Source organism: Allokutzneria sp. NRRL B-24872, from assembly GCF_002155965.1.
Lineage (GTDB): Bacteria > Actinomycetota > Actinomycetes > Mycobacteriales > Pseudonocardiaceae > Allokutzneria.
Genome location: NZ_MUMH01000003.1, coordinates 1 through 56386, shown reverse-complemented (window position 1 = coordinate 56386; position 56386 = coordinate 1). Strand labels below are relative to the sequence as shown.

Sequence of the window (56386 nt, the reverse complement as noted above, 5' to 3'; positions counted from 1 at the left end):
GGTGGGACTGGAGCCAGCTGAGTTCCGGGACCGCTACCCGCGCCAGCTCTCCGGCGGCCAGCAACAGCGCGTCGGCGTGGCCAGGGCGCTCGCGGCCGATCCGCCGGTGCTGCTGATGGACGAGCCCTTCGGCGCGGTCGACCCGATCACCAGGGGCAACCTCCAGGACCAGCTGCTGCGCCTGCAGTCCGAGCTGGGCAAGACGATCGTGTTCGTCACCCACGACTTCGACGAGGCCGTGAAGCTGGGCGACCGGATCGCCGTGCTCGGCGACCGCTCGAAGATCCTCCAGTACGACACCCCGGACGCGATCCTGGCCAACCCGGCCGACGACACCGTCGCCGGATTCGTCGGCGCGGGCGCCTCGTTGAAGCAGCTCACGCTGTTGCGGGTGCGCGACGTCGAGCACGGCGACGTGCCGACCGCGACCGTCGACGACTCGCCGGAGCAGCTGCGCGAGCGCGTCGGCAAGGGCAGCGGGCTGCTGCTCGACGCGCGCCGCAGGCCGCTGCGGTGGGTGTCCGCGCGCGACCTCGGGCCGGGGAAGTCCCTGCGCACGGCAGGGCGTCCGGTCGAGGACAGCGTGTCCGAGGCGTCGACCTTGCAGGACGCGCTCGAAGCGATCCTCACCGACGACGACGGCCAGGCGGTCGTGGTCGGTACCCGTGGCGAGTACGTCGGCGTGGTGGACATCGACACGGTGATGACCACGATCCGCCAGCTCCGAGAGGAGGCCAGGGCGTGACCGCGCCGACCGCCGAGCCCGGTTCGCGCCGGGCCGAGCGGATCAGGCTCTTCGCCCAGCCGCTGATCGTGCTCGGCATCGTCGCCGTGGTGCTGGCGTGGGCGTTCGGCAGCGACCTCGACGAGATCGAGAAGCGCAGCATCAACGCCTCCACGATCCTCTCGCTCACCTGGCAGCACGTGGAGATCACCGCCGTGGTGACCGCGCTCGTGCTGGTGGTGGCGGTGCCGCTCGGCGTGGTGCTGACCCGCCGCTGGGCGAAGCCGCTCGCGCCGCTGGTGCTCGGCATCGCCAACATCGGCCAGGCCGCGCCCGCCGTCGGCCTGCTGGTGCTGTTCTTCCTGGCCACCGGGTGGACCGGGTTCTGGGTGGTGGTCCTGCCGACCGCGCTCTACGCGCTGCTGCCGGTGCTGCGCAACACGATGGTCGGCCTCCAGCAGGTCGATCCCTCGCTCGTCGAAGCGGGCCGGGGCATCGGCATGTCCGGCTTCTCCGTGCTGCGGCGCATCGAGTTCCCGCTCGCCGTGCCGTTCGTGCTGGCCGGTCTGCGCACGGCGCTCGTGCTCGCGGTCGGGGTGGCGACGCTGGCGATGCTCGTCGACGGCGGCGGGCTCGGCGTGATGATCGACACCGGCTACAAGCTGCGGCGCACGTCGGTCCTGGTGGTCGGCGCGGTGCTCGCGGTCGCGTTGGCCCTGCTCGTGGACTGGCTCGGCGCGTTGGCGGAACAACTGCTCGGACCGAGGGGGCTGCGATGAAGAAGCTTGTCGCTGTACTGGCAAGTGTGGCGCTGCTGTCGGGCTGCGGGCTGTCGGCCGGGTCGTCGGTGCCGCTGGAGGTCAAGCCCGGCAGCATCCGGCCGATCCCGCAGCTGCGGGACGTGGAGATCACGGTCGGCTCCAAGGACTTCAGCGAGCAGATCATCCTGGGCTACCTCGCGGAGTTCGCGTTGACCGCGGCGGGCGCGAAGGTCCGCGACCTGACCAACATCTCCGGCTCCAACTCGCAGCGGGACGCGTTGACCAGCGGGCAGATCGACCTGGTGTGGGAGTACACCGGCACCTCGTGGATCAGCTACCTCGGCAACACCGACGCGATCCCGGACGCCGCCGCGCAGTTCGAGGCCGTGCGCAAGGCCGACCTGGAGAAGAACAAGGTCGTCTGGGTGAACATGGCGCCGCTGGACAACACCTACGCCTTCGCCATGACCAAGCAGAACGCGCAGCGCCTCGGCATCAGGACCACCTCGGACATCGCCAGGCTGGCCAAGGAGAACCCGGCGGAGGCGACCTTCTGCGTCGAGACCGAGTTCGCCAACCGCAACGACGGGTTCCCCGGGCTGCAGGAGACCTACGGGTTCTCCGTGAAGAAGGACAGCGTGCGGACCCTGGCCACCGGTGCGATCTACCCGGCGATGACCGAGAGCAAGATCTGCAACTTCGGCGAGGTGTTCACCACCGACGGGCGCATCCTCGCGCTCGACCTGGCCGTCGTCGAGGACGACAAGCGGTTCTTCCCGCGCTACAACGCCGCGCTGAACATCCGCCAGGAGCTGCACGAGAAGCACCCGGAGATCGCCGAGGTGATCAAGCCGATCGCCGACCGCCTGACCAACGACGTGATGATCAGGCTCAACGCCAAGGTGGACGTCGAGGGCAAGGACCCCGCGGACGTGGCGCGGAACTGGCTGGTCGAGCAGGGCTTCGTCACGCTGACCGGGCCCGTGGTGACGCGCGGCTAGCTGACCCCGAAGCGGCGCAGCAGCTCCGCTTCCATCCGGTCCAGCTCCGCCGCGACGCTCTGGTGGGCCGCCTTGCGACGTGCCGTCGGCATGCGCTCGGCGGCCCGCACGGCTGAGGCGAGCTGGACCAGCCGCTGCTCGCTGTCCGCGGCGAACTCGTCCGCCTCGGGCGTCGAGCGACCGCTCGTGCGCAGGTCCCCGATCGCGTTGCCGACGCCGACCAGGCGCGCGTGCAGCGCGCCGCCCTTGCCGGAGAACTGGGCGAGGCTGTCCACCGGGACGCCGAGCTTGCGCGCCCGCATCTGGTCGTAGCGCTCGCGCGCCACCGACGCGGCCTTCAGCGCGATCGGCGCGAGCACCGGGATCAGCACCTTGCCGACGCCGATCAGGTTCTTCGTGTTGCTGGCCGTGAGCTTGGGAACTCGCCGCTTGCGCGCCATCCTGCCGTCACCTCCGCGATCTCCTGGCCACACTATGGCGCAGCGGCCCGCACGGCAGCGCAACGCGCTGGCCAACGATTGGTGATCGATGTCGGAGTACCTGCGACCGGTCTTCGGCAGGACACCTACCCTGGGGTATGTGAGTTCTCAGGTGTTGCTGGACGCGGGGGTGGTGAACCGCTGCCGACGTCGCGTGCACCTGGAACACGACCCGAACATGGCGGACGTGCCGAAGGCGCCGACGGACCCGGCCGGTGCCCAGCGGATGGCCGACGCCCAGGCGCACCGCAGGACGGTCGCCGACCGGCTCGCGCGGGGCCTCGGAGCGCAGTGGGCGGAGGTGCCCGCGGGGGAGTCCGCCGCCGACCGTGAACGCGTCACCCTCGCGCTGCTCTCCGCTGGTGCGCCCTACGTGTGGGGTGGACTGCTGCCCGCTGACCCGCTCGGCGGCCGTCGCGGCGGGGTCGAACTGCTGGTGCGCAGTCCCTACGGCGGCTACGTGCCGCTGATCGTGGTGCGGCACAAGGTCTCCGACCCCGGCTCCGGCGCGCGGACCTCGCCGCTGAGCCTGCCCTACCCGGGCGGCGCGCGCTCCGACCCGCTGCGCAAGGTCCGCCCGCAGCCCCGTGACCAGCTGAGGTTGGCGCACGCGACGCGGCTGTTGCAGGCGAGTGGTTTCGCCGCGACGGGGCGGGCGACCGGCGGCGTGATCGGGATGGACGCCGACGTGGTGCTCTGGCACGACCTCGACGCGCCGACCTGGCCCAACGGCCGCACTGCGCTCTCGGAGTACGACGCGCGCTTCGCTGACCGGCTCGCCGTCGCGCGGGCGGCGCGCGCGGGGGCGGACCCGCTCGCCAGGCCCTCGCGGATCGTGGAGTGCCGGACGTGCCCGTGGTGGCAGACCTGCGAGTCGCAGCTGCGCGACACCCGCGACGTCAGCCTGGTGGTGCGCGGTGAGGACGCGACGGCACTGCGCGGCGTCGGAGTGTCCACTGTGGACAAGCTGGCCGAGCTCGATCCGCGCGCGGAGCCGCCGGTTCCCCTGGTGGGCATGCCGTTCGAGGACTCCGTGCTGCTGGCCCGCGCGTGGCTGCGGGGGATGAACCTGGTGCGCCGCGTCGAGCGGATCGACGTGCCGCGCGCCGACGTCGAGGTCGACGTGGACATGGAGAGCTTCGGCGACTCCGGCGCCTACCTGTGGGGCTGCTGGCTCTCCGGCGCGGACGTCGACGAGGGGCAGGGCTACCGCGCCTTCGCGACCTGGGAGCCGCTGCCGACCGAGGACGAGGGCCGCTCGTTCGGCGAGTTCTGGACCTGGCTGACCGGCATCCGGGTGCGGGCCCGCGCGCGCGGGTTGAGCTTCCGCGCCTACTGCTACAACGAGCTGGCGGAGAACCGGTGGATGCTCTCCAGCGCGGAGCGCTTCGCCGGGCAGCCCGGAGTGCCGACGGTCGCCGAGGTCAAGTCGTTCATCCGCTCCGGCCAGTGGGTCGACCTGTTCGGCATCGTGCGCGACCAGTTCCTGTGCGCCAACGGCAAGGGCCTCAAGACGATCGCGCCCGCGGCGGGCTTCCACTGGCGGGACCCCGAGGCGGGCGGCGAGAACTCCATGCGCTGGTACCGCGACGCGGTCGGGCTCGACGGCGACGAGCCCCAGCCCGACCAGCGGCGGCGGCTGCTGGAGTACAACGAGGACGACGTGATGGCCACGTGGACGCTGCGCGGCTGGATGAGCTCCGAGGGCGCCCACGAACTCCCGTTCGCGGGCGACCTCTGATGCGTCTCTAGCGCGGCGCCATCCGCAGGGCGCCGTCCATCCGGATGACCTCGCCGTTGAGGTAGTCGTGCTCGACGATCATCGCGGCGAGCTTGGCGTACTCCTCCGGCTCGGCGAGGCGCTTCGGGAACGGCACACCGGCGGCGAGGCCCTCACGGAACTTCTCGTCGACACCGGCCAGCATCGGGGTGTTGACCAGGCCGGGGGCGATGGTCATCACGCGGATGCCCTTGTTGGACAGGTCGCGCGCGGCGGGCACGGTCATGCCGACGACGCCGCCCTTGGACGCGGAGTAGGCGATCTGCCCGATCTGGCCCTCGAAGGCCGCGACCGACGCGGTGTTGATGATGACGCCGCGGTGGCCGCCCGCCAGCTCCTCGGTGGTGGCGATCGCGGCTGCGGTCAGGCGCATCACGTTGAACGTGCCGACCAGGTTGATCTCCACGACCTTGCGGAAGAGGTCGTAGTCGTGGGCCTCGCCCGCCTTGTTCAGGATGCGGCCGGCCCAGCCGACGCCCGCGCAGTTCACCACCACGCGCAGCGGGCCGGCGGCGCTGGCCTGCTCGATGGCGGCCTGCACCTGCTCGGCGTTGGTGACGTCGGCCTCGACGTAGGTGACGCCGTCCACCTGGTCGGCGGTCTTGATGGAGTTCTCCAGGTCAAGCGCGAACACGCGCGCTCCCTTGGCGGCGAGGGCGCGGCTCGTGGCCGCCCCGAGGCCGGAAGCACCACCGGTGACGATCGCAGCGGTGTCGGTGATCTGCATGCCTGTCCTCTCAGCGTCGAGAAGGCGGCCCGAGCTGCCGCCCGCGCTGTGAGGCTACGGGGTCCAAGCGAGCGCTTGGGAGGTGAGTTGGCTTACCGTCGGCGGGCTTCCACGGTGTGCATCACGGCGACCAGCGGCAGAGCCGCCAGCAGCGCGAGCCCACCGAGGAGGGCGAGGATTCCGAGAAGCTCCATGGAGAAATCCTGACGGTCCGCACGCTGCGTGAGCATCGGCCATGTGGCCAGTGGTGATCAGCGAACGGGCGACGTGCTCCGCTACCGAGAGTCACTCAGCGGCGGCCGGGCGGGCAGATCCGGTCGATCTCCTGGAGGTCCTCGGCGTTCGGCCGCCAGCGGGAGCCCTCGGCGTTGCCCTTGATCTGATCCGCGCTGGTCGCGCCCGCCATCACCGACGCCACCGAGGGCTGGTGGGCCAGCCAGCCGACGGCGAGGTCGATCATGGAGATCCCGCGCTCCTTGGCGAACTCGCGCAACGCGTCGATGCGCTCCCACGGCGCGTCGGAGAGCAGCCGCTCCCTGCCGACGAGGCGGCTGCCCGCGGGTGGCTCGGCATCGCGCTGGTACTTGCCGGTGAGCAGGCCGTTGGCCAGCGGGAAGTACGGCAGCAGCCCGAGCCCGAAGCGGGTGCAGGCGGGGATCACGTCGCGCTCGGCCTCGCGCTCCAGCAGCGAGTAGTGGTTCTGCGCGGAGATCGGCGCGACGTGGTTGGTGGTCTTCGCCGTCCACGCGGCGTCGGCGATCTGCCAGCCCGCCAGGTTGCAGTGCCCGACGTAGCGGACCTTGCCGGAGCTGATCAGGTCGTCCGCCGCGGCCAGCGTCTCCTCGACCGGGGTCGCGGGATCGGGCCGGTGCAGCTGGTAGAGGTCGATCCAGTCGGTGTTGAGCCTGCGCAGCGAGGACTCCACGGCCCTGGTGATGTAGCGCCGCGATGCCCGCGCGCCGAAGTCGGGGCCGTTGGTGCCCTGCATGTCCATGCCGAACTTGGTGGCGATCACCGCGTGCTCGCGGACCCCGGTCAGCGCCTGCCCGAGCAGGTCCTCGCTGCGGCCGCGCGGCGCACCGTAGACGTCGGCGACGTCGAAGAAGGTCACGCCGGACTCCAGCGCCGCGTTGACCACCTCGCGGGTGCCCGCCAGCGACTCCGTTGGCGTGCCGGGCCGGCCCAGGTTGTTGCACCCGAGGCCGACGGCACTCACGACGAGGCCCGAATTACCCAGACGACGCTGCTCCACAAGCCGGAGACCCTAATGCCCGGTTACCGCTCAGTCACTCCCAGTTGCTCAAGAATTGGCCGGTTGGCGATGCGTCCGTGCACGATGCCAGGATGCCAGGGCTGTGGTCCTGTCTTCCCTGGCCGCCTCGGGGGTGGTGTGGTGTTCGCCCGTCGTATCGCCGTTGTCGGCTCCGGCTATGTCGGACTGACGACGGGCGCGTGCCTTGCCTCGCTCGGGCATCGCGTGATCTGCGCGGATGTCGACCCGGACAAGGTGGACCGGCTGTCGGCGGGCCGGGTCTCCATCCTGGAGCCGGGGCTGAGCGAGCTGGTCGCGGAAGGTCTCGCGGCGGGTCGGCTGGAGTTCGTGCTCGGTGCGAGCAAGGCCGTGCTGGACGCCGAGGTCGTCTTCATGTGCGTGCCGACCCCGATGGGCGTCGGCGGCGCTGCCGACCTGGTCGCCGTGGAGTCGGTGATCTCCGAGGTGCGCGACCTGCTGCCCGCCGGCTGCGTGGTGGTGAACAAGTCGACCGTGCCCGTCGGCACCGCCGAGCGCATGCACCAGCTGCTGAACCGCCCGGACATCGCCGTGGTGAGCAATCCGGAGTTCCTCCGCGAGGGCAGCGCGGTGCACGACTTCCTCAACCCCGACCGGATCGTGGTCGGCTCCAGCGCCCAGGACGCGGCCGAGCGGGTCGCGGCGCTCTACGCGCGGCTCGGCGCGCCGACCGTGCTCACCGACGCGCCCAGCGCCGAGCTGGTCAAGTACGCGGCGAACTGCTTCCTCGCGATGAAGCTGTCCTACGTCAACGCGATCGCCGAGCTGTCCGAGCGGCTGGGCGCCAACGTCGCCGACGTCACCGAGGGCATCGGCTACGACCGGCGGATCGGCCAGGCGTTCCTCCAGCCCGGCCCGGGATGGGGCGGCTCCTGCCTGCCGAAGGACACGCACGCGCTGATCCAGGCCGCCGACGCGGTCGACTTCGACTTCATGCTGCTGCGCGCCACCATCGACACCAACACCCGCCAGCGGCAGCGCATCGTCACCAAGATCCGCGAGGCCTGCGGGGGTTCGCTGGACGGCGTGCGGCTCGGGCTGCTCGGGCTGACCTTCAAGGCGGGCACCGACGACCTCCGCGACTCACCCGCGCTCGCCGTCGCCGAGCTGCTGCGCGAAGAGGGCGCCGAGCTGACCGCCTACGACCCCGGTGTGGCGCACGCGGTGCCCGGTGTGACCGACACCGTGCGCGTGGTCGACGACGCGTACGAGGTGGCCAAGGGGGCGGCGGGCCTGGTGCTGCTGACCGAGTGGCCGGAGTTCCGAACGCTGGACTGGGCGCGGGTGGCCTCGCTGCTGGAAGGGCGGGTCGTCGTGGACACCCGCAACCACCTGGACCCGGACGTGCTGCGCCGCGCCGGGCTGAGCTGGCGCGGCGTGGGGATGCAGCCGGTGGACTAGTTCCATAACGGTGTTCTAAAACAGTGTTATGCTCTCGGGCATGGCACCGTTGATCGCGCTTTTCGCTGGTTGGGGTCTTGCTCGGGTGGTTGGACTGCTCGGGGTTGACGTGCTGGACGGGTGGCAGTCGGCGCTGCGGGTCGGCGTGGCGCTGATGTTCCTGCTGACGGGGTTCGCGCACTGGTCGAAGCTGCGCGCGGACATGATCGCGATGGTTCCGCCGTGGTTGCCGAAGCCGGGGTTGCTGGTCACGGTCACGGGAGTGCTGGAGATCGTGGGCGCGGTCGGCGTGCTCGTGCCGGTGACGGCTCGGGCGGCGGCGATCTGCCTCGCGGTGCTGCTGCTGGCGATGTTCCCGGCGAACGTCCACGCGGCGGTGAAGCGGCTGGACTTCGGTGGTCGGCCCGCGACGCCGCTGGTTCCGCGCACGGTGATGCAGGTGGTCTTCCTGGCGGCCTGCGTGGGCGCGGCGCTCTGAATCGATACGGTACTTAGCAAGTCTAACGACTTCGCCTAGGTTGGGAGCGTGTTCACGACCAGGCCCGAGCTCGTCGGGACGTACGGCATGGTGGCCTCCACGCACTGGCTCGCCTCGGCGGCGGGGATGGCGGTGCTGGAGGACGGCGGCAACGCCTTCGACGCGGCGGTCGCGGCGGGCTTCGTGCTCCAGGTGGTGGAGCCGCACCTCAACGGCCCCGGCGGCGAGGTGCCCGCGCTGTTCGCGACGGCGGGCTCGGACCGCGTCGAGGTCCTGTGCGGCCAGGGCGGCGCTCCGGCGGGCGCGAGCATTGAGCACTACCGCGATCAGGGGCTCGACCTCATCCCCGGCACCGGGCTGCTCGCGGCGACGGTTCCGGGCGCTTGGGACGGGTGGCTGACACTGCTGCGCGACCACGGAACGCGCTCGCTGCGCCAAGTCCTCGACTACGCGATCGGCTACGCGCGCGACGGCTTCCCGCTGCTCGACCGCGTGGGGACGACGATCGGCACGGTCGCCGAGCTGTTCACCGAGCACTGGCGCAGCTCTGCGGCGATGTGGCTGCGCGACGGCGCACCACCGGCCGCGGGCAGTCGTTTCACCAACCCCGTGCTGGCCGACGTGTGGGAGCGCCTGCTCGCTGAGGCTGAGGCGGTCAGCGGTCGCGAGGCGCAGATCGACGCCGCACGGCGCGCGTGGTCGCAGGGCTTCGTGGCGGAGGAGATCGACGCGTTCTGCCGAACCCCGGTGCGCGACGACTCCGGCGGTGATCACGCGGGAGTGCTGACGGCGCAGGACATCGCGAGCTGGCAGGCCTCCTACGAGGCGCCGCTGACGGTGGACCTCGCGGACGGCTGGGCGTTGCACAAGATCGGCCGGTGGAGCCAGGGGCCGACGCTCGCGCAGCAGCTGCGGCTGCTCGAAGGCCGCGATCTGTCCTATGTGGACGGTGTCGCGACGGCGGACACGGTGCACCAGGCGGTCGAGGCGACGAAGCTCGCGTTCGCCGACCGGGAGGCCTGGTACGGCGACGATCCCGGCGTGCCGATCGACGCGCTGGTGTCGCGGTCCTATGCGGCTTCCCGCGCATCGTTGATCGGCTCACGGGCGTCGTTGGAGCTGCGGCCCGGTTCGCCGGAGGGGCGGAGCGCGGCGCTTCCGTCCTATGTGGACTCAGGTCGAGCGGCTGAGCCGGTCAGCTCGGCAGCGGGTGTCGGTGAGCCGACGGTGTCGCGCACCGGCACCACGCGCGGCGACACCGTGCACGTCGACGTGGTGGACCGCTGGGGGAACATGGTGTCCGCGACGCCCTCCGGCGGCTGGCTCCAGTCCTCGCCGACGATCCCCGCGCTCGGGTTCTGCCTCGGCACGCGCGCGCAGATGTTCTGGCTGGACGAAGGCCTGCCGAACTCCCTCGCGCCCGGCAAGCGACCGCGCATCACGCTCAGCCCGTCCATGGCCAGCAGGAACGGCAAGCCGGTGCTCGCGTTCGGCACGCCCGGCGGCGACCAGCAGGACCAGTGGCAGCTGTGCTTCTGGTTGGCGCACACCGTCGGCGGGCTCAACCTCCAGGCCGCGATCGACTCGCCCGCCTGGCACTCCAACGCCGTGCCCAGTTCGTTCTACCCGCGCAACTGGACGCCGGGGGAGCTGGTCGTGGAGTCGCGGCTCGGCGCTGCCGCGATCGCTTCGCTGACCGAGCGCGGGCACCACGTCGTGGACGGCGGAGCCTGGTCGCTTGGCAGGATGTCGGCCGTGGCGCGCGATCCGGAGACCGGATTCCTCCGCGGCGCGGCCAATCCGCGCGGCAACCAGGGTTACGCGGCTGGTCGCTGACCGGTTCGGCCGCACCCGAATGGCGCGCGCGACTCGGAACGAGGAGCACTGGCCGCGCATCCCTCTGATGTCCTGGTTTCTCAGTTGGGAGTTGTGGTGAAGCACTTTCGTCGGGCAGCGCTGGCCGGAGTCGGACTGGCGGTCCTCGCGCCGCTGCTGACGGTCGCCCCCGCGTCGGCGGCCACGTCGGCACCGTCCTGCGTCACCTGGAAGAACAACCAGTGGAAGATGCGGATCGAGGTCACCAACCGCTGCAAGACCACGAGGAAGGTCAAGATCGTCGTGGCGTTCGGTCCTGACAGCGCGTGCTGGACCTACAAGCCCGGCCAGCGGCACGACCTCTACGGGCCGAGCGGTCGCGTGGACCGCCTCGAACTCTGCTGATCCGCACCGGCTCGTTCACCGCACCCCCAGTGCGGTGAACGAGCCGCTGTCGCTGATCAGCCCACGCGAGCGTTGGCGTGCAACGCGATCGCGTCGTGCGCGGCCACGTCAGCGCGGAACCAACCGCCACTGTCCACTGTGTACACGGGGCCGGAGCACTTGCCACCGGAGAAGTCCCCGTGGACCACGTCGCAGTACTTGCCAGCGGGCAGCGGGGTGTGGAACGAACGGCCGGTGACGGCTGAGCCCTCGTCGTTGAGCACGAGGTAGCCCTTGTCGCCGCGACCGAAGGTGATCAGGTCGTTCCCGTTGTCCCACCAGCTGTTCACGTTCGTGCCGCGCACCGCGTTGTGGAAGCCGATCATGTTGCCGATCACCTGCCACCGGTGCTCGCAGCGCCAACCGTCGGCGAAGCACGTGGTGTTCTTGGTGCGCCCGTTGGCATCACTGGGCGGACCCTGGTCGGTGTTGGCGAACTCGTAGGAGCTCATCACCTGCGGGGTGCCGTACGGCCACGCCAGCACGAACGCGTTGGCGAGCGCGTAGCGACCGCCGTCCTTGTGCGTCAGCACCGGGTGCCCGCGCTGCGTGTCGTGGTTGTCGGTGAACACCACGGCCTTGTTGCTGGGCAAGGAGGAGCCGAAGGTGCGCAGGGAGGACAGCTTCTCCTGGTTGAAGATCCGCGCGAGGTCGTAGCCGTAGGCGAACACCTTCACGTCGCCGTTGGGCAGGTACTCGTCCGGCAGGATCGGCTCACCGGCGGCGAAGGTCGTTTCCTGGAAGATGTAGGCCGGGCGGGAGAGCTTGGCCTTGATCGCGCCGATGTCGGCCGTGGCCATGTGCTTGGCCGCGTCGATGCGGAACCCGTCGACCCCGAGCGAGAGCAGGTCGTTGAGGTAGCCCGCGATGCGGTTGCGCACCGGCTCGCTCTCGGTCTTCAGGTCCGCGAGGTTGACCAGCTCGCAGTTCTGCACCTCGAAGCGGTCGAAGTAGTTCTTGATGTCGTCGTTGCCGTTGCGGCCGCAGTGGTGGAAGTCCTTGTCGGCGTAGATGCCGGGGTAGGAGTAGTGGTCGTAGGCGCTGCCCGCCCAGCCCTTGCCCGGTACGTCCTGGCCGGCCATGTGGTTGATCACGGTGTCGACGTAGACCTGCACGCCCGCCGACTTGCAGGAGCGGACCATCGAGGCGAACGCGGCGCGGTCACCCCGGCGGCTGTCGATCTTGTAGCTGACCGGCTGGTAGTCCTGCCACCACGGGCTGCCGAGGTCCGGCCGCACGACGTGCTCCTGCGGCGGGGACACGTGCACCGCGCCGACTCCGCGCGGGCCCAGAAATTCTTTGCACTCCTTGGCCACCGACGGCCAGTTCCACTGGAACAGCCTGACGATCACGTCCTTGCCGCCGGGTGGCGCGGCCGACGCCGTGACCGGCGCTAACAGGGTGGCCGCAAGCAGGGAAGAAGCGGCCAGAACGAGCTTTCGCATCGAGACCTCGCAGCACTGGGAGGGGGCGATCGCTCGATCATGCAGGGCAGTGCGGGGTTCAGGACAGAGCCTGCAAATATTTTCAAGAATTAGCGACCGAGGCGGTAGCCCATCCCGCGCACCGTGTCGATCCGTTCGGCCCCGACCTTCTTCCGCAGCGCCCGCACGTAGACGTCCACCACGTTCGAACCGGGGTCGAAGTCGTAGCCCCACACGTGCGACAGGATCTGCTCCCGCGCGAGCACCTGGCCGGGGTGCCGGAGGAACAGCTCCAGCAGCGCGAACTCCCGCGCGGTCAGGTCGACCACCTGGCCGGGCAGCTGGGCGCGGCGGCTGCGCAGATCGAGCGACAGGTCCTCGTGCCGCAGCACCGTCACCTCCGGCGCCCGCTCCGGACCGCGCAGCCGCAGCCGCACGCGCGCCAGCAGCTCCTCGAAGCGGAACGGCTTGGTCATGTAGTCGTCCGCGCCGCCCTCCAGGCCCGCGACCGTGTCGTGCACGGAGTCCCGCGCGGTCAGGATGATCACCGGCGCGGTCACCTTGGCCTCGCGCAGCGCGCGCAGCACGGAGAATCCGTCCCGGTCCGGCAGGCCGAGGTCGAGCACCACCAGGTCGAAGCCGCCGGTCACCGCGTAGTCGATCGCGGTCTCCCCGTCGCCGACCACGGTGGTGCTGAACCCGTTGGCGCGCAGGCCCTTCTCCACGAACGAGGCGATGCGCTGCTCGTCCTCGACGATCAGGACACGGCTCACTGCTGTTCTCCCGTCGCGGGCAGGTCGATGCGGAAGGTCGCGCCCCGCCCGGGTTCGGAGACGACCCCCGCAGTGCCGTGGTGCGCCTCGGCGATGGCCAGCACGATCGCCAGCCCCAGCCCGGCGCCCACCCGGTCCCGCCGTCCCGTCGCGCGGCCGAAGCGCTGGAAGATCTTCTCGTGCTCCTCCGCGCGGATTCCCGGCCCGGTGTCGGTGACCCAGAACGACACCCGCCCGTCGATCAACGCTGAGCCGATCCGGATCTCCGCACCGGGCTCGGTGTGCTGCACGGCGTTCTGCGCGAGCTGCACGACGGCCTGGGTGACGCGTTGCTCGTCCAGGCGCACCGTGCCCTCGCCCATCGCCTCCAGCACCCACCTGCGCTCGCCCAGCGCGCGGACCTTGGCGTCGATGTCGCTGGTCAGCTCGTGCAGCACCACCTCGTGCGGGTTCACGAAGTCCGGCCGCTCCGCCTTCGCCAGCAGCAGCAGGTCACCGACGATGCGGCTCATCCGGTCCAGTTCGTCGGTGCACAGCCGCACGACCTCGGCGCGCTCCGCCGGATCGTCACCCATGAGTTCGAGGTGGCCCTGGATGATCGTGATCGGCGTCCGCAGCTCGTGCCCGGCGTCGTCGAGGAAGCTGCGCTGCGTGCCGAAGGCGTGCTCGAGGCGGTCGAGCATCGCGTTGAACTGCTCGGCGAGCGCGGAGATGTCGTCCTTGCCGTGCACCGGGATGCGGCGGGAGAGGTCGTGCTCGGTGATCTCCGCGGCGGCCTGCCGCACGGTGCGCACCGGAGCCAGGATGCGCCCGGCAACGACCCACGCAACGCCTGCCGCGAGCACCAGGCCGAAACCGCTGACCAGCAACAGGATGTTGACGGTGGACAGCGCCGCCGCGCGCATCCCGCCCACGAAGTAGGCGGTGACGAAGTAGGACGGGGCGATCTGCTCGCCGGAGAGCCGGGTCTTCGCCCAGCGGATCGCGCCGCCCTCGGTCTCGGTGTCGCCGTAGCTCGCGGGCGCGTCGACGATCCGGCGGAACAGCGCCTCGTCGGAGCGCATGTCGTAGGCGGGGTTGCCCTCGACGCGGATGGTCATCCGCTCCGGCTGCACCACGACCCCGGCGTGCACCTCGTTGTTCTCCGGGTACTGCGTGGACAGGTGCGCGGCGAGCAGCCTCGTCGGATCGGAGATCGGCTCGCCCGTGCGCGGGTCCCTGCCCGCCGAGACGAAGTCGGCGAACTCGCGGACCTCCTGCTCCAAGCCGCGGTTGACCCGGTTGTCCACGTCGGTGAGCGAGAGCTGCCAGACCATCAGGACCACGACGCCCAGCACCGCGACCATCAGGCCCAGCAGCCAGCCCATGATCCGCACACGGGCGGGGACCCTGCGCGGGCGAGGCTCACTCATCGGCAGTCATCGTCGTCGTCCAGGTGGTCGTCGAGGTCGTCGGCGTCATCGGGGTCGTTCACGTCATCAAGATCATCGAGGTCGTCGTGGTCATCATCGTCGTCCTGGCAGAGCACGGGTGCGACCGGGGCGACCGGGGTGACCGGCGCGCCGGGCTGCGGCGGGGTGGCGTTCAGCAGACCGGGGACGGGCGCCAGCGGGGCCTCGCCGGAGATCGCGGGCGGAGCGGCGGGCTGGCTGGCAAAGGCGTAAACCCCGGCAGTGAGGCCGATCACTCCGGCGGCGACGAGGGACACGATGCCAACACGGGTCGAAGTAGTCATGTCAGCCACTCTGGGCTCTGACTTCGAAGCCACCGTGAGGCGAGGATGAGGGTCTCTTCATCTGCCGCCGGTGAGGTTCGTCGCTCCCGAAGGCCGTCGCCGTCGGATACCGTCCCGCCTGTGAGCAGCGTCGCCACCGAAACTGGCCTTGACCTCGACGTCCTTCGTTCCGTGGAGCGGAGGGTGTTGTGGCTGGCCACCTCGATCGTGCACCACGCGAACCACGTGCGCGGTGACTCCTCCGGCCTCAAGGTCGGCGGCCACCAGGCGTCGTCGGCGTCGATGGTCTCGTTGATGACCGCGCTCTGGTGCGGCTCGCTGACCAGCGAGGACCGCGTCAGCGTGAAGCCGCACGCCTCGCCGGTGCTGCACGCGCTCAACTACCTGCTCGGCGACCTGGACGCCTCGTACCTGCCGCGCCTGCGCGAGCTGGGCGGGTTGCAGTCCTACCCGTCGCGCACCAAGGACCCCGACACCGTCGACTTCTCCACCGGCTCGGTCGGCATCGGTGCCACCGCGACCATCTGGGCGGCGCTGGCTCGCCGGTACTGCGACGCGCACTTCGGCGGCGGGCGCTCCACCAGCCCGCGCGGCCGGATGATCGCCCTGGTCGGCGACGCGGAGCTGGACGAGGGCGCGGTCTGGGAGGCCGTGCACGACCCGCAGGTCGCCCAGCTCGGCGAGCTGCTGTGGGTGGTCGACCTCAACCGCCAGTCGCTGGACCGCGTCATCCCCGGCATCGCCTACGACCGGATGTCCGGAATGTTCGCAGCGGCCGGGTGGGAGGTCCTGACCTGCAAGTACGGCCCGCTGCTGACCTCGCTGTTCGAGGCGGACGGCGGCGAGCTGCTGCGCGCCCGGATCGACAGCATGCCCAACGCCGAGTACCAGCGGATGCTGCGCACGAGCGGGGACGAGCTGCGCGCGCGCCTCGTCGGTGAGCGCCCCGACCCCGCCTTCGGCCGCCTGTTGTCCACTGTGGACGACGCGGGGCTGACGGCGGCGCTGCGCGACCTCGGCGGGCACGACCTCGGCGGTCTGATGAACACCTTCGCCGGGGCCGACCCGACCCGGCCGACCGTCGTCTTCGCGTACACGGTGAAGGGGCGCGGCCTGCCCGTCGAGGGCCACCCGGCCAACCACTCCGCGCTGCTCAAGCCGGACCAGTACGCCTCGCTCGCCTCGTCGCTGGGCACCTCGGTCGAGGACCCGTGGCGCCTGTTCGACGTGGGCAGCGCCGAGGCCGGGCTGCTCTCCGCCGTGGCTTCGCGGCTGAAGCGCCCCGAGGTCCGCGCGGTCAGCCCGCTCTCCGTGCCGACCGAGGTCTCCCCGGCGCACAAGGGCACCTCCTCCAGCCAGGCCGCGTTCGGCCGCGTGCTGATGGACCTGCGGCGCAAGGCCCCCGAGGTGGCCGGGCGGGTCGTGACGATCTCGCCGGACGTCGCGTCCTCGACCAACCTCGCGGCGTGGCTGAACAAGGTCGGCGTCTTCACCGTCGACGGCGAGCGCCCGCCGAAGAACTGGTTCTCCGACGACCCGGAGACCCGCATCCACTGGGACGAGGCCGCGGTCGGCCAACACGTGGAGCTGGGCATCGCCGAGGTGAACCTGGTCGGCGCGCTCGGTGAGTTCGGCGCGACGTGGAGCCGGTGGGGCGAGACGCTGATCCCGATCGGCACGATCTACGACCCGTTCGTCAACCGCGCGCTGGAGCCGTGGACCTTCGGCATCTACGCGGGCGGTCAGTCGATCCTGCTGGGCACCCCGTCCGGCGTGACGCTGGCCCCCGAGGGTGGCGCGCACCAGAGCATCACCACGCCGTCGGTCGGCCTGGAGCACCCCGGCGTGATCGCCTACGAGCCCGCGTTCGCCGCCGACCTGGAGTGGACGCTGCTGCACGCGATGAGCTTCGTCGGCAAGCCCGGCGGCTGCTCCGCGTACTTCCGGCTGTCCACGCGCCCGGTCGACCAGGCGCTCGCGGCGGTGCCCGCGTCGGCTTCGGAGAAGGAGCAGCGGCGTCGGCACGCGGTCGCCGGTGGCTACCGCCTGGTGTCCCCGTCGTCGCCCGACGTGGTGATCGCCGCGATGGGCGCGATGGTGCCCGAGGCGTTGGCAGCGGCTTCGGATCTGGCTTCGGAGGGCGTCTCGGCGGCGGTCGTCGTGGTGACGAGCGCGGACCTGCTGTTCCGGGCGACCCGGTCCAAGTCGGGCCTGTCGACCGGTGGTCCGGCCTCGCTCGTGGACGAGTCGATCCTCGACGCGCTGTTCGCCGAGGACGTGCCGCTGGTGACCGTGCTCGACGGGCACCCGCACACGCTCGCCTTCCTCGGCACGGTGCGCGGGGTCCCCACGACCACGCTCGGCGTCACCGACTTCGGCCAGTCGTCCTCGCTCGGCGACGCCCACCGCCTGCACGGGATCGACGCCGCCGCCATCCGCGCGGCGGCCCACGACCTCGTCGACTGAGCCCGGTCCGCGGGCTGTGGACAACTCGCTCAGCCTGTGGATAACTTCGCTCGCCTGTGGGCGCGACGTGAGAAAATGAGTGTTAGGGGGTCCCCGGCGCGAAGGGGACCCCTGCCTCTGTGTGCGGGATCGTGCGGGACTGCGGGGCGCTGACCTGGGGTTATGTCGGAGAGTGAGTTTTCTTCGCCGCGACGGGTCAGCGTGACCCGGCTCGGGGTGCCGCTCGTCGCCGCTGAGTGCCCGTTCGGCGACAGCCTGTTGATAAGTTGCCCAGATATCCACGGTCGACCGACGGTTGATCCCCAAGATCGTTGATCTTCACGGCCACCGCGCGGGCGTCCTCGTGCCCGGCGGAGAAGCCACCTGGGCAACCGGGGTGAATACGGCCGGGCGCTAGGCTCGGCGCGTGCGGGAACCCACGTCGAGAACCATCGGGGCCTTCGCCGTCTGGACGAGTTCCGACCTGCCCGGATTCGGCGACCAGCTCATCGCGCGACTGACCGAGCGAGAACTGCTGCGGCGGCTGCCCGGCTGGCGCGCCACCTGGTACGCCCCGCTCGGCTGGACACGGCCGATCCCGGAGGACGGCGGGTACGTCGCCGCGCCGCTGGGCGAGCACTCCTCGGAGCGGATCGAGCAGATCGCGGGCTCGGCCGACGCCTCGGTGCTGGCCCCGGCCTTCCCGCTCGGTGCGGCCCGCGCGGACTGGCCCTACCCGGACGGCACCGCCCACTCCTACTTCACCGAGGGCCTCGACCCGGACGCCGAGCGGACCCACCCGCTGATCAGCAGCTGCGTGCGGGTCGCCGACGAGCCGCCGGTCGAGCTGATCAGTGCGCTGGCCAGGCAGCCGTACCTGACCGTGCGCGACCGCCGCTCCTGCGACCGCCTCGCCGCCGCCGGGCTCTCCGGCGACATCCCTGTGGTGCCGCACCCCGCGCTGCTGCTCGACGGGCTGGTCGACGCGGACGCGCTGCGCACGCGTGCCCAGCACCTGCGCCAGCTCGGCGTGCTGCCCGAGGACGGCGGTGTCGTCGTCGTGCAGAGCGCGGACCTCCCGCTGGACGCGGTGCGCGACTTCCTCGCGGCGGACCACGTCGTGGAGATGCCGAGCGGGCTCGTGCTGGAGGACCAGCTGGCCCTGCTCAACGCCGCGAGCGCGGTGATCGCCACCGACGAGCACGTCGCGGCCGCCGCCGCCGCGCTGGGCAAGCCGTGGGCGCTGTTCGACCCGACCGGAGAGCAGCGCTGGCCCGCGCTGGAGTTCGGCTCGCCGAAGCAGATCGTCGAGCGGGCGGACCGGATCACCGACGCGATCAGCGCCGGGCTGCGCTTCTCCGCGCCGTCGGAGCACGCCAAGCGCGCGGTCTCCACGCACTTCGACCGCGTCGCCGCCGTCATCGAGCAGGCGTTCACCGCGCGCGGGGGCGACCTGACGCGCCGCATCGCGGAGTTGGCCGAGGAGAACAACGCGCTGCGGCACGCCCAATGGCGGCTGCGCGACCGGATGCTCGTTGAGCGGCAGAAGCTCGGCGACACGCTCGCGGACGCCTGGCGCGAGGTCGCCGACGCGAAGGCCGACGCCGAGCGCGCCCGCAACGAGCTGGCGGTGGCGCAGACGCAGTTCCGCGAGCTGCGCAACGAGATCGACCGCCTCGCGCTGGACAGCCGCGAGCTGGACGCGCTGCGCAACACCAAGCTCTTGCGCTGGTCACAGCCAGTGCGCGAGGTCTACGGAAAGATCAAGGGCTCGTGACTCCGCGGCTCACCTTCGTCCTCGTCTCCTACGGCGGGCGCGAACTGGTCGTCACGTGCCTCAAGAAGCTCGCCGAGCACACGCCCGCGCCCTACGACGTGGTCGTCGTCGACAGCGCTTCGCCGGATGGCACGGGGGAGTGGCTCGCGGAGAACCTCTCCGGCGCAACGGTTCTGCGGATGCCGGAGAACCTCGGTTTCGGAGCTGGGTGCAACCTCGGCGTGCAGCACGCGCGCACGGAGTTGGTGTGCTTCCTCAACGCCGACGTCGAGGTGCGCGACGGCTGGCTGGAGCCGCTTCTGTCCTTTTTGGACAGTCGCGATGAGGTCGGCGCGGTGGCTCCGGTCATGCTCAACAGCGACGGCTCGGTCCAGGAGTCCGGCAGCCTCATCGGCGGCGACGGCTGGTGCCGCGCGTGGGAGGACGCCTCGTTCCCGCGCGAGGTCGACTACGCGTCAGCGGCCTGCCTCATCGTGCGCCGCAAGGCATTCCTCCAGACCGGCGGCTTCTCGCCGGAGTACGAGATCGCGTACTTCGAGGACGTGGACCTCCAGCTGGCGCTCCGCACGCGCGGCTGGCAGACCTGGGTCATCCCGCAGTCCACTGTGGACCACGCGCGGCACGGCAGCAGCTCTTCGGAGCGCGCCACCGAGCTGATGCGGCTCAACCACGGGGTTTTCCAACGGCGATGGGCCGACGAGCTGGCCAAGCGGCCCGCCGTGACCTCGCTGGACGAGTGGCCGCACCGCGCGCTCTGGCTCCGCGACCGCAACGCGCCCTACCGCGTCCTGCTCATCGACGACCGCGTGCCGCAGGCGGATCGCGGCCGTGGAGACCCGCGCACCGCCGCCGTGGTCGATTCGTGGATCGAGGGCCACCCCAACGCCCGCGTCACCTTCTTCGCGGTCTCGGCGGAGCGCGTGGAGGAGTACGCGCCGCGCTGGCAGGCCAAGGGCGTGGAGATCGTCCACGGCGTCACCGACCTCGAAGCCTGGTCGCGCTCGCGCGCGGGGCTCTACGACGTGATCGTGGCGTTCCGCCCGCACAACTACGCGAACTACGGCGTGCCGATCGCGCGCAGCCAGCCGCAGGCGATCCGCGTGTACGACTCCGAAGCCCTGTTCCACCGCCGTCCCGAGCAGCACTTCGAGCACTCGGTCGACTCGGCGGAGCGCCGCCACCACGCGATCGAGGCGGCGCGGCTGCGCGAGGAGGAGCAGAGCGCCTTCCGCTGGGCCGACGTCGCGGTCTGCGTGAGCGAGGAGGAGGCGGAGTGGGCGCGCCGGGTCGCTCCGGAGACGCCCGCGCACGTGGCCTGCTACCCGATCGTCACCCCCGACGACGTGCCCGGAGTCGAAGGCCGTCAAGGGATCGTGTTCTTCGGCGGCTTCGACAACACCCCGCGCACGCCCAACGAGTTCGCAGTGCTGGAGCTGGCCGGCGACGTGCTGCCGGGCCTGCGCGAGCGGCACCCGGGGCTGACGCTGCGCGTGGTCGGAGCCGACCCTTCGCCCAACGTGCTGGCGCTGCACGGGGGCTTGAACGAGGTCGTGGGTCGGGTGCCCGATCCGCGGCCGTGGCTCAGCTCGGCGCGGCTGCACGTGGTGCCGATGCGCTTCGGAGCCGGAGTGAAGATCAAGTTCGTGGACTCGATGTCGGCGGGCCTGCCGTTCGTCACCACACCCGTCGGAGCGGAGGGCTTGCACCTGGGGGCCTACGCGCGGCACCTGGTCGGCGAGTCGCCCGCGGAGATGGTGGAGCTGTGCGACCGCATGCTCCGCGACGACGAGCTGTGGTCGGACGTGCAGCAGGAGATGTTGCGGATCTGCCGCGAGCACTTCTCCGAGGACGGGTTCCGCCGCAGCATGGCGAAGGTCCTCGTGGACTGCGGGATCTGCCCCGTCACCTGATCCGAGGAGGCCCCGCCCGCACAGGGCGGAACGGGCGGGACCTCGCGCTCGGGTGGGTCAGCCGACCGGGCCGACGACCGGGGAGATCGTCGGGGTGTCGGCGACACCGGCGGTGTACGGCAGGCGGATCACATCGGTGTTGGCCGACGGCAGCGTGAACGACACCTCATCGGTGGGCGTGGTCAGGACGCCCTCGGTCTTCGGGATGTCGATGATGAGCGTGGCGGTGTCGGTGCCCGTCACGTCGATGACGGCCTCTTCCGCGGGCTTCACCTTGGGGGTGACCGGGACCGGCTTGCCGTCGTTGTAGAAGGTCAGCTCGCCGGGAAGGCCCTTGAGCTGGCAGTGCACGCCGTCCTTGGCCTTGAACTCCACGACCAGCTGCTCGTGGAGCGGGTCCTGGCCCTGCTGGCCGTCGCTCGCGGAGACGGTCAGCTCGGCACCGGTGCACGGGGCGGGGGTCTCGGCGGAGGCGACACCGGAGGTGGCAACGGCGAGACCACCGAAAGCAATGGCGGCTGCGGTGATTCCACGGACCACGGTGTTGCGATTCATGTCGATTCTCCCTCTTGTCGGCGGCGAATGTCTCGCTTTCAGTTATACCCGTCGTATTCGCTGGTTACGCGCCTGGGAGCCCATTTGATGAATTCTCAAATCGGAGCCAACCAAGTGCTGACCCTGCGCGTCTCAGGGTTCTCGTTCGGGTATTTCAGGTATAGCTGAAACTGGTGATTAATTGCGCCGGGGAGGTTTCGGCCCAGATCGAGGCGTGTGCGAAACACCTTCGGAAATGGTAGATGTGTGCGTCCGCACGCTCATTGACGAAGGTGACACCGCGAAGATGGCCACGATCCGACGCCGGGCCGCTTTCGGCCTCGCCGCAGCCGCGATGCTCGGCACCACCGCCTCACCGGCCGCCGCGGAACCGGCGGAGACCCCCGAGGACGTGACCCCGCCGGACGCCGTCCGGGCCCGCGCCAGGATCTCCTTCGTCTACCGCAGGGAGACCCGTCGGGCACGCGGCACCTGGTCCTCGCACGTCAGCATCGTCGACCCGGACGGCAGGGTGATCCCGGCCGTCGACGACAACGCAGACGCGGTGGTCAACGCGCAGAGCGTCAACAAGATCGCGGTCGCGGTCGCGGTGCTGGACAAGGTCGACCGCGGGCTGATCGAGCTCGACCAGAAGGTCGCGCTCACACCGGAGATCATCATCAAGGACGGCGACGGGATCTTCCGGCTGCACAAGGTCTACGGCGACCAGATCACCGTCGCCGCCGCCCTCGCCGCGCTGCTGCTGGTCTCCGACGACACCGCCGTCCGGCTGTGCGGCCTGGTCTGCCCGGCGGCCGAGCTCAACGAGATCCTGCGCGCCAAGGGCTTCGTGCACACCCAGGTCATCCCGGTGGCCAACCCGAACCGCTTCTACCTCGGCAAGACCACCGCGCGCGAGACGCACTCCCTGCTGGAGCAGCTGGTCGCGGGCAAGCTCCTGTCCGCCGACTCGACCGCGTTCATCCTGGACGTGCTGCGGTCCAAGGACGGCTACATCGACGGCGTCCGCAGGACCATGTCCACCGCCGAGCGCGAGCGCGTGGCCACCAAGGCGGGCTGGCTCAATTCCGACCGCCACGAGGCCGGAGTGATCTTCGACGGCAACGCCAAGCCGATGCTGACCTACGCGGTCTTCGCCACCGGCGCGTTCACCGGCGACGCGGCGGCCAACGACGCCAACTTCGGCGGCACGCACCCGGCGCTCGAAGCCCGCGCCCGCATGGGCCGCGCCATGCTCGACGCGGTCTCCAGGCTGCACAGCGGCTCCGCGCGCAGCTACCGCATGCGGGCCTACGTGCCCGTCAACGGCGGCTGATCGGTCTCAGCGCGCGTTTGCCCGTCTTCAAGTACGTCCAACCCCCGTCCCCGAGGTCTTCAACCACCCCAAACCCTCTCGGCGCGGAGGGTTTGGGGTGGTTCGCGATGATCGATAGCGGGGTTTGCGGGTCTTGAAGACGCCCCAACCCGAGGCGGCACTGGCGCCGTCCCGCAGTCGGGACTGGCTCAACGCACCAAACGCGGCATTTGGGCGGGTGGGCGATCAGTCCAGCGGAGGTGCGGGGCGCGGAGGCAGGTCCAAGCGGCGGGAAGCTTCGGCGCGGTGGCGGAGTGCGGCGGCCAGGAACAGGTTCTCCGCGCCAGCCGTGACCGCGCGCGTCGACTCCGGCAACCGGGTCAGCTCGTACAGCGGCTTCACCCTGCGATCGGCCATCACCAGCTCCAGCAGGCGTTCGCGCACCTCACCGGCGAGCCTGCCGGAGTCGCGCAGCAGCAACACCGTGGCGAACTGCGCGAGCCTCGTCAGCTCGTACTCGGCGACCGCGTCCAACCGCGCGCGCTGCTCGTCGGTGAGCGGATCTCCCAGGCCCACCACGGACATCGCGAGCTTGGACAGCGGCGGCAGGCCCTCGTCGAGATCGTCCTCGCGGTGGCCGGTGATCGCGTCGCCGTGCTGGCGGTAGGAGTACAGCGGCCGGTCCACGAACGCGATCCGCCCAGCGCCGAGCGCCGCCACGGCCAGCCAGTGGTCGTGGAACACCGACACGGTTCCAGGCGGGAACGGCAGCACGCGCTCGCGCACCAGGTCGGCCCGCGCGAGGCACGCGCCGCCGGTCACGGTGTTGAGCTGCGCCAACGCGAGCAGGTCAGTGCACTGGTTTCGCCTGCGGTGCCAGAACGAGTCCGCGAGGTGCCTGCCGTCCTGGTCGACCAGACGCATGTCGGAGTACGCCAGCCGCACCTCGGGATCGGCCAGTTCGGCGAGCAGGGTGGCGATCTTGTCGCGGTCCCACACGTCGTCCTGGTCGCTCAGCGCCACCGCGTCCGCGTCGGCGGGCACGAGCTTCAGCGCCCGCTCGAAGTTCCGGTAGAAGCCGACGTTGTCGTCGTTCTCCACGAACACGAAGCGCCGGTCGCCGCCGACCAGCTCGCGGATGAGCTTGCGCGCGGGCTCCGGCGAAGCGTCGTCGCACAGCACGCACACCCAGTTCGTGTGCGTCTGCGCGCGGATCGAGTCGAGCTGCTGCTCCAGGTACTCGCGACTGGGGGAGTAGGTCGCCATGCAGATCGCGACCTTCTGCCCCGCGCCCGGCCACGTCACGGACAGCGGCTTGGCGCCGGTGCCGGGCAGCGCGGTGAACTCGGGCAGCTGGCGCTCCAACACCGTGCCGTCGACCAGCTCCACCCGCAGCGCCAGGTCCACGCGCTGCTCCGCGGCGACCGCGCGCACGGGCACCCTGACCCGCATGCCGCTGCCGTCGGGGACGCGCAAACCCAAGGGGGACAAGGCCGCCACCACGTCGGGGCGCGGGTAGCCGAGGCTCACCGGGTGCTCGCGGCCCTGCGAGATCATCCACGCCGCGCGCAGCGGCAGGTCGGCGTGGAACACCCAGCCGGTGAACTCCACGACCTGCCCGAGGCCGACGTGCACGGGCTTGTCGGGAAGTTCCACGTGGAACCGGAGCGCTCCCTCGCGGGCCGCGCCGGAGCGGTGCCGGGTGACCGCGCCGACCACCGAGGCCAGGCCGGGAGCGTGCTTGGCGACCTTGCGCAGCACCGCGTCCGGCTCCTCACCGGCCCGGCCGAGCACCAGGTCGCGGGCGCCGCGCAGGGCCCTCGCGGTCGGCCAGAACCGGCGGTGCCCGAGCTTGACCAGCTTCGACGCCTCCAGCTGGTCCAGCCGCGCGCGCGTGCGCTCCAGCCGCTGCGCCATGCCGTCGAGCGCCGCGCGGACCGCGGCCTCCTCCTGGCGGGCGTGCTGCGCATCGGCCCGCGCGCGGGACTCCTGCTGAGCGGAGGCCGCCAGCTCGCGCATCGCCATGCCCATGCGGCGGTCGAGCTTGACCGCCTCGGCCTTGGCCACGTCGAGGCTGTGCCGCAGCTGCTCGATCTCGTCCATGCGCACCGCGAGGGCTTCCTCGGCGCGCTGAGCCTCGACGCGGGTGTTGTGCAGCAGTTCCTCGAACCCGACGCGCTCGGCCTCCAGTGCGGCAAGGCGCTCGCGCAACGTGGTCAGCCCGCCGAGGACGTCCCACAGCGGCGGCAGCACCAGCGCTTCGGCTTCGCTCCGGATCGCGTCGGCCGTGGTCGTCGCGGCCTTACCGGTCACCAGCTCCTGGAAGACCGACTCCGCGCTGACCAGCTCGTCCCAGCGGCTCTCCGCGGCTTCTCGCAGCCCGATCGGCTCGCAGAGCCGCAACAACAGCCCGCGCAGCGTGATCGCGTCCTGCCACGGGTGCGCGGCGCGGCTGGTGACCACCTCGCGGCAGAACTCCAGCAGCGCGCGCAGCTCGGCCAGCTCGGCGTCGACACCGGAGCCCGCCAGCCACTCGCGGTCCACGCGCGCCGTCGAGCCGTCCGGCAGCACCACGACGTTGCCGGGGTGGATGTCCAGGTGGTCGGGCGGCAGCACGGGAACACCGGGCCGCCCGGGGAGGAACGGGTGCAGCAGGTCGTCCTCGGCCAGCGGCCGCGCGCCCGCGTGGCACACCTCGCGCCACAACCGCAGCCACCGCTCCAGTTCCTGCTGGTCACCGGCGTGCAACGCGTCGAGCAGGTGCGCGTCCAACGGCCGACCGGGGACCAGCGGCTCGTCGGCGGTGACCTGGTGGCGGAGCCAGCTGTCGGCCGATTCCCGCGCTCCACCAACGGTTTCCAGGCGGAACTGCGGGGAGAGCACCCGCGCGCGGCGATAGGTCTCGCGTCGCGAGTTGTTGACCAGCCAGCCGATCTGGTCCTGCGTGTGCGCGCGGATCGCCTCCGCCGACCGCGCCGCGACGATCAGGAAGCACGGCGCGGTGCTCAGGCCGAGCCCTTCGCCGACCAGAACTCGTTGCAGCGCACGGCCGGAGACCACCGCGTCGTTGCCGCCGAAGGCTCCCTGGAGGGGATCGCGCACGAGCTTGTCGATCAGCTCGGCGGCGTCGGGGCGGTTGAAGACCCGGCCGTCCAGCACGACCTTGGGGAGCTTGTAGTCGGGGTAGGGGACCAGCCAGCGCTGAGCGCTCAAGCCGTGTTCGGCGAGCATCCCGGCCAGCTTCTTGGCCCCCCACGTGCGCGGGCTGCGCCTGCCGACCGGGTAGTCGGCCAGCCCCACCCACGGGGTGCTGTGGTGGTCCTCGTGGCGTCCGGCGAGGTAGCCCAGCCCCAGCTGGTTCTCGATCGCCAGGACCAGGACGCCGTCGTCCGCGAGCGCGCCGACCGCGCTGCGCAGGGTGTTCTCCGGGCCGTCCGGCTCGCCCGCCGTGTGCTCCAGCAGGCCGCACAGCAGCACCAGGTCGAACGGGTCGCGCCCGGCGAGGCCCTGCTCCACGCGGCCGGTGACGATCTCCACGTTGGCCAGGTCCTGGCAGCGCACGCGCGCCGCCTCGGCCCGGCTCGGGACGCCCTCGACGCCGAGCACGTGCGCCCCGGCCTCGGCCATGCCCCGTGCCAGCACACCGCTGCCGCAGCCGAGGTCCGCCGCGCGCAGCCCCTCGCGGAGCTTCAGCGGGGCCAGCAGGCCCTGGCGCTGCGGGGAGAAGTGGTAGTTCAGCTCCCACCCGACTGCCTGCGCGGCCAGTTCGTCGGAGCCGGAGGACACGTCCTGGGCGGCGCGCAACGCCGACAGCACCGAGTCCTCGGCGCCGTCGGCGTAGCGAACCTCGTCGTCGCGCTCCGCCATTACGCCGGCGGGTACTGCTTGAGCTGGCGCTCGATCAGCGCCTTGAACGCGGTCTCAGCGGCGGTCGCGTCCGGGCCGAACGCCTCGACGCGCACGACCGACGTCGCGGTCTTGTAGTGCGCCCGGTAGGTGGCGCCGCCGGTGTCGGTCTTGACCCGGGCCTTCACGGACTCCGGCGTCCCCGCGCCCGTGTAGGGCTGGAAACCGGCGTTCGCGTACATCTTGTCGATCTCGTCCAGGACCTTCTGGAGCGAGTCGGCGCCGGCCTTGAACTCCCAGAGGCCGACCTTCACGCCCTTGTCGTCGGTGCCGTAGCCCAGCACCTCGGTCGCGCCCGCCTCCTTGAGGACCTTCACCTCGTCGGGGGTGGGCACGTTCGCGGTGACCGCGGAGTCGATGCCGTGCGTCATGTTCGCGCGCAGCTCGCCCTCCAGGTCGACGAACTGGCCGCCCTTGGGCTTCGGCTTGGGCGGGGGCGTCGTGGTGGTCGGCGCGGGCGGCGGCGCCGAGGACGAGGCGACCGGCGGCTCGGTGCCACCGCTGCCGCTGGTGAAGTACCAGACCGCGAGGCCTCCGCCGACCAGCAGCACCACCGCGGCCACGATCGCGATGATCTTGCCGGTCTTGGAGCCGCTGTTGCTCTCGAACACCTCGGGGCCCTGGCGCGGCCACGCGGAGGTGGAGCCGAAGTCCGGCGGCAGGTCGTTGCTCGCCCACGGCGGGGTGGAGCCGTGCGGCTGCTGCTGGTGCTGCGGGTAGGGCTGGTGCTGCTGCTGGCCCGGCCACGGGCTGCCGCCCTGCTGCTGGCCCTGGTACGGCTGGTAGGCCTGCTGGCCCGCGCCGGGGACGACCTGCGTGCGGTCCGCGTCACCGGCGTCGTGCTGGCTGGAGACGACCTGGGTGCGGTCGGCGTTGTCCCCGACCGGCTTGACCACCTGCGTGTGGTCGGCGTCGCCGACGGGCCGGACGACCTGGGTGGCGTCGCTGCTCGGGGCCACGACCTGGGTCGCGTCCGCTGGCGGCTCCTCCTTGGGCGCCTCGTCCTCGGCCGGTGCCTCGGTCCCGTCCTCGGCCTTGGGCTCGTCCTTGGGCTGCGGCGCGGGGGTGTCGTCGCGGATCGGCTGGATGATCTGCGTCGTCTCGGTCTCCGCCGGCGCGGAGTTCTCCCACCGGAACGGCGGGGGGAAGGGGTTGTCGCCGCTGCTCGGCTCCGGCTGCCTCGGCGTCGGTCCGGCTGCCGAGGCCTGGGCGAGCAGGTGGTCCCGGCGCTGGCGGTACTGGTCGGCCGAGATGTTGCCGGCCGCCAGCTCGGCGTCAAGGCTGCGCAGCTCTTCCTGCCAGCTCACAGGCACCCCCTAGTGGTGTTGTCGGCGAAGCTTGGGGTAATTCTGCCGAAGGGGGACTGGGCCCCTCATCCGGCTCTGCTCAGGCGCCCCGCACAGCGGGCAAGCGGTACAGCGCGCCACCCGACCCGACGACGACGGAGGCACCCGCGATCCCCGGGATCGCCACCGCCCGCCAGCCGAGCCGGGCCTGTCTGGTCTGGAGCGCGCCCAGCAGGTCGGGGCGCGGCATGCCGACGGCGCCACCACCCTGCACGATTCCGGCGCCGTCCACCACAAGAACGCAGTCGACGGGCCTCCCGTCGACCACGGCCCAGCCAGAGATCTTGGCATCCCCGGCGATCGGCCCGGAATCGACCGCCCCCGTGCTGAGTTCGCGCAGCGGACCGGCCTTGGCGCCGAGCTTCGCACCGCAGCCGATGCCGAAGTCGTCGTTGAAGGGGTAGCTGCGCATGCCCTTGAGACGGCTGACGACCGCCGGGGTTGAGCCGAGTTCTTCGATCGTCTTGGTGGCACCCACGTGCATGGCCACCTCCAGGACGCGCTGGTCGGAGTACAGCGCGCGGACCGCCGTCGCCAGGTGCGTGCCGAGCGCGTAGGTCGCCACGCACACCACGAGCGAGCAGGCCAGCACGGGGAGTCCCGGCCTGTGCACCGCGAAGAGCACCAGGAGCGCGGCCGTTGCCAGCATCGGTGCCAACGCGAAGCGCCCGGCCAGCGCCACGTCCACCCCGGACCCGACGCGGGTGATCGCGATCATCACGCCGATCAGCACGCCCCACAGGCCGAGCCCGACCCACGCCGCGTGCTCGGCGTCCCGGCGCTTGAGCGCCGCAGCGACCAGCCAGAACAGCAGCACTCCGATCACCGAGCCCGCCAGGACCGCCGTATCGGCGTCCTTGTACGACCACTGCTGGCCGAGCGTCCCCGCGATCACCGACAGGTAGTTCTCCGGGCCGAGCGGGTGCGGCGACTGCAACGAATCCGTCTTGAAGGACAGCGCCCACGCGCCACCCGCGAGGACCAGCACCACCAACGGCGCCACGATCTGCCACCGCGCGTCACGGCGCAGCCAGGCGATGAGCGCGATGATCGGCCACAGCGCGAATCCGGCTCCGAAGCACGCACAGGCCACCGCGACCGCGATCATCGCTCGCACCGTCTGGCCGCGTTGCGCGTAGAGCAGCGCCAAGACACCGGGCACCGCCATGAGCAGCCAGGTGGCTCCGGTGACACCGACCCCGTACAGCTCCAGTTCTCGCGAGCCGAAGAGCAGGAACGAGAACGCGGCGGTCAGCGCGAAGCGGCTCGTGACGCTGAGGTCCTTGGGCAGCATGCGGTGCAGCACAACGAGCACGACCAGCGACAACACCACGGTCAGCAGGCCGAGGATGTGGTTGTTGCCGCCCAGGTACCGCGCCTCCGCCCAGAACACAAGGCGCGGGATGAAGGTCGGGTGCCCGTTGTGCTGCTTGAGCAGGCCTGCCGGGTCGAGAGTGCCGTCGGGATGCGTCGCGCCTTCGACGAACCACCAGTAGTCCGCGAAGTTCAGCCGCGACGACCGCAGCACCTCGAAGACCGTCACGATCACGGGCAGTGCCGCGACCGCGGACAGCAGTGCCGCCGCGCGCTTGTCACTCACCCTCGGTTCCCCCTCGTGAATCCCGCCTCGTGAAGCCAACGGCCAGCGCGATGTCGGCGACCGTATGGCACAGCCGCAGCAGCAGGGCCACCGAGGCGGCTTCCGCACCGCCGACGAGCGGGGCCAGTGCCGCGACCAGCACAGCCTCCCTGGCGCCGAGCCCGGCCGGGGCGATCACCACCACCAGCCCGACCACCCAGGCGATCGCGAAGGCGCCGGTGCTGGTCACCGCCACGCCGAGCATGTCGTCCGCCGGCGCCAACGGCGTTACCAGCACGAACGCGCTCAGCCCGTAGGCCGTCCACGCGGGGACCATCCACGCCAGCGCGACCCCGGCCGACGACCACGTCATCGGCAGTCGTTCCGGCGCCCCGAGCTTGGCGGGCATGCGCTTGACGAGCGCCGTCAGGACCCTGGGGTGCAGCAGCACCAGTGCGGGCACCGCGATCAGCAGGCTGAGGTCCGCTTGGCCCGGCAGCAGGGCCGCGCCGACCACCACACCGCTGACCAGGTGCACGGCCAGGAAGCGCGCTCCGACGGCGAGCGTCACCGCCGCCGGGACCCCGTGCCGCGCGGCGAAGCGGATCTGGGCGACGTAGGGCCACACCAGGCCCGGGAGGTACTTGCCGATCTGCGCGGGGAAGAACACCCGACACGCGTCCACTGTGGACAGTCGATGGCCGAACGCCGTCAGGCCCGCCGCCCACATCCGCGAGGTCGCCAGCAACCCGAGCCCGGCGAGCGCCGCCGCGACCGCCGCGCGCACCCAGCCGATGCGCTCGAAGCCCGCCAGGACCTCGGGAACCCGGTCGTGGAAGCCGATCGCGGCGGCGACGACCGCGACCACCACGAACAGGATCTGCGGCAGGGCTTTGCGCATCAGCTAGCGATCCGCGTCCGAGGTGCGGTCGACGACGTAGCGCTCGACCTCCTCGCTCTGGAGAGTTCGCGCCAGCACCAGTTCCGCGATCAGCCCGAGCCCCACCAGCTGCACGGCCAGGATCTCCAGCAGCACGCCCAGCGTGAGCAGCGGGCGCGTGCCGATCGACTGGTCCGTGAAGACCCAGACCCCGGTCAGGTAGAGCAGGATCAGGGTCCCCACAAGCCCCGACAGCGCGCCCAGCCCGCCGAAGAGGTGGCCAGGCCTGCGCCCGTACCTGGTCAGCGCCACCACCGTGAGCAGGTCCAGTGCTCCGCGCAGATAGCGCTCGAAGCCGTACTTCGACCGCCCGTGCTCGCGCGCCCGGTGGTGCACCGCCTCCTCACCGACCCGGAAGCCCATCGCGTGCGCCAGCGCGGGCACGTAGCGGTGCAGCTCGCCGTGGATCGGGATCGTGGTGAACACCTCGCGGCGCCCCGCCTTCAGACCGCAGTTGTGGTCCCGCAGCCGCAGTCCGGTCACCGAGCCCGTGATCGTGTTGAAGAACTTCGACGGCAGCCGCTTCGACAACGGGTCCTTGCGGTCCTTCTTGTGCCCGCTGACCAGGTCCGTGCCGTCGTCGAGGCGCGCGACGAGCCTCGGCACCTCCGCCGGGTCGTCCTGGAGGTCCGCGTCCATCGTCACCAGCAGCTCGCCCCTGGCCTCCCGGATCGCCACCGCCAGCGCCGCCGCCTTGCCCATGTTGCAGCGCAGCCGCAGCGCGCGGACCCGCTCGTCCGCCTCGGCCAGCTCCGACATCACCCGCCAGCTCTTGTCCGTGCTGCCGTCGTCGACGAACACGACCTCCCAGTCGAAACCGGGGTCGAGGCTCTCGTGCAGCTGGCGGACGAGTTCGGCGATGGTGTCCTGTTCATCCTTGGCGGGGACGAGGACGGACAGGGTCGGCACGCGGAGGATTCTGCACGTTAACCGCAGTCCCGGCGCGCGTACCCTGGAACCGTGACCGCGACGCACGCCGTTTTCGTCAACCGGACCATCCAGCCGCCCTTCCCCGAGGGCATGCAGACGGCCGTTTTCGGCTTGGGCTGCTTCTGGGGCGCCGAGCGCCTGTTCTGGCAGACCCCCGGCGTCTGGACCACCGCCGTCGGCTACGCGGGTGGGCGCACCGACTCACCCACTTACGAGCAGGTCTGCGCAGGCATCACCGGCCACGCCGAGGTCGTCCTCGTCGTGTTCGACCCCGCCCAGATCTCCTACGAGTCGCTGCTCCGCGTCTTCTGGGAGGGCCACGACCCCACGCAGGGCATGCGCCAGGGCAACGACATCGGCACCCAGTACCGCTCCGCCGCCTACTACACCTCCGACGCCCAGAAGGCCGTCGTCGAGGCCAGCCGCGACGAGTACCAGAAGTCCCTGAGCGCCGCCGGCTACGGCCCCATCACCACCGAGATCGCGCCGCTGCGGGAGTTCCACTACGCCGAGGGCTACCACCAGCAGTACCTCTCCGATGCCAAGAACCCCAACGGCTACTGCGGCCTCGGCGGCACCGGCGTCTCCTGCCCCGTCGGCCTGGGCGTCGCGGAGTAAGCGGCGCCGCACTGCCTCACATCTGGACAATCTGTACAGTTTTCTGTATAGATTGAGTCATGGGTGCTTTGACGGATGCTCGTGAGCTCACGGTGACCGAGGCGACCAAGCGCGGCGTGGCTGGCTTGGTCGCGGATGCCGAGCACGGTGAAGCGCTGGTGGTGACCCGTCGCCACCGTCCCGTGGCCGCCGTGGTCAGCGTCCGTCGTCTGGCCGAGCTTGAGGAAGCGGCGGCGGATCTCCGGGATCTGGCGCTCGTCCTCGCTCGCTCCGCGACTGATTCCGGACGCCGCACCTCGCTGGACGACGTCTTGCTCGCCTTCGGGCACACGCGGGAATCGCTTGCTGCGACGGAGGACGACGAGCAGTAGATGGTCGAGGTCGCTTTTGCTGACGCCGCTATCGACGACCTGCGTCGACTCGGTCCGGACGTGGTGCCCGAGGTCCTCAAGAAGATCTTGATCCTGCTGGACGACCCCGAGGCCGGGCACCCGCTCGGCGGGAAGCTCACCGGCTTCCGCAAGCTGGTGGTCGGTCGCAATCACTGGCGCATCGTGTACCGCCTCGCAGAGGACGGGTCGATCGAGATCTGCGAGATCTGGTGCGTCGGCGCCCGATCGGATTCCGAGGTGTACGCGGAGGCGACGTCGCGGGTCGCCGAGGCGCCCGCGCCGAGCCCTGCACTCCAGCGACTCGCCGATGTGATCGCGAAGCTGGGGCGCCTGGCGGGCGATGTGGTGGTCGCGCCCGAGCCGCAGGGCGAACCCGTTCCGGATTGGCTGGCCCAGCGCCTGGTTCACACGGCGGGTGTCCCCCCGGAGAAGGTGGCCGCCCTGGACCTCGAACAAGCAGTGGACCTCTGGACGACGTTCATCAGCAGTCCCAAGGAATGAGCGGGCTCACTCGGTGATCTTCGGATGGCCCGGTCCCGCGACCACCAACCACACGGTGCTGGTCTCCTGGTCGGGGCAGTACCAGATCCGGCCGCCCGCAGTGACCTCGTACTGCCACTGCTCCAGGGTGCGTCCTCGGATCTCGTGGTGCTTCAACGAACCTTTCAGCCGCTGCTGCCGAGCCCTGTTCTCTGGGGTGGTCGGTCGCTCGGTGAGGACGACCCAGGCCTCCCACGTGTTCGAGCGGGCGGTGCGACACAGCTCTTCCCAGCCCTTCGCGGCTTCGGACGTCGCGAAGCGGACTTCCCAACCTCCGGGCCGTCCGGGTGGTGCCACCCGATCTCCCTTGCGCGGTGGCACGTTCAGGACTCCGAGGGGTCTGGCACCGGGCCGAAGTCTCCGTCAAGGGGCTCACTGAGCTGTCTGACCAGAGCCGGGTCGGTGTGGATGACCGCGGTCGTGCGCCACTCGTGCAGCGTCTCGGTGAGCAGCGACCACCGGCCCATCTCGGCACACGCGCGGAACGCCCGGACGAAGTCCTCGACGAACTCCCGACGGTCGGCCTGCGGCAGCACCGAGATCCACGGGAACTCCTCCAGAAGCGCGTCGGCGAGCGCATCGGGGGAGACGTGTCCGAGCAACCCGCGCAGGGCACGGGAAGCGATGACGGCGCCCTCGCTCGCGCTTCCCGCGCGGTCTTCCCGCGTCAGGAGCAGGGCAGCACCATCCCGGCGCCGCACCCGTACATCGCCCTCATCGGCGAGTGCGGCGACACTCTTGGGGTCGCGCTGCAACTCGCTCCACTGCACCTCGGTTCCCACGGCTCAATTCTGAACTTTTTCAGAAGACTCCGCAACTGGGGTTCGGGACCTGGGCGAGGCCGAGCGTTCCTGATCGACCTCGCCCAGGTCCGGGCGGATGCTCAGTCAGCCGGACAACAGCGTTGCGACGGCGAGGCCCGCGATCACCGCACTGGAGACCAGCGCGGTCACCGAGCGACCGCGCCGCCCGGTGAGGCGGCCGAGGACGGTGCCACCACCGGCGAGCACCAGTTGCCAGCTCGCCGACGCGACGAATGCGGCGAGCACGAACACTAAGTCCCCCAACGGTCCTAGGGATGAGGTGCCTTGCCGACCGAGCACGAGGGCGCCGAAGTAGACGATCGTCAGCGGGTTGAGCAGTGTCAGCCCCAAGAAGCCGAGGAACGCCCGAAGCGGTGTCGTCGGTCGGGTGTCGGGCTGGCCTGGCGGGGCGCGGTGCTGCCACAGCGCCATCACCGCCGTGCGCGCCGCGAGTCCCAGGAGGACGGCTGCGGCGAGCCAGCGGAGCGGGACGGCGACGGGCTGGACGACCCCGGCGAGCGCGGCTCCGCCCAACACCGCCACCAGAGCGAACAAGCCGTCTGCGGTGGCGACGCCGAGCGCGGCGGCCGCGCCGACGCGGAACGAGGTCCTCGCGCTCAGGCTCATGATCAAGGCCGCGATGGCCCCCACCGGGACGGCGATGCCGTACCCGGCGAGCAGGCCCGCGACCAGGACCTCGGTCACGACCTTCGCGGATGGTCGTGACCGAGGCCCCGGAACGCCTGCTGTCGCCGCACACCAACCGCTGGAGCGGAAGTCTGCGCGCGAGGCATACGGGTTTCAGTCACGCCGCGAAGTGTGCGGCACGACCTCCATCCCGCCAAACGAATTTACTCAGCCGAAATTGACGTCCGCGCAGGAGTAGAACGCGTTCGCCGTGTCGTGGACGTCCCACACCGCGTAGATCAAATGCCGACCGGACTTCCCGGAAGGCAGTTGCGCGGAGTGCGAGTACGTCGTCGGAGGCTGTTGTCCGCCGTAGTCGACGGTCTTGAACGGGCTCAGTTCGAGTGAGTCCCGAGTCAGCGGCTGCGACGGGTTCCAGCCGTTCTTGGTGACGTAGTAATGGAACTTGGTGGTGCGGTGTGGAGCGGTGAACGTCCAGGTGAACTGGTAGTTCGAGCCGCTGGCCAGCGTCGGGGCCGGCCAGGTCCCGCCGCGCGGGTCGTCGAGCTGCTTGAAGCTCGCGTTGCCCGCGCTGCACAGGCTCCCATTCGCGGGACCCGCGCTCGGGAAACCCTTCGGGCCTTCGACGCTCTGCGGTTCCCATTGGACGGGGCCGCAGTTCTGGGCCACGCCGAGCTTGCAGTTGTAACTGCGGCTCGCCGGGCTCTGGGTGTATCCGTGCGCATTCGCAGTGCCCGCGGTGACCAGGCTGAGTGAAACAGGGATAAGGCCGAACAGGGCGACCCCGACTGCCCGCTTGAAGTGCTTGCTGAGCATTTCTGCCCCTCTCCGGCGGCGGAGCGCTTTCGATGGTGGCATTCAGTCGGAGAGAGCGGACAGCGCCGGGTGGGGGAACATCCGCCGCCGTTCGGGGGCCACTTTGGTCTAGACCTCGGGGCTGGCTGGCCCACTACGATCGGACCGAGATGTCCCTTTCCCGGCCATCGGCGGCCGCGACTAGATCTCGCTGAGGAAGTGCGCCAGCGCGCCGTTGACCTGCTCGGGAGCGGTCAGCGGGGTCGCGTGCGCACCGCCTTCGATGGGCACCACGCCGAAGCAGTACCGCAGCGCCTCGCTCAGCTCCTCGGCCTCCTGCGCGCCGAACAACGGGTCTGCGGTGCCGTACATGACCACTGCGGGACAACGGATGTGGCGCAGCCGCTCGCTGATGTCCTCGCGCTCCAACAGGCACGTCGCGGGCTCGGCGATCAGTTCGCGGTCGCGGTCGCGCCACTTCGCGATCCAGCGCGCGTTCTCGCCGGGCTCGTTGATGGTCAGCGCGGCGAAAACCGTTGTCAGCTCGTCGATCGGCCCCTCGGTGAACCACCTTCCGAACATCTGGCCGTAGAACTCCCGCGCTCGCGGTGACTCCTCGCCGGGGAGCGCGCTGATCAGCGCGAGCGCGACGATCCGGTCGGGGGCGAGCAGTGCCGCGCGCACCGAGGTCAGACCACCTTCGGCGACGCCGACCAGCGCGGCCTGCTCGATCTCCAGGTGGTCGAGCAGGCCGAGGCAGTCGCGTGCCTGGTCCCAGTAGGTGAAGGGGCGCCCGTCGGACTCGGTCAGCCCGTGCCCGCGCGCGTCCCACGTGATCACCCGGAACTCGCGGTCCAGCTCCTGCTGGGCGGCGAACATCTCGTGGTCCATCAGGATTCCGTGCGAGAACACCAGGGCGAGGCCGTCGCCGCCGCTGTCCTGGTAGTGCACCCGCTGCCCGTTGATCTCCGCGAAAGGCATGTCGCGCAGCCTGGCACAGTGGCCCGCGTGGGATTCATCGACCGGGTCGCCTTGCTGAACATCCGTGCCGGACAGGTGCTCACCGCGCGCTCCACTGGCGTCGACGTGTTCTACCTCCCCGGCGGTAAGCGCGAGCCGGGGGAGTCCGATGTGGACACTCTGCGGCGCGAGGTGCTGGAGGAGTTGGGCGTCCACCTGCGAGCCGAAACCGCTGAGCGCTTCGGGGTCTTCGAGTCGCAGGCACACGGTTTCCCGACCGGAGTGCTCGTGCGAACCGCTTGCTACACAGCGCAGTTCAGTGGCGAGCCGGCTCCGCACGGCGAGATCGCGGAGCTGCGGTGGATCGGTCCCGCAGGGCGTGACCTGCTCTCCGTCGCAGACGGGAAGATCATGGACGCGCTGGTCGCATCGGGGCTGATGTGGTCTAGACCTTGACAGCGCAGAGTGTGGTCTAGTCCACTCATGTGAACACTCCGCCGCCGCAGAGGATGCGCAGCCGTGCGCCGGTGGGAGGAAAAGTGGCTCGACGAGTCCTGTTCGCTCGGGTTGCCGCGCTGGCAACCCTGTTGCTGGGCGCGACCTTCCTCGCGGTGGTCCCGGCGTACGCGGGATCGGTCACCGCGACCTTCGCGAAGCAGAGCAGCTGGGACGGCGGCTACACCGCCCAGGTCACCGTGCGCAACGACTCCGGGAGCGCGGTGAACGGCTGGAAGGTCGAGCTAGACCTGCCGCAGGGCAGCGTCGGCGCGTACTGGGACGCCTTGCAGACCAACCAGAACGGGCGCTACGCGTTCACCAACCGCGAGTACAACGGCGCGGTCCCGGTCGGCGGCAGCGTCACCTTCGGCTTCAACGCCACCGGGAACGGCTCGCCCGCGAACTGCCGGATCAACGGAAACCCCTGTGAGGGCAGCACGACGCCGACCACCACGACCACCCCGCCGCCGACGACAACGACCTCCGTCGTCCAGCCGCCAGCCGGGGACAAGGTGCTGGTCGGATACCTGCACGCGAGCTTCGCCAACGGCTCCGGCTACGTGCGGATGAAGGACGTGCCCAACGAGTGGGGCATCATCCAGCTCGCCTTCGCCGAGCCCACCTCGGTCACCTCGGGCGAGCTGCGCTTCTCGCTGTGCCCGGTCGCGGAGTGCCCGAACGTGGAGAGCGAGGCGGAGTTCATCGCGGGCATCAGGCAGAAGCAGGCCCAGGGCAAGAAGGTCCTGATCTCCATCGGCGGGCAGAACGGCCAGGTCCAGCTCACCACGACGGCCGCGCGCGACGCCTTCGTCCGCTCGGTCAGCGCGATCATCGACAAGTACGGCCTCAACGGGCTGGACATCGACTTCGAGGGGCACTCGCTCTACCTGGACTCCGGCGACACCGACTTCAAGAACCCGAAGACGCCGGTGATCGTCAACCTGATCTCCGCGCTGAAGACGCTGAAGGCCAAGTACGGCAGCGCTTTCACGCTCACCATGGCTCCGGAGACCTTCTTCGTCCAGCTCGGCTACCAGCACTACGGCGGCCAGGGCGGCGCCGACAACCGCGCGGGCTCCTACCTCCCGGTGATCCACGCGATGCGCGGTGACCTGACCCTGCTGCACGTGCAGCAGTACAACTCCGGCCCGATCATGGCCCCGGACAACCAGTACAAGCAGATGCCGAGCGTGGACTTCCACGTGGCCATGGGTGACATGGTGCTCGGCGGCTTCCCGGTGCGCGGCGACGCCAACAACGTCTTCCAAGGACTGCGCCAGGACCAGGTCGCGCTCGGACTGCCCGCGAGCGTCAACGCGGGCAACGGGCACACCCCGGTCGCCGCCGTGCACAAGGTGCTCGACTGCCTGATGAAGGGCCAGAACTGCGAGTCCTACAAGCCGCGCGGGACCTACCCGGGCCTGCGCGGACTGATGAGCTGGTCGATCAACTGGGACCGGTTCAACGGCGGCGAGTTCTCCCGCGAGCACTACGCCTACCTCAACCGGTGAAGCCCTAGAGCTTCGCCAGGTCGACGGCCTTGCCCATCGCTTCGTAGCCGGTGTTGTTGGGGTGCAACCAGTCGGTGGTGGAGTGGGTGGCCCGCATCTTCTGCGGGTCACCCGGGTCGCGCATGACCGCGTCGAAGTCCACCACCGCGTCGAATGCCCCGCTGGTCCTGACCCACGCGTTCACGTCGGTCCTGGTCTTCTCCAGCGCCTCGCTCCACTTGTTGGAACCCTTGAACGGCAACAGGGTTCCGCCGAGCACGCGAACGCCCTTGGCCCGCGCGGCGTCGATGATCTTGCGGTAGCCGGCGGTCAGCTCGGCGGCGGTGGGCGGAGTGCCCGCGCGGCGGATGTCGTTGATGCCCTCCAACAGGATCACCGTGCGCACCCCGGTCCGCTGGAGCACGTCCCACCGCACGCGGGTGATCGCGGCCTGCCCGTTCGCACCGTCCTTGAGCACCATGTTGCCGCCGATGCCCGCGTTGAGGACTCCGCGCTGTTGGTTGGCGGGCAAGGAGAGCAGCCGCCGAGCCAGCACGTCGGGGTAGCGGTGGTTGCCGTAGGTCGAGCCCGCGCCGTCGGTGATCGAGTCGCCGAGAGTGGCGACGCTGCGGCTTGCGCTCGGGGACTGCACGTCGAGCGCGGTCATGAAGTACCAGGAGCCGGTCTTCTTGGTGAACGCCGCGCCGGAGGTGTCGGCGGCGTGATCGGCGGAGTCCGTCGCGATGAACGAGTCCTGCTTGGCGGAGCGGTGGTAGGTGACCTGCTTAGGTGAAGCTGTCACGTGGATGCTCACCAGCACGTCCGCGCCGGGGGAGACCGCCATGGCGAGCGGGTCGCTGAGCACCTCGCCGCCCGCCGGGATGCTGACCGCGCGCTTGCCGCCGAAGCTGAGGCTCTTCGGGGCCTGGTTCGCGGCCGGACCACCGCCGAGCGAGGCCGTCACGTGCCCGATCGCCGCGGCCTTCTCGCCGTAGCGGTTGGACAGCCGCAGCCGGACCTGCGAGCCGCCGACGCTGATGTGCGCGGCGGAGCGCACGGTGTAGCTGGGCACGGTGATGTCCGTGGTGGTGCTCGTCATCATCGACGTGGTCCACGAGCCGACCCAGGCCTGTGCCGCCGTGGCGGAGCCGGGCAGGAGCAGGCTGACGATCACCGCGAACGCCGTGACGAACGATCTCCGAGCGCGCATGCCGAGACTGTTCCGCAGCCCGTCGCGGACGGTCAATCCTCGATCAGTTGCTCTACGGGACTGACCGGGATAACGTCCGATACTCGCCAGTAACCTGGAGGTTGTTCATGTCGGGGACGGGACTGATCACCACGGAGCGCAGGGGCCGGGTGCTGCTGATCGGCTTCAACCGGGCCGACAAGCGCAACGCCTTCACCTCGACGATGCTCGCCGAGCTGGCCACGGCCTACACCGAGCTGGAGCGCGACCCCGAGCTGTGGGCTGGCGTCGTCTTCGCGCACGGCGAGCACTTCACGGCGGGCCTGGACCTCGCCGAGGTGGCGCCCAAGATCGTCGACGCCGGGTTCCCGCTGCCCGAGGGCTCGACCGACCCGTGGGGCACGCAGGGGCAGCCCAGGACCAAGCCCGTCGTGGTCGCCGTGCAGGGCTGGGTGCTCACGCTGGGCATCGAGCTGCTGCTGGCCTCCGACATCCGCATCGCGGCCGAGGACTCGCGCTTCGCGCAGATCGAGATCAAGCGCGGCATCTACCCGTTCGGCGGCGCGACCATCCGCTTCCCACAGGTCGCGGGCTGGGGCAACGCCATGCGCTGGCTGCTCACCGGCGACGAGTTCGACGCGGCCGAGGCACTGCGCATCGGACTCGTCCAGGAGGTCGTCGCGCCCGGCGAGCAGCTGAACCGCGCGATCGAGCTGGCCGAGCGCATCTGTGAGCAGGCCCCGCTCGGCGTCCAGGCCACGATCACCTCCGCCCGCACCGCCGCCACCGAGGGCGAGGCCGCGGCGATCGCCAACCTGGTGCCCGGCCTCATGAAGCTCATGGGCACCGACGACGCCAAGGAAGGCGTCATGTCCTTCGTAGAGCGTCGAAAGGCCAACTTCACCGGCCGCTGAGCGAGGGACCTGCCTCCGTCAAGGTGATCCGCAGCAGCACGCGCTCCTCGGCGACCATCGCGGCCCGGTAGTCGTCCCAGTCGGAGTGTTCGCCGTTGACGGAGCGGTAGTAGTCGACCAGTCCGTCCATGGCCTCGGGCAGTTCGACGATCTCCACTGCGCCGCTGACCTGGACCCAACGCCCGAAGAACCCGTCCGGCAGCACGCACAGCCATGCGCGCGGATCTCTCCTGAGGTTGCGCGTCTTCGCGGCCGCGGTGCGGGTGCTCACCACCACGCGCCCGTCCGCGTCCACCCCGGCGAGCACCGGCGACATCTGCGGCGTGCCGTCGCGCCGCATCGTGGCCAGCACCGCCCGGTGCTGTTCCCGGACAACGCCCAACGCCGCTTCGAGGTCCATCCGGACATGATAAAAGCCGAGGGTCTTCGACGAAGTTGTCGAAGACCCTCGGCTTGCGAGCGGATGACGGGATTCGAACCCGCGACCCTCACCTTGGCAAGGTGATGCGCTACCACTGCGCTACATCCGCATTTCCAACCGACTTGGTGTCCGGCTGATGTCAGGAACTCTAACGGATGCGGGAAGCGAGATTCCAGCGGGGGTCGGCTACCGCGACTTGTCCACGAACGTCGAGATGGCCTCGGCGAGGCGGGCGGGGACCTTCACGTCGGCGGAGTGGCCCTGTTTGTGCAGCACAACGCGGTCAGCTCGGGGGAGCGCGCGTTCGAGCGCGTCGAGTCGCCGAGCCAGGTGCGCGGGGCTGCGGTCTCCGCCGACGAGCAGGGTCGGCACGGCCACGCGGGAGTACTCGTCGAGGCGGGCGCCGAGCCGGTCGATGGCTTCGAGGTCGTCGATCTGGTGCGGGACGAGCGCTCGGTACGGCGGAGCCAGCGCGACGACCTTGCCGATGAGCCACGCCTGCCATGCGGGCAGTTGGACGGTGTCGCGCATGAAGATCGTCAGCGCGCGGCCCGGCTTGCCCTCGGCCAGCGCGGCGCGTGCGCGGGTGAGGGCCGCGCCCCCGAGAGGCGGGCCGAGCACGATGGGCGCCTCGTAGATCACCGCCGCGGTGAACCGCGCCGGAGCCGCGACGAGTGCTTCGAGCGCGACGATCCCGCCGGAGGAGTGCCCGTAGACGACGAGCGGCCCTTCGACGTCCTCGGCCAGCGCCAGGACGTCCTCGACCTCCTCGGCGATCGAGCACGGCGCGTTGCCTGGCTTCAGCTCCGGCCGGTACTGGCGGCGGCGCATGGTCAGCACGCGGAACCGCCCGGCCAGGTGTTCGGCGAGCTTCGCGGTCCGGGTGCCGTCGTCCAGGCCCGGGCCGATGAGCAGGATCGTCTTGTCCATGGCTCCTCCTTAGCGCTGCTAAGCTAACTTAGCGATGCTAAGGTGGCAACCGATGAGCGCGACGAAAAGGCCCGGGCTGACCCGGGAGGTCCTGATCGAGACGGCACTGCGGCTGCTGGACGAGGTCGGGCTGGACGGGCTGACCGTGCGGAGGCTGGCCGCGGAGCTGGGCGTCCAGTCGCCCGCCCTGTACTGGCACGTCAAGAACAAGCAGGAACTGCTCGACGGCATGGCGGACGCGATCGTCCTGGCCGCCGGGATGGGGCCGCCGCGCGAGGACGAGAGCTGGCAGGACTGGCTGCTCCGCCGGTGCCGCTCCTATCGCCGTTCGCTGCTGGCCCACCGCGACGGCGCGCGCGTCGTGTCCGGCTCGGCCGCCCTCAGCGCGGAGACGATCCGGCTGTTCAACGACGAGCTGACGGCGATGGTCGGGCGCGGGTTCACTCCGGTACTGGCGCTGCGCACGATCACGGCGGCCTCGCAGTTCATCAACGGCTTCGCGCTCCAGGAGCAGTCCGCCGCCGACCGGGGAGCGCCGGACGCGGACGACCGGCTCGGCGGGCTCGCGCAGCTGGTGCCGGGCGGGATGCGGTCGGCGCTGGTCACGGCGCTCGGCGAGGGCGGGAGCGCGGGCGGTGACGAGGCGTTCGAGCACGGCCTGCGGGTGCTGGTCGACGGCACGGCCGCCGCGTTGGCCCGCGACGAGTTGCGCGCGGTGGATGTTGCTGGTCAGTGATCGACTTTTGGTTTTTGCCTCACCCGCACGTGCCAACCGGGGCTGCTCGCGGGACAATCCCCGCGTGATGCTCACCGCTCGCAGCCGTTTGCCCGGAGGTTCGGTGCACACCAGTTTCACCCGCGGGGCCTACGCGCGTCGCGGTACCGTTACAGACACAGAGCGCTCGGTGAGTCGTGGCACCAGCGTGACCGGTGCCGACGGCTGAGGAGGCGCTGATGACGCGGTTGGTTCGAGGAGCGGACGGTCGGATGTGGACCGTGCGCACCCATATCGAGTGGTCGAACCCCGCAGGGGTCGACGAGTTCGAGCACGACGTCAACGCCGGACGGACCTCCGGGATCGTCATGGCCGTGATCGTCATGGGCTTGGTCGCCGTCCTGGTGGCGTGGACACCGAGCGACGTGGTCATCCCGTTCTGGCTGCTGCTGGCGCTGGCGATGCTCATCCTGTTCTTCCCGGCCCGCTGGGCGCTGCGCAGGCAGTGGACCGTGGTCGCGGAGACCCCCGGTGACCTCGAAGAGCACGGTCCCGAGCGCTGGGTCGGCGCGGTGCGCGGCATGATGGCCGCCCACCAGGAGACCACCAAGATCGCCAGGGACATCGAGGTCTACTCGACCCCCGCCGTCGACGGACCCCTCCAACCCATCGACTAGTCGCGGGGGCGCCCCGCCTGGGTCAGACTGGGCGGGTGCCTGAACTTCCCGAGGTCGAGGCACTCGCGCACCACCTGCGCGAGCACGCCACCGGATGCACCGTGAGCAGGGTCGACGTCGCGTCGTTGACCGTGCTCAAGACCGTCAGCCCGCCGTGGACGGCGCTGCACGGGCGCACCGTCACGGGCGCCGCGCGGCACGGCAAGTTCCTCGACCTGGACTGCGACGGCCTGCACCTGGTCACGCACCTGTCCAGGGCCGGCTGGCTGAGGTGGGCGGACACGCTCGCCGCCGCGCCGCCCCGGCCGGGCAAGGGACCGCTGGCGCTGCGCGTGCACCTCGGCCCGCCCGGTGAAGGCCCCGGGTTCGACCTGACCGAGGCCGGGACGCAGAAGCGGCTGGCGGTCTACATCGTCGAGGACCCGGCGACCGAGGTCCCGGGCATCGCCAGGCTCGGGCCGGACGCGCTCGCGATCACCAGGGACGAGTTCGCCGACCTGCTCAAGAACCGTTCGGAGCGGCTGAAGACCTTGCTCGTCGAGCAGTCCACGCTCGCGGGCGTCGGCAACGCGTACTCCGACGAGATCCTGCACACCGCGCGGCTCTCGCCCTACGCGACCAGCAAGAAGCTCAAGGACGACGCGATCGACGAGCTGTACGCGGCGCTGCGCAAGGTGCTCACCGACGCGGTGGAGCGCTCGGTCGGGCAGGCGGCGGCGCGGCTCAAGGGCGAGAAGCGCTCCGGGCTGCGCGTGCACGGGCGCGCGGGGATGCCGTGCCCGGTGTGCTCCGACACCGTCCGCGAGGTTTCCTTCGCCACCAAGGCTTTCCAGTACTGCCCGACCTGCCAGACCGGCGGCAAACCGCTGTCGGACCGGCGGATGGACCGGCTGCTGAAGTAGCTCAGTCCTGCACGATGATCACTTCGAGGGTGCGCGGACCGTGCACGCCCTCGACGCGGTCGAGCTCGATGTCGCTGGTGGCGGACGGACCGCTGATGAACGTCAGCGGACGGACGGGGTCCAGGCGCGCCAACGCTTCCGGCACCGTGCCGACCACCTGCTCCGCGCGGACGACGCACAAGTGGTAGTCCGGCAGCAGCGTCAGCGCGCGCCTGCCCTGGCCGACCCCGGCGTCGAGCACGATCGTGCCCGTCTCGGCGATGCCCACCGCGCAGGCGGTCAGCACGCCGTCGCTGGAGTCCATCGCGTCGATCGACAGCGGCGGGGAATCGCGCTGCCACTCCACATCGGGGCTCAGCCAGTCCTCCGGCAGATCGGTCGGGGCGATCATCCGACGTGCGCCACGGGCTTCGAGCAGGCCGTCGATCCACACCGTCAGCCGCTCGGCGCGGACGCGGTGCACGATCGCGCGGTAGTCGGCGACGCGCTCGGCGAAGACCTCGATCAGATCGCCGAGATCGCGGGAAACGTCGTACTCGCGGGGGATCGGCGCTGGTTGGGGGTTGTCGCGCAGGGCGCTCTTGATGCGGCGCAACACTTCGGCACGTGCAGCAGCTGAGCTAGCCACGGGTTCGCCTCCACCACGCGCGGAAGGATTCGGCTGGGGGAACGGGAAGATCGCGCGAGTCCGTCCACTTCGAGCCCGGCCACGGCAGCCTGCCGATGCGCCCGCCCTTCGCGACGAACCGGCCGAGCGAACCGGCGCGCTGCGCGGCTGCGAAGCGCTTGGGATCGCGCATCACCCACGCCAGCGCGGACATCGCGACCGCCTCCGGACCGCGTTTTCCCTTGCTGGACACCACTTTCCCGCGCAGGTGCACGAGGATCTTGGGGATGTCGATGCGCACCGGGCACGCGTCGAAACACGCTCCGCACAAGGACGACGCGAACGGCAGCGACGCGGTTTGCTTGTCCTGCAGGTTCCCCATGAGCTGCGGGGTGAGGATCGCGCCGATCGGACCGGGGTAGACCGAGCCGTAGGCGCCGCCACCCGTGCGCTCGTAGACCGGGCAGACGTTGAGGCACGCGGAGCACCGGATGCAGCGCAGCGCCGCGCGACCGACCTCGTCGGCCAGCGTCGCGGTCCTGCCGTTGTCCAGCAGCACCAGGTGGAACTCCTGCGGGCCGTCGCCGGGCGTGACGCCGGTCCACACCGAGGTGTACGGGTTCATCCGCTCCGCCGTCGAGGACCGGGGGAGCAGCTGGAGGAACACTTCGAGGTCGCGCCACGACGGCACGAGCTTCTCGATGCCCATCACGGTGATCAGCGTCTGCGGCAGGGTCAGGCACATGCGGCCGTTGCCCTCGGACTCCACGACGACGACCGAACCCGTGTCGGCGACGGCGAAGTTCGCACCGGACACGGCGACCTTGGCGGTGAGGAACTTCCGTCGCAGGTGCGCGCGTGCGGCCTCGGCGAGCTCGCGCGGCTCGTCGGTCAGGCCCTCGGGAGCGCCGGGCATCTCCCTGCGGAAGATCTCCCTGATCTCCGAGCGGTTGCGGTGGATCGCGGGGACCAGGATGTGCGACGGGCGGTCCTTGCCCAGCTGCACGATCAGCTCGGCGAGGTCGGTCTCGATCGGCGTGACCCCACCGGCTTCCAGCGCCTCGTTGAGCCCGATCTCCGCAGTGGCCATGGATTTGATCTTCACGACCTCGTCGGCGTCGGCTGCCCTGGTCAGCCGCAGCACGATCTCGTTGGCCTCGGCGGCGTCCCGCGCCCAGTGCACGATCCCGCCGCGCGCGGTCACCGACCGTTCGAGCCGTTCCAGGTAACTGTCCAAATTGGACAGAACCTCGTTCTTGATCGCCTCGCCCGCGCGGCGCAGGTCCTCCCAGTCCGGGAGCTCGCCGACAGCGAGCGCGCGCTTGCCCCGGATCGTCGTGGTGGCCTTGCGGAGGTTGCGGCGCAGCTGTGTGTCGGTGAGCGCTTTCTTCGCCGCGACCGGGAAAGCCGGGGTGCCGAGCCAGGTCACCGGGTTGCGCGCCACGGGTCCTCCTCCGTGCTGGCCAGGATTTCGGCGAGGTGGACGGGGCGAACACCGGTGCGCAGCCGCGACAGGCCACCACCGATGTGCATCAGGCAGGAGCTGTCCCCTGCGGTCACGACCTCCGCGCGCGTGGTCAGCACGCAGCTCATCTTGTCGCCGAGCATCGCCGTGGAGGTCTCGGCGTTCTTCATCGCGAACGTGCCGCCGAAACCGCAGCAGGAATCGGCCTCCGGCAGTTCCACCAGATCCAGTCCGCGCACGTTCTGCAGCAGGCGCAACGGTTTCTCACCGACCCCGAGCATGCGCAGCGAGTGGCACGTCGGGTGGTAGGTCACGCGGTGCGGGAAGTACGCGCCAACATCGGTCACGCCGAGCACGTCGACGAGGAACTCCGACAGTTCGTAGGTCCTGGCGATCGCAGGGGAGTTCGGCGAGCCCGTCAGATCGGGATAGACCTCGCGAACCATTCCCGTGCACGAACCGGAGGGTACGACGACCGCGTCGTAGCTGGCGAAGACGCGCGTGTAGTTGTCCGCAAGCGGCCGCGCCTGCTCGCGGTAGCCGGTGTTGAAGTGCATCTGCCCGCAACAGGTCTGGGCCTGCGGGAACTCCACGACGCAACCCAGCCGCTCCAGCAGGCGCACGGTGGCCTTGGCCGTCTCGGGGAAAAGCGTGTCGGCGAGGCAGGTCGCGAAGAGCGCGACTCGAACGGCTGTTCCATCGAGAGTTCGCACACCGGACACCCTCTCCCGGCGGTACCGTAATGTTCAACAGGAAGCACCGACCACATCGGGCACGCGCCGGGTTCATCCATTCGGCACAGTTTCAGTGCGCCAGGACAGTTGCCCTGCGGGGCCGTCACAGCGGAGCATGAGCGAGTGAGTGAGCTGCTCACCGACAGAGCAATCATGGGGAGTATCGCGGGCATAGCCGTGCTCGCGCTCTTCGTCATGCTCTGCCGCGCCCGCCGCGTCAGCACCTCCGTCGAGGACGCGACGCTGACCGCGCTGCACCGGGTCACCCAGGCGGCACCCGCGCTGCGCGAAGGACTTTCCGTGCGCTCGGCCGATCAGGCGACGCCGCACCTGCGCGAACTGCTGGCCTGCGTGGCGGTCGCGCTCGTCGACCCGGACGGCGAACCGCTGTCCTGGGCGGGCGAGGCGAACTACCACTTCGAGGACCTGCGCGACATCGTCGCCATCGCGGTGAACGACCGCAAACCCGCGCTGGCCAACCACGGCACCATGGACTGCGAGATCAACAAGTGCCCGATGCGGCACGCGGTCGCCTACCCGCTGGAGGTCGACGGCTCCATCGTCGGCGCGATGGTCGTGGTGGCGGGCATCGGCGGCAAACGTCTGCTGCGCGCCGCCGAGGAGGGCGCGCGCTACGTGGTCACCCAGCTCGAACTCTCCGAGCTCCAGGAGTCCCGCGAGCGGCTGGCCATTGCCGAGGTCCGCGCGCTGCGGGCGCAGATCTCACCGCACTTCATCTACAACGCGCTGACCACGATCTCCTCGCTGGTGCGCACCGATCCCTCGCAGGCCCGGGACCTGTTGCAGGAGTTCGCGGAGTTCACCCGCTACTCCTTCCGCAACGCCGGGCCGTACGTGACGCTGGCCGACGAGCTGCGCAACATCGACCGCTACCTGACGCTGGAGCGCGCCCGCTACGGCAACGACCGGCTCAACGTGAAGCTCCAGATCGCGCCGGAGGTGCTGCCCGTCGTCGTGCCGTTCCTGACGCTGCAACCGCTGGTGGAGAACGCGGTGCGGCACGGCCTGGCCAGCAAGCCGGGCGGCGGGACGGTCACGGTCGCCGCGATCGACGACGGCGCGGAAGCGATGATCAGCGTCGAGGACGACGGCGTCGGCATGGACCCGCAGCGGCTGCGCGAGGCCACCGACAACGCCCACATGACCGGCGCGCACGTCGGTCTCGGCAACGTCGACGACCGGCTGCGCAGGGCCTTCGGTAACGACTACGGCCTGGTCGTGGAGACCAACCTCAACGCGGGCACCAAGGTCGTGCTGCGGGTGCCGAAGTTCGCCGTCGGCGTGCACGCGCCGCCGCCCGCGCCCGTGGGCTGATCCTTCCGTAGGGTCGAGGTCATGAGCGTGACCGAGAAGCTGGCCGCCCGACTGCCCATCCTCGGCAACCAGGGTGATCGCGCACCCGTCGTCGCCGTCGTCCGCCTGCACGGGGTGATCACCCCCAACCCGTCGCCGATGGCACGGGGCGCGCTCAACCTGCAGAGCCTGGAGTCCGCGCTGACCAAGGCCTTCGACCACGACCGGCTCGCCGCGGTGGCGCTGCTGATCAACTCACCCGGCGGCTCGCCGACGCAGTCCGCGCTGATCGCCGGGCGCATCCGCGAGCTGGCGGAGGAGAAGAAGGTGCCGGTGCTGGCCTTCTGCGAGGACGCGGCGGCCTCCGGCGGGTACTGGCTGGCCTGCGCGGCCGACGAGATCTACGCGTGCGGCACCTCGATGGTCGGCTCCATCGGTGTGATCAACTCCGGCTTCGGGCTGGAGAACGTCCTGGAGCGCTTCGGCGTGCAGCGGCGGCTGCACACCGCTGGCACCAACAAGTCCAGGCTCGACCCGTTCAGCCCGGAGAAGGCCGAGGACGTCGCGTGGTTGCGCGGCATGCTCGACCAGCTCCACGAGCAGTTCACCGACTGGGTGAAGCAGCGGCGCGGGAACAAGCTGCGCGGCACCGACGAGGAGCTGTTCAACGGCGAGGTCTGGCTCGGCGCCAAGGCGGCCGAACTCGGGCTGATCGACGGCGTCGGCACGCTGCGCCAGGTGGTCACCAAGCGCTGGAAGGGCGCGGAGATCACGGTGACCGAGCCGAAGAAACCGCTGCTCGCCAAGCTCGGCATCGGCGCGAGCGCGCTGTTCGGCTCCCCGGCGGACAAGGTCCTCGGCGCCGTGGAGGTCGTCGAGCACCGCGCGTGGTGGTCCCGACTGGGCCTGTAACCCCAGGGCTCGTAACGGTGTGGTGCAGCGGTGGCGCGGGATGACCGTGTGTTGGGCTAACGTCTGCGATCTGTCACCCTGTTGTCCCGACACTGGTCGTGGACATCAGACCTGGGCGATCGGCAGGATATGGCGTCACTGTGAGTACGAACGGAAAGCCAGCGGGGCTCATCGTCTTGGCCATCGACGATGAGCCCAACAACCTGGACGAGATCGGGTACCTGCTGGACTCCAACCCGCGGGTGCGGCGAGTGCTGTTGGCCGGCGACGCCACCGAGGCGCTGAGCATCCTGCGCGGAGCCGATGCCGAGGTGCACCACCGGCTGCGCAACGGCATCGCGCCGGTCGACGCCGTCTTCGCCGACATCCAGATGCCCGGCCTGTCCGGGATGGAGCTGGCCAGGCTGATGGTCGGCGTGCAGCCCGCCCCCGCGCTGGTGTTCATCACCGGCTTCGAGGAGTACGCGCTGGGCGCCTACGAGCTGGGCGCGCTGGACTACATCGTGAAGCCGCCGCGCGAGGACCGCATCGAGCGCGTGCTCGGGCTGGTCGAGCGCACGCAGCTGACCGCCCAGCTGGAGACCGCTGCCGCCGCCGTCGCGGAGCCGGTGGAGGAGGAGGTCATCCCGGTCGAGCTGGCCGGGACGACCAAGCTCATCCCGCGCTCCTCGGTGCGGTGGGTGGAGGCCCAGGGCGACTACGCGCGGCTGCACACCTCCGACGGCAGCAGCCACCTGGTGCGCATCCCGCTGGCGCAGCTGGAGGAGAAGTGGGCTGACGCGGGCTTCGTCCGCATCCACCGCTCGTACCTGGTCGCGCTGCCGCTGATCACCGAGCTGAAGATGGTGTCATCCGGCTACACGGTCCGGCTGGGCAACGAGGCGGGAGCGCCCGAGCTGCCGGTCAGCCGCAGGCACACCAGGGAGCTGAAGGACCGCCTGGTCCGCGCGCCCAAGAACAACTGGGGCCAGCGGTGAGCTTCCCGCACGGCCAGGACCCCCTTGACGGGCTGGGCCCTGGCGGGCAGGAGCACACGCGCAACGGGCAGGCCGAGCACGAGGACGCCGTCGAGGACCCGACCTACCCGCTGCGCGGCAAGCGGCGGGTGAAGGTCGTGCTCGCCGAACGGCGCGGCGCGCGGCGCATCCTGCGACCGATGGCGCAGCTGGAGGGCCAGGACACCCCGATCGCGGAGAGCGTGGTCAAGGAGCTGGTCCGCAGGCAGCTCAAGATCGCGATCTCGCTGGCCGGCTTGGTGCTGGCGCTCTACGCGGGGCTGCCGGTGCTGTTCGTGATGGTCCCGGAGATCGGCGAGGCCGTGATCTTCGGCATCCGGCTGCCGTGGCTGCTCGTCGGCGGGCTCGCCTACCCCTTCATGGTCGTCGTCGGGATGTTCTTCAACCGCGCCGTCGAGCGCAACGAGGCGAAGTTCGCCAACCAGTACACCGGCATGGTCGAAGACTGAAGGCCAGGCGGACGCGATGGTGCAGAACAACTGGGCGCTGGGCGGGGTCATCCTCGCGATGGCGCTCACCATCGGCGTCGGTGTCTACGGCGGTCGCAGGTCCAAGACCACGCCGGACTTCCTCGTCGCGGGCCGGACGATCAAGCCGCACGCCAACGCCGCGGCCATCGCGGGCGAGTACCTCTCGGCCGCCTCCTTCCTCGGCGTCGCCGGGCTGGTGTTCACCAAGGGCGCCACGGGTCTCTGGTACCCCTTCGGCTACGCGGGCGGCTACCTCGCGCTGCTGCTGTTCGTGGCCGCGCCGCTGCGCCGCTCGGGCGCGTACACGGTGCCGGACTTCGCTGAAGCGCGGTTGAGCTCGACCGCGCTGCGCAAGCTGTGCACGGCGGTCGTCGTGCTGCTCGGCTGGTGGTACCTGGTGCCGCAGTTCCAGAGCGCCGGGCTGACGCTGTCCACCTTCACCGGCGTGCCCGCGTGGCTGGGCGGGCTCGCGGTCGCCATCACCGTCACGATCAACGTGGTCGGCGGCGGTATGCGGGCGATCACCCTGGTCCAGGCGTTCCAGTACTACCTGAAGCTGTTCGCGCTGGCGTTCCCGGCGTTCGTGCTGTTCTTCGTCTTCCTCGGCGACGACAGGGCCGACTACCGCTCGCTGTCCGAACCGCTGCCTCCCGCGTTCGCCAGGGAGACCACGATCGACGTGAAGACCGCGGTGCGGCTCCAGGTCTCGCAGGCGGTCTCGCTCAAGGCGCGCGGCTCCATCGACGGGGCCCCGGTCGACGGCGGAGCGATCTGGGCGGCGGGCACCGTCAAGTCGGTCGACAAGGGCACCCAGCTGATCTTCCCGGCCGGTGCCCCGGTCCCGTCGGTCACCACCGCCGCCGCCGACAACGCCAGCTGGCTGCGGCCGATGTCCAGCGGGTGGCCGCAGGTGCTGGAGATCTGGTCGCTGATGTTCGCGACGTTCTTCGGCACGATGGGGCTGCCGCACGTCCTGGTCCGCTTCTACACCAACCCGGACGGCTCGTCGGCGCGCACGACCACGCTCTACGTGCTCGTCCTGGTCGGCGGCTTCTACCTGTTCTCGCTGATCTTCGCGGGGCTCTCGCGGTTGTACGTGCCGGAGTTGCTGGTCACCGGCCAGGACAACGCGGCCGTGCTGCTGCTGCCGAGCGCGATGCTGAACAACTGGTTCGGCCAGCTGCTGGCGGCGCTGACCGCGGCGGGGGCGTTCGCGGCCTTCCTGTCGACCTCCTCCGGCCTGCTGGTCAGCGTGGCGGGCGTGCTCTCGACGGACGTGCTGCCGGGACGCGTGCGGGACTTCCGGCTGGCGACGGTGTTCGGCTCGCTGGTGCCGATCGTGTGCGCGCTGCTGTTCCCCAACCTCGGCGCCGCGCAGTCGGTCGGCCTCGCGCTGTGCTTCGCGGCCTCCACGTTCTGCCCGCTGCTGATCCTGGGCATCTGGTACCGGGGGCTCACCCCGTTCGGCGCCACCATGGGCATCCTCACCGGCGGCGGGGTCGTGCTCGCCTCCACCGCCTACGTCCTGCTCACCACCTCGACCAGCGGCTGGGTGAACTCGCTCGTCGCGCAGCCCGGGATGATCAGCGTCCCGCTGTCGTTCCTGTCGATGTGGTTCTTCAGCAAGCTGTCCTACCGCAGCGTGCCCAAGGACGTCTCCCAGGTGATGCTGCGGATGCACGCCCCCGATCGACTGGGATTCACGAAGGACCGCGACGTCCAGCACTTCGGGAACCAGGCCCAGCCACCCGTCGACGTGTCCAAGCGGACCTCGACGACGATCACCGGCTGGGCAAGTCGGCGGCAGCGCAAGTAGAGCGCTTTCCAGCTGATCAGGTCCCTTCTCGGGTCCGTTCGGACCAGTCGTTTCATCCGGTCGTCGACCAATCGGCCCGACCATCCCAACGATTGGGCACGTCCCGTTTATGAGTGACGCAGCTCTCGGATACGGTCCCCGGAAAACATGAACATCCCACCAGAACGGGGAGGTTCCGTGAGTTCCACTGAGCGGTCTGAGCCCGACCAGGAGGTCTGGGCCGCCATGCAGGCCAGCCCGGAGTTCGGCGACCTGCGTCGCCGGCTGCGGCGGTTCGTCTTCCCGATGACCGCGCTGTTCCTCGGCTGGTACCTGCTCTACGTGATCCTGGCGGACTACGCGCACGGCTTCATGAGCATCAAGGTGATCGGCAACATCAACATCGGCCTGGTGCTCGGCCTGCTGCAGTTCGTCTCCACCTTCCTCATCACCACGCTGTACGTGCGGCACGCGAACAAGAACCTCGACCCGCTGGCCGAGGACCTGCGGCGCAGGGTCGAGAAGGAGGACGCGTGAACCTCGCGCAGACCGTCGCGGGATCACCGTGGCTGAACATCAGCATCTTCGCCGCCTTCGTGGTGATCACGCTCGTGGTGGTGTTCCGGGCGAGCAAGAACACCAAGTCCGCCGCCGACTACTACGCGGCCGGGCGGGCGTTCACCGGGCCGCAGAACGGCATCGCCATCGCCGGTGACTACCTCTCGGCGGCGTCCTTCCTCGGCATCGCGGGCGCCATCGCGCTCAACGGCTACGACGGCTTCATGTACTCCATCGGCTTCCTGGTGGCGTGGCTGGTGGCGTTGCTGCTGGTCGCGGAGCTGCTGCGGAACACCGGCAAGTACACGATGGCCGACGTGCTCAGCTTCCGGATGCGCCAGCGCCCGGTGCGCACCGCCGCGGCGATCTCCACCCTCGCGGTGTCCTTCTTCTACCTGCTCGCGCAGATGGCGGGGGCCGGCGGCCTGATCGCACTGCTGCTCGGCGTCACCGACAGCTGGGCGCAGGCGGGCGTGATCGCGGTCGTCGGCGTCCTGATGATCATCTACGTGCTGATCGGCGGGATGAAGGGCACCACGTGGGTGCAGATCATCAAGGCGGTCCTGCTGATCACCGGCGCCGCCGTGATGACGCTGTGGGTGCTCGCCCAGTACGGGGTGAACCTGTCCTCGCTGCTCGGCGCGGCCGTGGAGAACAGCCCGAAGGTGGGCGAGAAGCTGCTCAACCCGGGTCTGCAGTACGGCAAGACCGGGCTCACCCAGCTGGACTTCCTCTCGCTCGGCCTCGCGCTGGTGCTCGGCACCGCGGGCCTGCCGCACATCCTGATGCGCTTCTACACCGTGCCCACGGCCAAGGAGGCCCGCCGCTCGGTGGTCTGGGCGATCTGGCTGATCGGCATCTTCTACCTGTTCACGCTGGTCCTCGGCTACGGCGCGGCAGCGATCGTCGGCCCCGACAAGATCAAGGCGGCTCCCGGAGCGGCGAACTCGGCCGCCCCGCTGCTGGCCTACGAGCTGGGCGGAACGCTGCTGCTCGGCCTGATCGCCGCGGTCGCCTTCGCCACGATCCTCGCGGTCGTCGCGGGCCTGACGATCACGGCGGCGGCCTCCTTCGCGCACGACATCTACGCCAACGTGATCAAGAGGGGCGTGGTCGAGGACAAGAACGCCGAGGTCAGGGTCGCCCGCAGGACCGCGGTGGTCATCGGCGTGCTGTCCATCCTCGGCGGCATCCTGGCCAACGGGCAGAACATCGCGTTCCTGGTCGCGCTGGCCTTCGCGGTCGCGGCGTCGGCGAACCTGCCGACCATCCTGTACTCACTGTTCTGGAAGCGGTTCAACACCGCGGGCGCGCTGTGGAGCATCTACGGCGGTCTGACCGTCACGGTGGTGCTGATCGTGTTCTCGCCGGTGGTCTCCGGCAAGCCCGTCGACCCGGTGACCGGCAAGAGCGCCTCGATGATCCAGGGCGTCGACTTCCACTGGTTCCCGCTGGACAACCCGGGCCTGGTCTCGATCCCGCTGTCCTTCCTGCTCGGCTACCTCGGCACGGTGCTGAGCAAGGAGAAGGCGAACGCGGCCAAGTACGCGGAGATGGAGGTGCGCGCGCTCACCGGCGCGGGCGCCGAGAAGGCCGTCGACCACTGAGTTCGCCGTGCCGATGCGGCCCCGTCAGCACTCGCTGACGGGGCCGCCTCACGTTTGCAACCCCACGGGCGGCCGTCGCGTATTACCGGGTGACGACACGGCGGAGGAGGAACGGGTTGACGCGGCGCGACGACGAGTTCGCCGAGTTCTTCTCGGCGAGGTTCGACTTCGCCAGACGCATCGCGTACGCGCTGTGCGGCAACTGGAACGAGGCCGAGGAGCTGGCCCAGAACGCCTTCGTCAAGGTTTACGCGCACTGGCGCCGGGTTCGGTCCGAGACAGCCGACGCCTACCTGCGAACCGTGCTGACCAGGACCTTCCTCGACACCAAGCGGAGGGGCCGGGCACGGGAAGAGCCCACCGAGTCACCACCGGAGCGTCCGGTGGTCCAGGACACCGGCGCGATCGAGGACCGGCCCGCGCTGCTCGCCGCGTTGCAGAAGGTGCCGCCACGCCAACGTGCGGTCATCGTGCTCCGATTCATCCAGGATCTGTCCGTTGAGCAGGTTGCGGACGTGCTCGGCTGTACGACGGGCACCGTCAAGAGCCAGACATCACGAGGGCTGCAAGCCCTTCGCCAGGCGTACGGTCCCGGCGACGGAAACACACCTGCGTTGCACCCGGCGACGCGGGCGGGCTGCTGAGGAGGTGATCGACATGTGGGATGACGAACAGGACCTGCGTGCGGCGCTGCAGCGCGTCGTCGACGGCGCGGCGCCACCACCGGCAACCAGGGTGGAGGAGGTGATCCGCAGGGGCCGCAGACGCGTGCTGATCACCAGGATCGGCACCGTCGCCAGCGCGATCGTCGCCGTGGTCGGGATCGGCGTCGGCGCGTCGGCGCTCGGCAACCTCGGTCTCGGCGCGGACGGGGAGCGGCTGCCGCCAGCGGGCCCCGCCGTCTCCACCCCGCCGGTGCCGATGCCGGAGTCGCCGCGCCCCGGCTGGACCGTGCACGAGCCGACCTACGTCTCGCCCGCGCCCACCTCGAAGTACCCGGACGCGCGCGTCGCCCCGTGCCAGCAGATCACCCTGCCAGCGGCCAGCGGGCGCGAGGTGCTGCCGGAGGAGATGTACCTCCCGGTGCTGCTCAACGGGCTCTCCAAGCACTACCAGGGCGACTCGGTCCAAGTGATCAGCAAAACGTGGGTCAACGTCAACCGCGGCCTCGCCGAAGTCGCGGTCCACAGCAAGGACAGGAAGCTCCAGCGCACGTTCTCGCTGTCGGCCGGCCGTTACGGCGGGCCGCTGGCGCAGGCCGCCGAGTACTACGCCTCGGCCGTCACCGGCGGCTGCGCGCAGAAGATGCACTGGCTGAACCTGCCCGGTGGTGCCGTCGTGCAGGCCTCCAGCGAGGGGCTGCGCGCGTTCACGCCGTCCGGTCGCTGGTACCAGATCAACGGCTACGAGATGTCGCTCGCTTTCCGCACCGCGACGCCGAACGAGGGGCGCAAGCCGGATCTCACCCCGCTGCCGGAGAACGTGATCGTCGACCTGCTCAGCAACCTCGCGGCACTGGGCTAGGTTCACTGCGGCGATACGCGGTGGCATGGCAGCATCTGCGGTGTGAACCCCATGCAGGTGCCCACGGCCGACGTGACCGAGCTCGGTGCGGACGTGAAGCTGCTCGACGTCCGCGAGCACGACGAGTGGAACGCGGGCCACGCCCCCGGCGCGCTGCACATCCCACTGGGTGAGCTGGCCGAACGCCTCGCCGACCTGCCGGAGGACGGCGAGCTGCACGTGGTCTGCCGGATGGGCGGCCGCTCCGCGCGGGCGGTGGCCTTCCTCAACCAGAACGGGTGGGACGCGATCAACGTGGCCGGTGGCATGCAGCGCTGGCAGGCGGTGGGCAAGCCCCTCGTCGCCGACTCCGGCGCCGAGCCCGAGGTGATCTGAGC

55 protein-coding genes and 1 tRNA gene (1 of these 56 cut by a window edge) are annotated in these 56386 nt (G+C 70.4%); 31 read left to right on the top strand and 25 right to left on the bottom strand.

Annotation, left to right across the window (positions count from 1 at the left end):
- The 3 genes in view from CCN37_RS00635 to CCN37_RS00625 are tightly spaced (each overlapping or abutting the next) and all read left to right on the top strand, a layout consistent with a single transcriptional unit that may run on beyond the window.
- On the top strand, window positions 1-745 hold the 3' portion of the coding sequence (locus CCN37_RS00635) for an ABC transporter ATP-binding protein (RefSeq protein WP_086818615.1). The gene continues 386 nt to the left of window position 1, outside the view; the window shows 745 of its 1131 coding nt (coding positions 387-1131); its start codon lies off the left edge, out of view; its stop codon occupies window positions 743-745.
- Window positions 742-1503, top strand: coding sequence for an ABC transporter permease (locus CCN37_RS00630; protein WP_086818614.1), 762 nt, complete (start codon window positions 742-744; stop codon window positions 1501-1503). The genes CCN37_RS00635 and CCN37_RS00630 overlap by 4 nt, the downstream gene beginning before the upstream one ends.
- Window positions 1500-2486: a glycine betaine ABC transporter substrate-binding protein gene (locus tag CCN37_RS00625; RefSeq protein ID WP_086818613.1), complete on the top strand. Its 987-nt coding sequence runs from the start codon at window positions 1500-1502 to the stop codon at window positions 2484-2486. Before CCN37_RS00630 ends, CCN37_RS00625 begins: the two co-directional genes overlap by 4 nt.
- On the opposite strand, the gene CCN37_RS00620 is transcribed toward CCN37_RS00625, so the two are convergent.
- Window positions 2483-2926: a DUF6474 family protein gene (locus CCN37_RS00620; protein ID WP_086818612.1), complete on the bottom strand. Its 444-nt coding sequence runs from the start codon at window positions 2924-2926 to the stop codon at window positions 2483-2485. The genes CCN37_RS00625 and CCN37_RS00620 overlap by 4 nt on opposite strands.
- A 139-nt stretch (window positions 2927-3065) precedes the next feature.
- On the opposite strand from CCN37_RS00620, the gene CCN37_RS00615 reads away from it, so the two are divergent.
- The gene (locus CCN37_RS00615) at window positions 3066-4706 is read left to right on the top strand and encodes a TM0106 family RecB-like putative nuclease (RefSeq protein ID WP_086818611.1); all 1641 of its coding nucleotides are present in this window, start codon (window positions 3066-3068) and stop codon (window positions 4704-4706) included.
- A gap of 7 nt (window positions 4707-4713) precedes the next feature.
- Here CCN37_RS00615 and CCN37_RS00610 read toward each other — a convergent pair whose 3' ends face one another.
- Entirely contained in the window at window positions 4714-5472 is a 759-nt protein-coding gene (locus CCN37_RS00610; RefSeq protein ID WP_086818610.1) for an SDR family NAD(P)-dependent oxidoreductase, read from the bottom strand.
- Window positions 5473-5761: 289 nt separating this feature from the next.
- Window positions 5762-6688 carry an aldo/keto reductase gene (locus tag CCN37_RS00605; RefSeq protein ID WP_371503564.1) on the bottom strand — a complete coding sequence of 309 codons (927 nt, stop codon included), beginning with the start codon at window positions 6686-6688 and terminating at the stop codon, window positions 5762-5764.
- A gap of 177 nt (window positions 6689-6865) precedes the next feature.
- Between CCN37_RS00605 and CCN37_RS00600 the strand changes: the two genes are divergently transcribed.
- The 4 genes from CCN37_RS00600 (at window position 6866) to CCN37_RS00585 (ending at window position 10862) form a co-directional block, all read left to right on the top strand.
- Window positions 6866-8164 (top strand): UDP-glucose/GDP-mannose dehydrogenase family protein, encoded by a 1299-nt coding sequence (locus CCN37_RS00600; RefSeq protein WP_086818624.1) that lies wholly within the window; start codon window positions 6866-6868, stop codon window positions 8162-8164.
- A gap of 40 nt (window positions 8165-8204) precedes the next feature.
- A complete protein-coding gene (locus tag CCN37_RS00595; protein ID WP_086818623.1) occupies window positions 8205-8642 on the top strand; it encodes a DoxX family membrane protein in 438 nt (145 codons plus the stop codon).
- 48 nt (window positions 8643-8690) lie between these two features.
- Complete coding sequence (locus CCN37_RS00590) at window positions 8691-10478, top strand: gamma-glutamyltransferase family protein (RefSeq protein ID WP_086818608.1); 1788 nt, start codon at window positions 8691-8693, stop codon at window positions 10476-10478.
- Between the two features lie 96 nt (window positions 10479-10574).
- Window positions 10575-10862: a hypothetical protein gene (locus tag CCN37_RS00585; protein ID WP_143261344.1), complete on the top strand. Its 288-nt coding sequence runs from the start codon at window positions 10575-10577 to the stop codon at window positions 10860-10862.
- 56 nt (window positions 10863-10918) lie between these two features.
- Here CCN37_RS00585 and CCN37_RS00580 read toward each other — a convergent pair whose 3' ends face one another.
- The 4 genes from CCN37_RS00580 to CCN37_RS40660 all read right to left on the bottom strand — a co-directional run bounded on the left by CCN37_RS00580 (window position 10919) and on the right by CCN37_RS40660 (window position 14833).
- Window positions 10919-12346, bottom strand: coding sequence for an alpha-amylase family protein (locus CCN37_RS00580; RefSeq protein ID WP_086818606.1), 1428 nt, complete (start codon window positions 12344-12346; stop codon window positions 10919-10921).
- Window positions 12347-12435: 89 nt separating this feature from the next.
- Window positions 12436-13098, bottom strand: a complete 663-nt coding sequence (locus CCN37_RS00575) for a response regulator transcription factor (protein ID WP_086818605.1) — start codon at window positions 13096-13098, stop codon at window positions 12436-12438.
- The gene (locus CCN37_RS00570; protein ID WP_086818604.1) at window positions 13095-14510 is read right to left on the bottom strand and encodes an ATP-binding protein; all 1416 of its coding nucleotides are present in this window, start codon (window positions 14508-14510) and stop codon (window positions 13095-13097) included. The genes CCN37_RS00575 and CCN37_RS00570 overlap by 4 nt, the downstream gene beginning before the upstream one ends.
- The gene (locus tag CCN37_RS40660; RefSeq protein WP_143261342.1) at window positions 14507-14833 is read right to left on the bottom strand and encodes a hypothetical protein; all 327 of its coding nucleotides are present in this window, start codon (window positions 14831-14833) and stop codon (window positions 14507-14509) included. Before CCN37_RS40660 ends, CCN37_RS00570 begins: the two co-directional genes overlap by 4 nt.
- A gap of 120 nt (window positions 14834-14953) precedes the next feature.
- On the opposite strand from CCN37_RS40660, the gene CCN37_RS00560 reads away from it, so the two are divergent.
- The 3 genes from CCN37_RS00560 (at window position 14954) to CCN37_RS00550 (ending at window position 20965) form a co-directional block, all read left to right on the top strand.
- Complete coding sequence (locus tag CCN37_RS00560; protein ID WP_246842738.1) at window positions 14954-17299, top strand: transketolase C-terminal domain-containing protein; 2346 nt, start codon at window positions 14954-14956, stop codon at window positions 17297-17299.
- 406 nt (window positions 17300-17705) lie between these two features.
- Window positions 17706-19055, top strand: a complete 1350-nt coding sequence (locus CCN37_RS00555; protein WP_086818601.1) for a hypothetical protein — start codon at window positions 17706-17708, stop codon at window positions 19053-19055.
- Window positions 19052-20965, top strand: coding sequence for a glycosyltransferase (locus CCN37_RS00550; protein WP_086818600.1), 1914 nt, complete (start codon window positions 19052-19054; stop codon window positions 20963-20965). The genes CCN37_RS00555 and CCN37_RS00550 overlap by 4 nt, the downstream gene beginning before the upstream one ends.
- A 57-nt stretch (window positions 20966-21022) precedes the next feature.
- On the opposite strand, the gene CCN37_RS00545 is transcribed toward CCN37_RS00550, so the two are convergent.
- Window positions 21023-21520, bottom strand: a complete 498-nt coding sequence (locus tag CCN37_RS00545) for a DUF4232 domain-containing protein (RefSeq protein WP_086818599.1) — start codon at window positions 21518-21520, stop codon at window positions 21023-21025.
- A gap of 286 nt (window positions 21521-21806) precedes the next feature.
- On the opposite strand from CCN37_RS00545, the gene CCN37_RS00540 reads away from it, so the two are divergent.
- Window positions 21807-22835 carry a serine hydrolase gene (locus CCN37_RS00540; RefSeq protein WP_086818622.1) on the top strand — a complete coding sequence of 343 codons (1029 nt, stop codon included), beginning with the start codon at window positions 21807-21809 and terminating at the stop codon, window positions 22833-22835.
- Between the two features lie 225 nt (window positions 22836-23060).
- Here the strand turns inward: CCN37_RS00540 and CCN37_RS00535 are convergent, their stop codons facing one another.
- From CCN37_RS00535 to CCN37_RS00515, 5 genes are all read right to left on the bottom strand, one after another.
- Entirely contained in the window at window positions 23061-26681 is a 3621-nt protein-coding gene (locus CCN37_RS00535; RefSeq protein WP_086818598.1) for a glycosyltransferase, read from the bottom strand.
- Window positions 26681-28027 carry a hypothetical protein gene (locus CCN37_RS00530; RefSeq protein WP_086818597.1) on the bottom strand — a complete coding sequence of 449 codons (1347 nt, stop codon included), beginning with the start codon at window positions 28025-28027 and terminating at the stop codon, window positions 26681-26683. Before CCN37_RS00530 ends, CCN37_RS00535 begins: the two co-directional genes overlap by 1 nt.
- Window positions 28028-28106: 79 nt before the next feature.
- A complete protein-coding gene (locus tag CCN37_RS00525; RefSeq protein WP_086818596.1) occupies window positions 28107-29666 on the bottom strand; it encodes a hypothetical protein in 1560 nt (519 codons plus the stop codon).
- Window positions 29659-30546 carry a lysylphosphatidylglycerol synthase domain-containing protein gene (locus CCN37_RS00520; RefSeq protein WP_086818595.1) on the bottom strand — a complete coding sequence of 296 codons (888 nt, stop codon included), beginning with the start codon at window positions 30544-30546 and terminating at the stop codon, window positions 29659-29661. The genes CCN37_RS00525 and CCN37_RS00520 overlap by 8 nt, the downstream gene beginning before the upstream one ends.
- A 3-nt stretch (window positions 30547-30549) precedes the next feature.
- Window positions 30550-31494, bottom strand: a complete 945-nt coding sequence (locus CCN37_RS00515; RefSeq protein WP_246842737.1) for a glycosyltransferase family 2 protein — start codon at window positions 31492-31494, stop codon at window positions 30550-30552.
- A gap of 111 nt (window positions 31495-31605) precedes the next feature.
- Here CCN37_RS00515 and msrA point away from each other — a divergent pair, with 111 nt between their 5' ends.
- Genes msrA through CCN37_RS00500 form a run of 3 tightly spaced genes read left to right on the top strand, consistent with a single transcriptional unit; the run spans window position 31606 to window position 33026 of the window.
- On the top strand, window positions 31606-32133 hold the full coding sequence (gene msrA, locus CCN37_RS00510) for a peptide-methionine (S)-S-oxide reductase MsrA (protein WP_371503567.1): 528 nt from the start codon (window positions 31606-31608) through the stop codon (window positions 32131-32133).
- Between the two features lie 59 nt (window positions 32134-32192).
- On the top strand, window positions 32193-32504 hold the full coding sequence (locus CCN37_RS00505) for a type II toxin-antitoxin system Phd/YefM family antitoxin (RefSeq protein ID WP_086818594.1): 312 nt from the start codon (window positions 32193-32195) through the stop codon (window positions 32502-32504).
- On the top strand, window positions 32505-33026 hold the full coding sequence (locus CCN37_RS00500; protein WP_086818593.1) for a type II toxin-antitoxin system RelE/ParE family toxin: 522 nt from the start codon (window positions 32505-32507) through the stop codon (window positions 33024-33026). It abuts the gene before it with no gap.
- A 6-nt stretch (window positions 33027-33032) separates the two neighbouring features.
- Here the strand turns inward: CCN37_RS00500 and CCN37_RS00495 are convergent, their stop codons facing one another.
- The 5 genes from CCN37_RS00495 to CCN37_RS00475 form a co-directional block, all read right to left on the bottom strand.
- Window positions 33033-33362: a hypothetical protein gene (locus tag CCN37_RS00495; RefSeq protein WP_210407812.1), complete on the bottom strand. Its 330-nt coding sequence runs from the start codon at window positions 33360-33362 to the stop codon at window positions 33033-33035.
- Window positions 33363-33388: 26 nt separating this feature from the next.
- A complete protein-coding gene (locus CCN37_RS00490) occupies window positions 33389-33847 on the bottom strand; it encodes a hypothetical protein (RefSeq protein WP_086818591.1) in 459 nt (152 codons plus the stop codon).
- A gap of 105 nt (window positions 33848-33952) precedes the next feature.
- The gene (locus tag CCN37_RS00485; protein WP_086818590.1) at window positions 33953-34573 is read right to left on the bottom strand and encodes a LysE family transporter; all 621 of its coding nucleotides are present in this window, start codon (window positions 34571-34573) and stop codon (window positions 33953-33955) included.
- Window positions 34574-34723: 150 nt separating this feature from the next.
- Window positions 34724-35332 carry a lytic polysaccharide monooxygenase gene (locus CCN37_RS00480; RefSeq protein WP_086818589.1) on the bottom strand — a complete coding sequence of 203 codons (609 nt, stop codon included), beginning with the start codon at window positions 35330-35332 and terminating at the stop codon, window positions 34724-34726.
- Between the two features lie 180 nt (window positions 35333-35512).
- Window positions 35513-36292: an alpha/beta fold hydrolase gene (locus CCN37_RS00475; protein WP_086818588.1), complete on the bottom strand. Its 780-nt coding sequence runs from the start codon at window positions 36290-36292 to the stop codon at window positions 35513-35515.
- 27 nt (window positions 36293-36319) lie between these two features.
- On the opposite strand from CCN37_RS00475, the gene CCN37_RS00470 reads away from it, so the two are divergent.
- Window positions 36320-36727, top strand: coding sequence for an NUDIX domain-containing protein (locus CCN37_RS00470; protein WP_086818619.1), 408 nt, complete (start codon window positions 36320-36322; stop codon window positions 36725-36727).
- An 83-nt stretch (window positions 36728-36810) separates the two neighbouring features.
- Window positions 36811-38280 (top strand): chitinase, encoded by a 1470-nt coding sequence (locus tag CCN37_RS00465; protein ID WP_246842736.1) that lies wholly within the window; start codon window positions 36811-36813, stop codon window positions 38278-38280.
- A gap of 4 nt (window positions 38281-38284) precedes the next feature.
- Here CCN37_RS00465 and CCN37_RS00460 read toward each other — a convergent pair whose 3' ends face one another.
- Complete coding sequence (locus CCN37_RS00460) at window positions 38285-39469, bottom strand: SGNH/GDSL hydrolase family protein (protein WP_143261340.1); 1185 nt, start codon at window positions 39467-39469, stop codon at window positions 38285-38287.
- A gap of 107 nt (window positions 39470-39576) precedes the next feature.
- Here CCN37_RS00460 and CCN37_RS00455 point away from each other — a divergent pair, with 107 nt between their 5' ends.
- Window positions 39577-40362 carry a crotonase/enoyl-CoA hydratase family protein gene (locus tag CCN37_RS00455; protein WP_086818585.1) on the top strand — a complete coding sequence of 262 codons (786 nt, stop codon included), beginning with the start codon at window positions 39577-39579 and terminating at the stop codon, window positions 40360-40362.
- Here CCN37_RS00455 and CCN37_RS00450 read toward each other — a convergent pair.
- From CCN37_RS00450 to CCN37_RS00440, 3 genes are all read right to left on the bottom strand, one after another.
- Window positions 40349-40762, bottom strand: coding sequence for a PPOX class F420-dependent oxidoreductase (locus tag CCN37_RS00450; RefSeq protein WP_086818584.1), 414 nt, complete (start codon window positions 40760-40762; stop codon window positions 40349-40351). The two genes, CCN37_RS00455 and CCN37_RS00450, sit on opposite strands and share 14 nt — an antisense overlap.
- Window positions 40763-40820: 58 nt before the next feature.
- Window positions 40821-40892 (bottom strand) — tRNA-Gly (locus CCN37_RS00445).
- Window positions 40893-40969: 77 nt separating this feature from the next.
- Complete coding sequence (locus tag CCN37_RS00440) at window positions 40970-41713, bottom strand: alpha/beta fold hydrolase (protein WP_086818583.1); 744 nt, start codon at window positions 41711-41713, stop codon at window positions 40970-40972.
- Between the two features lie 52 nt (window positions 41714-41765).
- Here CCN37_RS00440 and CCN37_RS00435 point away from each other — a divergent pair, with 52 nt between their 5' ends.
- The 3 genes from CCN37_RS00435 to CCN37_RS00425 all read left to right on the top strand — a co-directional run bounded on the left by CCN37_RS00435 (window position 41766) and on the right by CCN37_RS00425 (window position 44007).
- Window positions 41766-42449, top strand: a complete 684-nt coding sequence (locus CCN37_RS00435; protein ID WP_086818582.1) for a TetR/AcrR family transcriptional regulator C-terminal domain-containing protein — start codon at window positions 41766-41768, stop codon at window positions 42447-42449.
- Between the two features lie 218 nt (window positions 42450-42667).
- On the top strand, window positions 42668-43105 hold the full coding sequence (locus tag CCN37_RS00430; RefSeq protein WP_086818581.1) for a DUF983 domain-containing protein: 438 nt from the start codon (window positions 42668-42670) through the stop codon (window positions 43103-43105).
- A gap of 35 nt (window positions 43106-43140) precedes the next feature.
- Window positions 43141-44007, top strand: a complete 867-nt coding sequence (locus CCN37_RS00425; RefSeq protein WP_086818580.1) for an Fpg/Nei family DNA glycosylase — start codon at window positions 43141-43143, stop codon at window positions 44005-44007.
- Window position 44008: 1 nt separating this feature from the next.
- Here the strand turns inward: CCN37_RS00425 and CCN37_RS00420 are convergent, their stop codons facing one another.
- From CCN37_RS00420 to CCN37_RS00410, 3 genes are read right to left on the bottom strand one after another with little or no spacing between them, the layout of a single operon-like run.
- Window positions 44009-44605, bottom strand: coding sequence for a lactate utilization protein C (locus CCN37_RS00420; protein WP_246842735.1), 597 nt, complete (start codon window positions 44603-44605; stop codon window positions 44009-44011).
- Window positions 44606-44627: 22 nt separating this feature from the next.
- The gene (locus CCN37_RS00415) at window positions 44628-46058 is read right to left on the bottom strand and encodes a LutB/LldF family L-lactate oxidation iron-sulfur protein (protein WP_086818578.1); all 1431 of its coding nucleotides are present in this window, start codon (window positions 46056-46058) and stop codon (window positions 44628-44630) included.
- The gene (locus CCN37_RS00410) at window positions 46040-46792 is read right to left on the bottom strand and encodes a (Fe-S)-binding protein (RefSeq protein WP_086818618.1); all 753 of its coding nucleotides are present in this window, start codon (window positions 46790-46792) and stop codon (window positions 46040-46042) included. Before CCN37_RS00410 ends, CCN37_RS00415 begins: the two co-directional genes overlap by 19 nt.
- A gap of 174 nt (window positions 46793-46966) precedes the next feature.
- Here CCN37_RS00410 and CCN37_RS00405 point away from each other — a divergent pair, with 174 nt between their 5' ends.
- The 10 genes from CCN37_RS00405 to CCN37_RS00360 all read left to right on the top strand — a co-directional run bounded on the left by CCN37_RS00405 (window position 46967) and on the right by CCN37_RS00360 (window position 56384).
- Window positions 46967-48148 (top strand): sensor histidine kinase, encoded by a 1182-nt coding sequence (locus tag CCN37_RS00405; protein ID WP_086818617.1) that lies wholly within the window; start codon window positions 46967-46969, stop codon window positions 48146-48148.
- Between the two features lie 21 nt (window positions 48149-48169).
- Window positions 48170-49039, top strand: coding sequence for a S49 family peptidase (locus CCN37_RS00400; RefSeq protein WP_086818577.1), 870 nt, complete (start codon window positions 48170-48172; stop codon window positions 49037-49039).
- Between the two features lie 140 nt (window positions 49040-49179).
- The gene (locus tag CCN37_RS00395; RefSeq protein WP_246842734.1) at window positions 49180-50016 is read left to right on the top strand and encodes a LytTR family DNA-binding domain-containing protein; all 837 of its coding nucleotides are present in this window, start codon (window positions 49180-49182) and stop codon (window positions 50014-50016) included.
- A complete protein-coding gene (locus tag CCN37_RS00390; protein WP_086818576.1) occupies window positions 50013-50504 on the top strand; it encodes a hypothetical protein in 492 nt (163 codons plus the stop codon). The genes CCN37_RS00395 and CCN37_RS00390 overlap by 4 nt, the downstream gene beginning before the upstream one ends.
- Before the next feature lie 16 nt (window positions 50505-50520).
- Complete coding sequence (locus tag CCN37_RS00385; protein ID WP_086818575.1) at window positions 50521-52341, top strand: cation acetate symporter; 1821 nt, start codon at window positions 50521-50523, stop codon at window positions 52339-52341.
- A 177-nt stretch (window positions 52342-52518) separates the two neighbouring features.
- Window positions 52519-52857, top strand: a complete 339-nt coding sequence (locus CCN37_RS00380; RefSeq protein ID WP_371503558.1) for a DUF485 domain-containing protein — start codon at window positions 52519-52521, stop codon at window positions 52855-52857.
- Window positions 52854-54485 (top strand): cation acetate symporter, encoded by a 1632-nt coding sequence (locus CCN37_RS00375; RefSeq protein WP_086818573.1) that lies wholly within the window; start codon window positions 52854-52856, stop codon window positions 54483-54485. The genes CCN37_RS00380 and CCN37_RS00375 overlap by 4 nt, the downstream gene beginning before the upstream one ends.
- A 116-nt stretch (window positions 54486-54601) precedes the next feature.
- A complete protein-coding gene (locus CCN37_RS00370) occupies window positions 54602-55129 on the top strand; it encodes a SigE family RNA polymerase sigma factor (RefSeq protein WP_086818572.1) in 528 nt (175 codons plus the stop codon).
- A 13-nt stretch (window positions 55130-55142) separates the two neighbouring features.
- Entirely contained in the window at window positions 55143-56009 is an 867-nt protein-coding gene (locus tag CCN37_RS00365) for a hypothetical protein (RefSeq protein WP_143261338.1), read from the top strand.
- A 51-nt stretch (window positions 56010-56060) separates the two neighbouring features.
- Window positions 56061-56384 carry a rhodanese-like domain-containing protein gene (locus CCN37_RS00360; protein WP_086818570.1) on the top strand — a complete coding sequence of 108 codons (324 nt, stop codon included), beginning with the start codon at window positions 56061-56063 and terminating at the stop codon, window positions 56382-56384.
- Window positions 56385-56386 lie beyond the last annotated feature (2 nt).

What these genes read in the sequence shown, in the direction of transcription:
- CCN37_RS00625 (WP_086818613.1), top strand. Translation starts at nt 1,500, where the DNA reads ATGAAGAAGCTTGTCGCTGTACTGGCAAGTGTGGCGCTGCTGTCGGGC.
- CCN37_RS00620 (WP_086818612.1), bottom strand. Translation starts at nt 2,926, where the DNA reads ATGGCGCGCAAGCGGCGAGTTCCCAAGCTCACGGCCAGCAACACGAAG.
- CCN37_RS00610 (WP_086818610.1), bottom strand. Translation starts at nt 5,472, where the DNA reads ATGCAGATCACCGACACCGCTGCGATCGTCACCGGTGGTGCTTCCGGC.
- CCN37_RS00595 (WP_086818623.1), top strand. Translation starts at nt 8,205, where the DNA reads ATGGCACCGTTGATCGCGCTTTTCGCTGGTTGGGGTCTTGCTCGGGTG.
- CCN37_RS00580 (WP_086818606.1), bottom strand. Translation starts at nt 12,346, where the DNA reads ATGCGAAAGCTCGTTCTGGCCGCTTCTTCCCTGCTTGCGGCCACCCTG.
- CCN37_RS00570 (WP_086818604.1), bottom strand. Translation starts at nt 14,510, where the DNA reads ATGAGTGAGCCTCGCCCGCGCAGGGTCCCCGCCCGTGTGCGGATCATG.
- CCN37_RS40660 (WP_143261342.1), bottom strand. Translation starts at nt 14,833, where the DNA reads ATGACTACTTCGACCCGTGTTGGCATCGTGTCCCTCGTCGCCGCCGGA.
- CCN37_RS00545 (WP_086818599.1), bottom strand. Translation starts at nt 21,520, where the DNA reads ATGAATCGCAACACCGTGGTCCGTGGAATCACCGCAGCCGCCATTGCT.
- CCN37_RS00540 (WP_086818622.1), top strand. Translation starts at nt 21,807, where the DNA reads ATGGCCACGATCCGACGCCGGGCCGCTTTCGGCCTCGCCGCAGCCGCG.
- CCN37_RS00535 (WP_086818598.1), bottom strand. Translation starts at nt 26,681, where the DNA reads ATGGCGGAGCGCGACGACGAGGTTCGCTACGCCGACGGCGCCGAGGAC.
- CCN37_RS00520 (WP_086818595.1), bottom strand. Translation starts at nt 30,546, where the DNA reads ATGCGCAAAGCCCTGCCGCAGATCCTGTTCGTGGTGGTCGCGGTCGTC.
- msrA (WP_371503567.1), top strand. Translation starts at nt 31,606, where the DNA reads ATGCAGACGGCCGTTTTCGGCTTGGGCTGCTTCTGGGGCGCCGAGCGC.
- CCN37_RS00505 (WP_086818594.1), top strand. Translation starts at nt 32,193, where the DNA reads ATGGGTGCTTTGACGGATGCTCGTGAGCTCACGGTGACCGAGGCGACC.
- CCN37_RS00500 (WP_086818593.1), top strand. Translation starts at nt 32,505, where the DNA reads ATGGTCGAGGTCGCTTTTGCTGACGCCGCTATCGACGACCTGCGTCGA.
- CCN37_RS00480 (WP_086818589.1), bottom strand. Translation starts at nt 35,332, where the DNA reads ATGCTCAGCAAGCACTTCAAGCGGGCAGTCGGGGTCGCCCTGTTCGGC.
- CCN37_RS00475 (WP_086818588.1), bottom strand. Translation starts at nt 36,292, where the DNA reads ATGCCTTTCGCGGAGATCAACGGGCAGCGGGTGCACTACCAGGACAGC.
- CCN37_RS00460 (WP_143261340.1), bottom strand. Translation starts at nt 39,469, where the DNA reads ATGCGCGCTCGGAGATCGTTCGTCACGGCGTTCGCGGTGATCGTCAGC.
- CCN37_RS00455 (WP_086818585.1), top strand. Translation starts at nt 39,577, where the DNA reads ATGTCGGGGACGGGACTGATCACCACGGAGCGCAGGGGCCGGGTGCTG.
- CCN37_RS00450 (WP_086818584.1), bottom strand. Translation starts at nt 40,762, where the DNA reads ATGGACCTCGAAGCGGCGTTGGGCGTTGTCCGGGAACAGCACCGGGCG.
- CCN37_RS00440 (WP_086818583.1), bottom strand. Translation starts at nt 41,713, where the DNA reads ATGGACAAGACGATCCTGCTCATCGGCCCGGGCCTGGACGACGGCACC.
- CCN37_RS00435 (WP_086818582.1), top strand. Translation starts at nt 41,766, where the DNA reads ATGAGCGCGACGAAAAGGCCCGGGCTGACCCGGGAGGTCCTGATCGAG.
- CCN37_RS00430 (WP_086818581.1), top strand. Translation starts at nt 42,668, where the DNA reads ATGACGCGGTTGGTTCGAGGAGCGGACGGTCGGATGTGGACCGTGCGC.
- CCN37_RS00405 (WP_086818617.1), top strand. Translation starts at nt 46,967, where the DNA reads ATGGGGAGTATCGCGGGCATAGCCGTGCTCGCGCTCTTCGTCATGCTC.
- CCN37_RS00400 (WP_086818577.1), top strand. Translation starts at nt 48,170, where the DNA reads ATGAGCGTGACCGAGAAGCTGGCCGCCCGACTGCCCATCCTCGGCAAC.
- CCN37_RS00385 (WP_086818575.1), top strand. Translation starts at nt 50,521, where the DNA reads ATGGTGCAGAACAACTGGGCGCTGGGCGGGGTCATCCTCGCGATGGCG.
- CCN37_RS00365 (WP_143261338.1), top strand. Translation starts at nt 55,143, where the DNA reads ATGTGGGATGACGAACAGGACCTGCGTGCGGCGCTGCAGCGCGTCGTC.
- CCN37_RS00360 (WP_086818570.1), top strand. Translation starts at nt 56,061, where the DNA reads ATGCAGGTGCCCACGGCCGACGTGACCGAGCTCGGTGCGGACGTGAAG.